This is a genomic window from Acuticoccus kalidii, assembly GCF_021556395.1.
Classification (GTDB): domain Bacteria; phylum Pseudomonadota; class Alphaproteobacteria; order Rhizobiales; family Amorphaceae; genus Acuticoccus; species Acuticoccus kalidii.
This window is the reverse complement of sequence record NZ_JAKGCS010000017.1, coordinates 1-56,234: the sequence shown is the minus strand read 5'-3', so window position 1 is coordinate 56,234 and position 56,234 is coordinate 1. Positions and strand designations below refer to the sequence as shown.

The following is a 56,234-nucleotide window of genomic DNA, read 5'->3' as shown; positions in this document are numbered from 1 at the left end:
GGGCCGACGCCGCTCCTCACCTGGCCCGTGAAGGCGGTGATGACGTTCGCCCTCACGATCTACCTCATCCAGATCGCCCTTCACACCGTGGTTGCCTTTCGTGCGTTTCTCGCGCGGCCGGAGCCGGCAGTCGACGCGGAGCGCTAGACGATGGACTTCACGCTGGTCGGCATCATCGGGATCGCCGTCTTTCTCGGGTTGCTCTTCATGGGCGTCCATCTCGCGGTCGGCTTCTTCGCCGTCGCGACCGTGGGTGTCGCCGTGCTGCTCAATCCCAACGCCGCCTTCTCGCTGCTCGGCGAGACCGTCTATTCCGCGATCGCGACGCCCACCTACACGGTGCTGCCGCTCTTCGTGCTGATGGGCTCGTTCGCCGCGGCGAGCGGCTTTGCCGAGCAGGCCTATAATTCGATCCACAAAGTGGCCGCCAAGGTGCCGGGCTCGCTCGCGATCGCGACGTCTTTCGGCTCGGCCGCCTTCGCCACGATCTGCGGCTCGTCGCTCGCCACCGCTTCGGTCTTCGGGCGCATCGCCTATCCGCAGATGCGCCGCTATGGTTACGACCGCGGCTTCGCGCTCGGCTCGATCGCCTGTTCCGGTACGTTCGCCTCGATGATCCCGCCGTCCGGCATGTTCATTCTGTTCGCGATCTTCACCGAGACGTCGGTCGGCAAGCTGTTCATGGCGGGCGTCATTCCGGGCCTGTTGACGGCGACCGTGTACGCCCTCTCGATGTATCTGCGGGCGAAATACAACCCGAAGCTCGCGCCCCAATCGCCGGAGGAGCTCGCCGTCACGCCGCGCGAGCGGATCGTCGCGCTCAAGGGGCTGTGGCAGATCGCGATCCTCGGCGGCGCCGTGATCGGCGGGCTCTATGCGGGGTTCTTCACCGCGACCGAGGCGGGCGCGATCGGCGCGTTCGGCACCCTGCTGTTCGGCCTCGCGAACGGGCCGTTGCGCAAATTCCCGGTCTTCCGCCAGGCGCTGCGGGAATCGGCGAACATCACCGCCACGCTGTTCATCATCATCATCGCGGCGCTGTTCTTCTCGCGTTTCCTCGGCCTCACGCGCATCCCGTTCAACCTGTCGAACTTCCTCCAGACCTGGGACGTCAATCCGGGGATCATCCTGGCGCTGATCCTCGCGACCTGGTTCGTCCTCGGGATGTTGATCGTTCAGGCGGCGGTGTTCGCGCTCACGCTGCCGATCCTGTTCCCGATCGTCGTCAATCTCGGCTATGACCCGATCTGGTTCTGCGTGGTGGCGATGAAGATGAACGAGATCGCCGGCGTCACGCCGCCGGTCGGCCTCAACGCCTTCTCGCTCGCCGGCTCGGCGGGGGACGATGTGCGGGTGGATCACGTCTATCGCGGCGTGTTCCCTTTCATCGCGTGCGATCTCGTGGTGCTCTTGCTCCTCATCCTCTTCCCGTCGATCGCGACCTTCCTTCCCAACACGATGTTCGGCTGATTCCATGACCTACGATTTCATCTTGCGCGGCGGCCACGTGGTCGACCCCGTCAACCAGACCGACGGTGTCGCCGACGTGGCGTTCGAGGGCGGGCGGATCGTCGAGGTCGGGCCGGAGCTTTCGGCCACCGCACAGCGGGAGGAGGACGTCACGGGCCTCCACGTCCTGCCGGGGATCATCGACAGCCACGTGCACGTCTCGCCCTGGCTCGGCGGGGCGGTCGGCCATCACATGCTCGCCGCCGCCGGCGTCACGACGGCGCTCGAGATGGCGGGGCCGATCGACGGGGTGATGCGGTTCGCCGCGAGCCACGGCACCGGCCTCACCATGGCCTGTATCGACTATGTCCGCCCCGGCCACACCGTCGCCTCGGCCCATCCCTCGCGCGAAGAGCTCGTCGACGCGCTCGCCAAGGCCCGCAAGGCGGGCGCCGTGGGGCTCAAGATTCTCGGCGGCCACTTCCCGTTGACGGTCGAGGCGTCGGCAGCGGTGATCGCGCTCTGCGCGCAGGAGGGGGCGCACGTCGCCTTCCATGCCGGGACGCTCGACACGCCGCAGAATTATGACGGGATGGTCGAAGCGTGCGAGGCGGCGGCCGGCAACCCGCTGCAATTGCCGCACGTCAACTCCTATGTGCGCGGTCAGACGCGGCCGGCGATCGAGGAGGCCAAGGCGGCGGCCGATCTCCTCTGGCAGCATCCGAACATCTGGTCGGAGAGCTATCTCGCCCCCTTCAACGGCAATTCGGCGAAGTGCGCCAACGGTATTCCCGAGAGCGTGGCGACCCAGCGCAACCTCGCCCGCGGCGGCTTCGAGCCGACGATCGACGGCATGCGCGAGGCGATCTCTGCGGGTTGGTGTTTCATCCACATCCAGCGCGGCGCGGCGCACGAGCTCGTCACCGGACCGGAGGCGCTCGCCGCCTGGGAGGCCGCCGGCAGCGACATCGGCGCGAGCTTCGCGGCCAATCCGGCCGAGAGCCGGATCAATCTCGCGATCCTGAAGCGGGAAGACGGGGCCTTCGCGATCGACGGGCTCGCCACCGACGGCGGCGGCATCCCGCGCAACGATCTCTGCTCGCGCGGGCTCGCGCTCGTCCATCTCGACGCCTTGAGCCTCGCCGAGTTCGTGCAGAAGACGGCGATCGCACCGGCCGAGATGTTGGGCCTTTCGGGCCGCAAGGGCCACTTCACGGCGGGGGCGGACGCCGACATCACGGTGGTCGATCTCGATGCCCGCGCGCCGGTGATGAGCTTCGGCGGCGGCCGGCCGATCATGATGCGCGGCGAGGTCGTCGGCTCCGGCACGACGATGATCGTGAACCCCGAGGGCGTGGAGGCGGCGCATGCGCTCGGCCTGTCGACCCTCGTCGCCGAACACGGCAGCATCCGCCCGGTTCAGAAGCGCTGAACCGGCGGCCCGCGGCGATCACACGGCCGCCGCCGGCGTGAGTGGGGCACCGGGACGGGCATGCTATCGCGGCTGAATCGCGTCGCTCGCGATGGACGCATCGTCGCGTTCGTACCTTTGGCCGAGTGCCTCATTTTATCGGCGCGTGCGTCCCGAACGCCGGATAAGCCTTTGTGATCCTTTAGAAAAATTCCTCTGTTGCCCGTGCCACATGGTCAAAAAGTGCGCACGTCTTCGCCCTTGAAGTGCCCCAGCCTTGATCTAGGACTAAGGCAAACGACCGGGGGGAAGAGTACGGCCGCTCAGGCGGCCGATCCGTTGGGAGAGGGCTGCGCCGTCGGGTTCGGCTCACCGATCCAACGTCCAGCCTCGACACGGCGCAGCGAAAATCCGCGCGTCGTGCCGGGCGCCGCATCACCGGGCCGCCCGGGCTCGGCGGATGCGGAAGCTGTCGGACATCCGGGGACGAGTGAGGAACCGCATGAGAATACGGCGTTTGTCGTGGCTCTCGCCGCTGGGGTTTCTGTCTGCGCGCGCATGGCAGGTCGGGCCAGGGCGGATCGAAGGCGCGGTGTCGTGCCGCCTCCCGATCGCGCTGACGCTCGTTGCCGGGCTCGTCCTCGGTGGCTGCGCGGCGCGTGATGCCCAGCAGGCGAGTGCCGGGAAATCCGCGATCGTCGGATTGACCAAGACGCAGGTGCGCATGTGCGCCGGCCTGCCCAACAGGCGGGTGGAGGGCGACGACGAAAGCGACGAGATCTGGAGCTATGAGCGCGATATCGCCGGCGGCGCGTCGGTGACGCTGCCGACCTTGCAGACGCTGATGGTGCCGATACCGGGGCCGAGCTTCAACCAGTCGAACACGGCCTATTGCCACGCCCAGGTCCGCTTCAAGCAGAATAAGGCCGTGGAGGTGGCCTATGCCGGCGCGACGACGGTGATGGGGGCGACGGACGCGGCGTGCGCGCAGATCGTCCAGGGCTGCGTGAGCTACGAGCCGCCGAAGGACGACGCGGCGAGCCCGGCAAAGCCCAAGGTCACGAAATAGCCGCCACGGCCGGGCGGCGGGTCCTGGGCCCCGGAGGGCCCAGGACGATCGTCTCGATCAGGCCGGCGCGCGCGGGTCGAGCTTGGCGAGCCGCGCGAGAAGGCCGTCGACCTCGGCTTTCGTGACGGCCGACATTTTCGGGCCGGGCACGCGCAGGTCGGCATGCTTGATCGCGCCGCGCAGGGTCAGCACGTACTTGCGCACGGCGAGACCGATGCCGGGCTGCTGCTCGTAGCGCAGGAGCGGCAGATGCGCGTCGAAGAGGGCGTGCATACCCGCATTGTCGCCCGCGAAATGGCGTTTCACGAGGTCGACCAGCATGTCGGGGAAGGCGTAGCCGGTCATCGCGCCGTCGGCGCCGCGCTCCATCTCGAAGTCGAGGAAGAGGCCGCCATTGCCGCACAGGATGGAGATCTGGCGCATCTCGCCGGCCTTCTCCCAGCCCCGCAGGGTGGAGACCTTTTCAAGACCCGGCCAATCCTCGTGCTTCAGCATCTTGCAGGACGGGTTGTCCTCGACGATGCGGCGGATCACGCCCGGCGACATCAGCACATTGGTGACGAGCGGGTGATCCTGCAGGACGAACGGCACGTCCTCGCCGATCTGCTTCACGGCCTGCGCGAAATAGCCGACGATCTGGTCGTCCGTGCGCATCGCCGACGGCGGGGTGATCATCACGCCCGCCGCGCCGGCGGCCATCGATTCGCCCGAGAGCGCCTTCATCGCGGCAAAGCCCGGCGCGGAGACGCCGACGATCACCGGCTTGTTGAAGCGGGCGAGGACGCGCTTCACGATCGCGACGGATTCGGACGGCTCGAGCTTCGGGGCCTCGCCGAGAATGCCGAGGATCGTGAGACCGTCGACGCCGGATTCGAGGTAGAAGTCGCACATCCGGTCGACGGATTCGAAGTCCACCGCGCCGTCCGGAAGGAACGGCGTCGGAGCGATGGCGTAGACGCCTTTCGTGTCGATTCCGAACATCTTAGTTCCCCTTGGCCTTGAACGCGGCATAGCGCGCCTTGGTCTCTTCGTTCATCGGATAGAGGCCGGGCAGCACGACGCCGCGCTCCACCTCGGTCACGATCCAGGCTTCCATCTTCTCCTGCTCGACGGATTCCTCGACCACCTCGGCGAGGAGGGCCTGCGGGATGAGGACCGCGCCGTCGGAATCGGCGACGACCACGTCGTCCGGCACGATGCACACGCCGCCGCAGCCGATCGTCTCCTGCCAGCCCACGAAGGTGAGGCCCGCGACCGACGGGGGCGCCGCGGCGCCGGAGCACCAGACCGGGAGGCCGCTGTCGAGCACGCCATGAAGGTCACGCACCACGCCGTCGGTGACGAGGGCGGCGACGCCGCGCTTCTGCATGCGGGCGCACAGAATGTCGCCGAAAATGCCGGCGTCCTTGACGCCCATGGAGTCGACGACGGCGATGCAGCCTTCCGGCATCTCTTCGATCGCGGCGCGGGTCGAGATCGGCGAGCCCCAGGAGGCGGGGGTCGCGAGGTCTTCGCGCGCGGGCACGAAGCGCAGCGTGAAGGCCGGGCCGACAAGGCGCGTCTGGCCGGGCTTCAGCGGCATCGCGCCGCGAAGCCACACATTGCGCAGGCCCTTCTTGAGAAGGACCGTCGTGAGGGTGGCGGTGGTGATCGTCTTCAGCGTTTCGACGACCTTGGGGTCGAGCGTCATGGTTGCCTCACTGAGCCTCGAAATGGAGCCGGCCCGCCGGATGGCGGACCGGGAAGTCACGTCTGATCGAGACAGCATCGGGCGCGCGCCCCCGGTCGGGGCGCGAGCCGGTCAGATGCTGGGGATGTAGCCGCCGTCGATACGGATGATGCTGCCCGTGATGTAGGACGCACGCTCGGAGGCGAGGAAGGCGACGGTGTCGCCATATTCCTTGGGGTCGCCATAGCGGCCGAGCGGGATCGAGCCGGTGCTCTCGGCGACGACCTCTGCGACCGGACGGCCTTCGCGCTCGGCCTTCTTCTCGTCGAGGAAGCTGATGCGCGTCGTCGCGACGCGGCCGGGAAGGACGATGTTCGCGGTCACGCCGTCACGGCCGACTTCGGCGGCGAGCGTCTTCGACCAGCCGACGAGCGTCGAGCGGAGCGCGTTCGAGAGGCCGAGATTGGGGATCGGCGCCACGATGCCCGAGGACGTCGAGGTGATGATCCGGCCCCAGCCGCGTTCGCGCATACCGGGGAGCACGCGGTCGGTGATGGCGAACACCGAGACGACCATCGAATCGAAGAACTTGCGCCACGTGTCCGTCGACTGGCCGACGACGCCGCCCGGGGGCGGGCCGCCCGTGATGGCGACGAACACGTCGACCGGGCCGAGCTCGGCCTCGACCGCCGAGACCTTGGCGTCGACGCTGGCAACGTCGGCGAGATCCCAGGCGATGGCCATCGCCGAGCCGCCGGCGGCGCGGACGGCGTCGGCGGTTTCCTTCGCCGCGTCCTCGTTGATGTCGGCGACGGCGACCTTCGCGCCTTCCGCACCGAGCGATTTGGCGATCGCGCTGCCGAGTCCGCCGCCGGCGCCGAGCACCAGCGCGACTTTGTTCTTCAAGCCGAGATCCATGTGATCCTCCAACAATTCGGTTTGGGCCTAGCGCCAAATGAACAGCATAAAAAGTGAGTTTATGTTGGTTCACACTGAGCCAAAAGTTTATTGTGTCAGCCCATGGATACGCGATTTCTGGAGACGTTCCTCACCGTCGCCCGCCGCGGCTCGCTCGCCGACGCCGCCGTGGAGCTCGACGTGACCGCGACCGCCGTCGCCCAGCGGATCCGCACGCTGGAGGCCGAGCTCGGCGTCAAGCTGATCGTCCGCTCCGGCCGCTCGGTCCGCCCGACCGAGGCGGGCTATGCGATCCTCGAACGGGCGGCCACCGTGCTGCGGGATCTGCGCGATCTCGGCACGGCGGCGCGGGGCGGGGACATCACCGGCAAGCTGCGCGTCGGCGCGATCTCGACGGCGCAGACCGGGCTGTTCCCGCGCGTGCTCGGTCGCCTCGCGAAACGCCATCCGGGGCTCGAAGTCGGGCTCGAGCCCGGCACGTCGGCCGAGCTTTATGCCCGCACCGTCGCCGGTGAGCTCGACGTGTCGGCGATCGTGCGGCCGGGCTTCACCTTGCCGAAGACGGTGCAATTCCACCGCTGGCGGTCGGAGCCGCTCATCCTCCTCGCCCCCGGAGACGAGCCGTCACGGGACGCCGTGGCGCTCCTCACCGAGCGGCCCTTCATCCGCTATGACCGCCGCCAATGGGGCGGGCGGCTCGCGGCCGACTATCTCGAAGGGCGGGGAATCGTGCCGGCGCAGCGCTTCGAGCTCGACGCGCTCGAGGCGATCGCGGTCATGGTCCACAACGGGCTCGGCGTGTCGATCGTGCCGGAATGGGCCGGGCCATGGCCGGAGGGGCTGAGGCTGTTGCGGCTGCCGCTGCCGCCACCGGCGCCGAAGCGCGAGCTCGGCCTCGTTGCGCTGCGCAGCACGGCGGAGATGCACCTCATCCGCAAGCTCGTCGAAATCGCGCTGGAGTCGGAGGAGGCTCAGCCGTAACGGGCGCGCAGCGTGTTGATATAGTGGTCCTTCGACGGCGCGAGGTGGGCCCGGCAAAGGGCGACCAGGCGGGGCTGATCCTCCTTGCGGATCGCGTCGATCATCTCCCAATGAGCGCCGACGGCCCAATCCTGATAGGCCCGGTCGCTGACCGCGATCGAGCGATAGGCGTGGGATTTCTGCGCGAAGATGTTGATCGCCTCGGTCAGAGCGCCGTTGCCGCAATGGGCGAACAGCGCCTGGTGAAAGGCAATGTTGGTGCGGAACACGCCGCGCCTGTCGCCGGCATCGACGGCGGCGGTGTGCTGGCGCTCGATCTCTTCCAGCTCCTCGACCGCGGCCGGTGGGAGGGGAAGGTCGATATAGGAGGCGGCTTCGCTTTCGAGGAGCTCGCGGACCGCGTTGATGTCCTCGACCTCCTTCTCGGTGTAGACGCGCACGACGGCACCGCGATTGCGCGCCCGATCGACGAGGCCGAGCCGTTCGAGCTCGACGATCGCCAGCCGGACTACATGGCGCTTGGCGCCGAAGCGGGCGGCGATCGTCTCCTCGATCAACCGCTCGCGGGGGTGGAGGCGACCGAAGACGATGTCCTCTTCGAGCATCCGGGCGATATCGAGGGCGAGGTCCTCGCCATGTCGGCGAGGGGATTCCTCCGTTTCGCTCGTCGTCCGAGAGGCCATCGTCTCCGCCATCTCACATCCTTTTGAGATCCGTCATTCCGTCCCGCCGGTGGTCGGGCGGCCACCGCCGATCGACCGCTTCACCAGCCGGCCGATGCCGCCGAAGAGCGGCGTCGCCTGCAAGGCCGACAACAGCGCGATGGCGAGCAGTGTCGCAGAGATCGGGTTCTCGATGAAGATCATCCAGTTCCCTTTGCCGATCAGCAGCGACTGCTGGAGCGTCATGTCGAGGATCGGACCGAGAATGAGGCCGATCACGAGCGGGGGCGTCGGGATGCGGAACGTGTCGAACACGAGGCCGAGGACGCCGAATGCGATCATCAGACCGACATCGAACATCGAGTTGTTGATCGCGTAGGCGCCGATCACCGAGAGGACGACGATCACCGGGCCGACGACGCGGTTCGGGATCTTCGTCACCGCAACGCAGGCTCGGGTGAAGAAGATGCCGACGACGAACAGCGCCACGTTGGCGAACAGCACCGCCCACAAGAGCGTGTAGGTGACGTCGCCATAGTCGGTCATCAGCGTCGGGCCGGGCAGGATGCCGTGCACCATCAGCCCGCCGAGAAGGACGGCGGTCGAGGAGGAGCCCGGAATGCCGAGCGCGATCGTCGGGATCAGCGCGCCGCCGACGACGGCGTTGTTCGCCGCCTCGGGCGCGACGACGCCGGCCGGCGTGCCGGTACCGAAATCGGCCTTGTTCTTGGCGAAGCGCTTCGCCTCGTTATAGGCGAACCAGGACGCCGTATCGCCGCCGGTGCCGGGAATGAGGCCGGTCACGATGCCGATGACGCCGGAGCGGATGCTGTTCGGCAGCATCTGGACGAACTCGCGCCCGGTGGGCAGCATCCGGTCGCGGATCTTGGAGACCCGGTCCTCACCCTTCGCGTTGCCCTCCACGATGAGGCGGACGGCCTGCGGGATCGAGAAGAGGCCGATCAGCGCGACGGTGAAGTTGATGCCGGAAAAGAGGTCGAGCACGCCGAAGGTGAAGCGCGGCGTTCCGGTGGTCGGATCCATGCCCACGGTGGCGAGCAGAAGGCCGAGCGCGCCGGAGAACAGGCCGAGAATGGTCGATCCCTGGGACAGCGTGCCGATGATCGTGATGCCGAGAACGGCCACCGCGAAGATCTCGACCGGTCCGAAATTGAGGACGACCTTGCCGAGAAGCGGCGCCACGGTCAGGAGCGCGATCGAGGAGAGGATGCCGCCGATCAGCGAGGCCGTCAGCGAGAGGCCGAGCGCCTTGCCCGCCTGACCCTTGCGGGCCATCGGATGCCCGTCGATCACCGTCGCCGCGGCGGCCGGTGTCCCCGGCGTGCGCAACAGGATCGCGGCGATCGAGCCGCCATACATCGCGGCGAGATAGAGCGAGGCGAGCATCGCGAGCCCCGTCTCCGGCCGGAAGGAATATGTGAGCGGCAGAAGAAGTGCGATCGCCATCGTGGCCGAAAGGCCGGGCATCGCGCCGACGAACATGCCGATCAGCGCGCCGGCGAAGATCGCCGCGATGTTGATCGGGTCGACGACGTTGGCAAGACCCACCCAGAAGAAGGATTCCATGCAGCAGACCTCAGAACGCCGGATACAAGGGGATGTTGAGACTCAGGAACCAGACGAACACGCCATAGACGGCCGCCGTCACCGCGGCGATCGACAAGACGGCGGGAACGAGTCCGATCGGCCGCAGCACGAGGAGCGGAACGGCGAGGAACACCGGCGTCGCGATCAGATAGCCGACCACGCTGATCGACCAGGCATAGACCATCACGAGGGCGAGAAAACCGCCGCCGAGGCCGATCGCGCGCCAGTCCGGGCCGTCGAACGTCAAGGTGCCGTCGGCGCTGGCGCGGCGCCATTGGAGCGCCTGCTGCACGATCGCGAGGACGGCCAGAATGAGAACGACCCAACCGAGAAGATTGGGAAGCTGGCGGGCGGTTGGCGGATAGCCGGCGGCCTCGTTCCACATGAAGAGGACCAGGCCGATACCGGCCAAGGCGACGATGATGCGTCCCATCGCTTCAATCTCCGAACAAAAAAATGGACGGAGGTCGCCCTCCGTCCAACACGATTAAAGGAGATTACTGCTTCTGGACTTCGTCTTTGATCTCAGCCCAGATCTCCTGATACTGGCCTTCCTGCTTCTTCAGCATGGCCGCATAGTCCTCGCCCGAGATGAAATCGATGTTCATCGCGCGCTCGGCGGCGATCTTCTGGAACTCCGGATTCTCGACCACGCGCTGCATCGCGGCGATCAACTCCTGGCGCGCCTCGTCCGGGAAGCCGGCCGGGCCGCTATAACCGCGCGAGGAACCCGCGACGAGATCGTAACCGAGCTCTTTCGCCGTCGGCACGTCCGGCAGGTCCGGAAGACGCTCTTCGGAGAAGACGGCGAGCGCCTTGAGGTTGCCCTCTTTGATCTGCGGGAAGGAGACGCCGACATTGGTGAAGCTCGCGTCGATCTTGCCGCCCATGGCCGCCGTCCACGACGGGCCGTCGCCCTGGAACGGCACCTTCTGGAGCTGCACGCCGGATTCACGTTCGAATTGGAGCGACGTGAAATAGTCGTCGCCGCCGACGCCGGAATTGCCGACGGTCACGGTGCCGGGGTTTTCCTTCGCGGCGTTCACGAAGTCCTCGAACGTGTTGAACGGGCTGTCGGCCGCGACGACCGCGATGCCCGGATCGGTCACGATGTTGGCGATCGGGGTGATCTCGTCGATCGTGTAGGTGATCGAAGGATTCATGATGTAGTTGGTCGTCAGCATCGGGGTGTTGGTGATGCTGATCGTGCCGCCGTCGGGCTTGGTCTGCTTGGCAAGCCGCGTCCAGGCGATCGCGCCGGTGGCGCCCGGAATGTATTCATTGACGAAGTTCACGCCGAGCTCTTCGGCGAGGAAGGGCTGCACGAGCTGGGCAAGGGCGTCCGAGCCGCCGCCGGCCTTGAAGCCCTGCATCACCTTGACTTCGTTGGTCGGGTAGTCCTGCGCCATCGCGGGCGTCAGGGCCGTCGTGCCGAGGGCCGCCGTTAGGGCGAGCGCGATAATCGTTGATTTCATTCGATCCTCCCACTGATCCATCCGCAGCGCCGAAGCGACCACGTTTGAAGGGGGGACGAAACACTGCAGATTGGAATCTGTCAAACATATTGTTGACAATCGCGCGCGCCTCGCGGTTCATGCCGGAGCTAGCCAAGGCGGGGATTTCATGGCCAAAGACAAAGACCGTGGGTTGAATAAGGGGCTGACGAGTTACGGCGATTCCGCCTTCTCACTGTTCCTTCGAAAAGCCTTTATCAAAGGGATGGGTTACTCGGACGACGCGCTCGATCGCCCGATCGTCGGCATCGTCGACACCTTCTCGGCCTACAACGCGTGCCATGCGAACGTTCCGGATCTCGTCGAAGCGGTGAAGCGTGGCGTGATGCTCGCCGGCGCGCTGCCGGTTCCGTTTCCGACGATCTCGATTCACGAAAGCTTCGCGTATCCGACGTCGATGTTCACCCGGAACCTCATGTCCATGGACACCGAGGAAATGATCCGGGCGCAACCCATGGATGCAGTCGTGCTCATCGGTGGGTGCGACAAGACCGTCCCGGCGCAATTGATGGGCGCGGCCAGCGCCAATGTCCCGGCGATCCAGCTCGTGACCGGGCCGATGATGACCGGCAGCCATCGCGGCGAGCGGGTCGGCGCCTGCACCGACTGCCGTCGTTTCTGGGGCCGTTACCGGGCCGGCGAGATCGACGATCAAGAGATCGCCGACGTCAACAATCAGCTCGTCCCCGGCGCCGGCACCTGCGGCGTCATGGGCACGGCGTCGACGATGGCGCTCGTGACCGAAGCGCTCGGCATGATGGCGCCGGGCGGGGCGACGCCCCCCGCGGTCTCTGCCGATCGCCGCCGCATCGCCGAGACGACGGGCGCGCTCGCGGTGAACATGGCCGCGCAGGACCTCACCCCCGACAAGATCATGACGCAGAAGGCGTTCGAGAACGCGCTCACGGTCCTGCTCGCGACGGGTGGCTCGACCAACGGCATCGTCCACCTCGCCGCGATTGCGGGTCGCGCAGGCTTCGAGCTTGACCTCGATGCGTTCGACAAGCTCGGCCGTGACGTGCCGGTTCTCGTCGACCTCAAGCCGTCCGGCCAGAATTATATGGAAGACCTCCACCGTGCCGGCGGGCTTCCGACCATCCTGCGCGAGCTGAAGGACCATCTGCATCTCGACTGCCTGACCGTCACCGGCCGCACGCTCGGCGAGAATATCGAGGCGGCGCCCGGAGGGTGGGAGCAATCGATCGTCTCCCCGATCGGCAAGCCGCTCTTCCCGGAAGGCGGCATGGCGGTGCTGCGCGGCAATCTCGCCCCCGGCGGCGCGATCGTGAAGCAATCGGCCGCGAGCCCGCACCTCATGACGCATCGGGGGCGCGCCATCGTGTTCTCCTCGATCGCCGACATGGGCGCGCGGGTCGACGATCCGGATCTCGACGTGACGGAAGACGATATCCTCGTCCTCCAGAATGCCGGTCCGAAGGGGGCGCCGGGGATGCCGGAAGCCGGCTATATGCCGATCCCGAAGAAGATCGCCGCCAAGGGCATCAAGGACATGGTCCGCATCTCCGACGCGCGCATGAGCGGCACGGCATCGGGCACGATCGTCCTGCACGTGACGCCGGAATCGGCGGAGGGCGGGCCACTCGCGCTGGTGCGCACCGGCGACATGATCAGCCTCGACGTGCCGAACCGCTCTCTGACCCTCGAGGTGTCCGACGCGGAGCTCGCCGAGCGCAAGAAGGCGTTCACCCCGCCCGTCCACGAGGGATCGGACCGCGGCTACAAGAAGCTCTACATGGATACCGTGACGCAGGCCGACACCGGCTGCGATTTCGACTTCTTGATTCCCGAGAAGCCGGCGCGCGTTCCCGGCGCGTAAGACCGATCGACGAGGCGGCCTACTCGGCCGTCTCGTCCGGCATCTCGTCGGGGATGAGGCCCACGGGCGGTGGGCGCAATGAGCCGTCCTTCAACGTTCCGGCACGACGAAAGCGCACGATCGCGGCGGTGAGGTGGCATTTGATCGCCGCCGTCGCCCACTCGCCGTTGCGCGCGCGGAGCGCCGAGATGATCTCGCCGTGCTGGCGGATGCTCTCTTCCATGTCCTCGTCGGTGTAGATGTAGAAGCCGCCGATCACGAGCGGATAGTCGAGCAGGCTCGACCCGAAGGTGCGCAGATGCGCGCTGCCGCAGGTCTGAAACATCGTCAGATGAAATTCGTAATTCGCCTTGTGGATGATCGCGAGGCGGCTCTCGTCCTGCAGCCGGACGGCGTCGGCCATGCGCTGATTGAGCATCTCCATGTGGTCGAACGTCTCGTCCGAGGCGTTGCGGGCCGCGAGGGCGGCGCCGTAGCCCTCGAGGAGGATCCGCAGATTGAAGATGTCCTCGGCGTCATCGATGCGCCAGGGCGTCACGATCGCGCCGCGCTTGGCTGCGGGTTCGAGTAGACCTTCGCTGATCAGCCGCTGGATGGCGGAGCGCACCGGCGTCCGGCTGACGCCGAGATCGGCGGCGACCGCCTCTTCCTTCAGTTGGGCGCCGGGATTGTAGAAGCCCGACATGAGACGCCGCCGCAGGACGATATGAACCTTTTCACTGACGTTCATGATGCCTCGTCTCTCAGTCCCTAGGGTGTTGTCGGCGTGAGCCTCGTCGGCTCGCGGTCCGTGCCATCTGGCGTGGCCTTGGTGAGCACGCGGCGGCGCTCAAAAAAGGGCACGAACGGTGTCCCGCTCGTGCCCCGATGATGAGCCGACGTGCCCGTCGCGCAACCGCTTCGGGCGCGTTGCCCTCAGGCTTCGGCTGCGGCGTCTTCGCCCGTCGGTTTGCGGCGAGCACGGATGCTGCGCCAGACCGGGGTGAGGAGCGTCACCACGATCAACGTGATCAGCACCCAGGAGATCGGGCTCGCGACGAGATAGGTCGGATCGCCGCGCGAGATGAGGAAGGCGCGGCGAAGCGACTCCTCCGCCATCGGTCCGAGGATCACCGCGAGCACGGCCGGCGCGGTCGGCACCGAAAGGCGCTCCATGACGAAGCCCAGAAGGCCGAAGCCCAGCATCATCCACACCTCGAACATCGAGTTGTGGACCGCGTAGACGCCGACGGTCGTGAGCGCGAGGATCATCGGGCCGAGCAGGCGCGGCGGCAGGCGCAGCACGTTGATGAAGGCGCGCGCGCCGATCTTGCCGACAACGTACATCAGGCCCGCGGTGACGAGCATCGTCAGCATGAAGCCGTAGACGGTCTGCGCGTTGTCGCGGAAGAGCTCCGGTCCGGGGCGCAGCCCGTGCACCAGGAGCGCGCCGAGAATGACTGCGGCCACTGCGTTGCCCGGCACACCGAGCGTGAGGGCGGGGATCAGCGTCGCGCCCGTATCGGCGTTGTTGGCGCATTCCGGCGCGGCGAGTCCCTCCGGCATCCCCTTGCCGTAATTCGGCTTGTCCTTCTCGGGGGTCGCGCGGCGCTGCTCGTTCCAGGCGAGGATCGCGGCGATGTTGCCGCCCAGTGCCGGAATGAGGCCGACGACGAGGCCGATAAAGGACGAGCGGATCCAGACCGGGATCAGCGAACGCCAGCGGAAGGATTCCCGCTTGCCGCCGATCGACAGCTCGTCCTTCGCGACCGCGTTGCCGCCGAGCATCAGGTCGAGCGCCGGCGGGATCGCGTAAAGTCCGGTGAGGAGGACGATGATGTCGACACCTGAAAGGAGGTCGAGCGTGCCGAAGGTGAAGCGCTCCGTCCCCGTCAGCGTGTCGATCCCGGCCATACCGATGGCGAGGCCGAGACAGGCGGAGAGGAAGCCTTTCGCTGGATTGTCGGCGAGGAGGACGGAGATCGTCGTCAGGCCGAAAAGGGCGAGCCAGAAATAGTCAGCCGGGCTGAACTTCAGCGCGATCGCCGCGAGCGGCGGGGCGAGGAAGAGGAGTGCGATGGCGCTGACCGCCGAGCCGAGCGAGGACGACACCAGCGAGATGTCGAGGGCGAGCCGGGCGCGGCCTTGCTTGGCCATCTCGTGGCCGTCGAAGACGGTGGCGATACCGGCCGGCGTGCCTGGAATGCGCAGCAGGATCGCGGGGATCGAGCCGCCATACATCGCGCCATTATAGATGCCGGCGATCATGCCGAGCGCGACCAGCGGCGACATCGAGAAGGTCAGCGGGATGAGGACGGCGATGCCCATCGTGGCGGAGAGGCCGGGCAGGGCGCCGACCGCGATGCCGACGGCGGTGCCGACGATCATCGCAATGATGACGCTCGGGTCGAGAAGCTGCGGGGCAGCGGAGAGAATCGGGCCGAAAAGGTCCATCATCAGGCTCCCAACAGGTTGAGGATCGCCTCAGGCGGCAACGGAACGGACAGGAGGAGCCGGAAGACGGCGTAAAGAACGGCGCAGAAGCCGATCGTCGCGAGGACGGTGACGACGAAATTGCGATAGCCGATCGCGGTCGACAGCACCGGAACCATGATGATGGTCGAGGTGAAGTAGCCGATATGGGCGATGCCATAGACGTAGGCGACGGCCGCGGCGACGATGATGATGAAGCGACCGACGAGCGCGGCCGGAAACTGCATCGTGCCGCCGGCGCCGCGCGCGAGGGCGAATGCGGATTGACCGGCCCAGACGAGGCCGAGGACGGCGGCGATCCCCGTCACCGCGAGCGGCATATAAGACGACGCTCCGCGATATCCCGAGGCCTCGACGATGCCGGCGACGGCGACCGCCGTGGCGACGAGCGCCGCAACGAGTTCGATGACGCTTCTCGGCATCGAAATCTCCCTAAGCAATGAACTTTTTCGCGTTGAGACGAAAAGGGGCCGGATCCGATCCGGCCCCCTTCGCGGGTCTTATTCCTGGACCCAGGGCTCTTCGTCCCAGAGCGTGTGGAGCGTCGCGTCGAGCTGCTCGAGGTGAGCGCGGAACGCCTCGCTGTCGAGATAGGACAGAGCGAGGTCCTGCTTCTTGGCGGCTTCCTGGAACTCAGGGTTCTGCACGGCGCGGCCGATCGCTTCGGACAGCGTCGTGAGGATTTCTTCCGGCGTGCCGGCCGGCGCGGCGATGCCACGGTCGGAACCCATGATCACGTCGAAACCCTGCTCCTGGAAGGTCGGCACGTCCGGCGCGCCGTCCCAACGCTTTTCGGCCATCTGGCCGAGCAGCACGAGCGTGCCCTCTTCGGCGTCGGGAACCGTCTCGGAGACGTTCATCGAGGCCATCATGATGTGACCGCCGAGGACCGCCGCGCGCACGTCGACGTTACCGGAGAAGGGGATGTGCTCGAACTTCACGCCGGTGAGACGCTCGAAGCGGAGCGCGGCGAGATGGTCATCCGAGCCGATGCCGGTGGTCCCGTACGTCACCGCGCCGGGGTTCTCCTTCGCGAAGGCGACGAGCTCCTCGAGGTTGGTGATGCCGGAATCGGGGCGAACGCTGAACGCGCCCGGATCGTAGATGATGTCGGCGACCGGGGCGAAGCTGTCGAGCGAATAGCGCGCGTTGCGGGCGATCGGGATCGACAGAAGGTTCGGGGTGTTGATGAAGCCGATCGTGTAGCCGTCCGGCTTGGCTTGGCTGAGCGCGGTGAAGCCGATTTCACCACCGGCGCCGGGCCGGTTGAGGACGGTGATGGTCGCGCCGCCGAGCTCTTCCTCGATGTAGGGGACGAGGGTGCGGGCCGCGATGTCCGTGCCGCCACCTGCGGTGTAGGCGACGATCATCGTGATCGGGCGCTCGGGATAGTCCGCGAATGCGGGCGTCGTTCCGATCGATGTCGCCAAGAGGGCGCCGGCGATCGCCAGAGTCTTCTTCATAGATCCTCCCATTCGAAAGCGTATCCGCACCGGCACACCCGCCGATTTTGGACACGGTTGATCTATAGGAACCGAGCCGTTCGGGTAAAGGGGGTAATGCCCGCTTCCTGATGGGTCGGTCTAAAAGTATGAATTAATTGGCGAATTTGGATATATGCCGCTCATCCGGCACGACCCTGTGAGGTGAGGGCAATTGCAGCTCTCGCCTTTTTTGTATTTTTTATGTACTGCCCAGGCGACGCTCGAGGTGCGGCGGATCCGGTCGGCGACGGTCGGCAAACGCTCCCTCGGCATCGCCGTCGCAATCTCGGCATCCCCGTCTTCGGGAGTGTCGCAACCGCCTAGGCCGGACGAATTCGATGACCCAAACCCGCCGCCCCGTCGTGTGTGTGCTCGACGAGATCCACCCCGCCGTCTACGACTACCTCGCCGAACGGGCCGACCTTCGGCGCCCCAAGGACGCGGCGAACTGGCGGGAAGAGGCCGACGGTCTCATCGTGCGCGGCACCCGCATCAGCGCTGACGATCTGAAGGCGGCCAAGCGGCTCAAGGTGGTCGGCAAACACGGCGCCGGCGTCGACAATATCGACGCGGACGCCGCCGCTGCGCTCGGGATCGAGGTGCGCCACACGCCGGGCGTCAACGCACCGTCCGTCGCCGATCTCGCGATCGGCATGGCGCTCGCCCTGCTGCGCGGGCTCGAGCGGCAGACGACCGCGCTGCGGAACGGGATCCTCCTGCCGCCGGCCGAGCGGACCGGATTCGAGCTCGCCGAGCTCACCGCCGGAATCGTCGGCCTCGGCAATGTCGGCCGCGCGACGGCGCAGCGGCTCGTCGGCGGTTTCGGCTCCACCGTCGTCGGCTATGACCCCTATCTCGCGCCCGACGCCTGGCCGCAGCGTGTCCGCCCGGTGGCGACGATCGACGAGCTGATCGCCGAATCGGGCATCATTTTCCTGCACATGCCGCTCACCGACGAGACGCGCAACATGTTCGATCGCGAGGCGATCGCGCGGATGAACGAGGGCTCGTTCCTCGTCAATCTCGCCCGTGGCGGCACGGTCGACGAGGCGGCGCTCGCCGAGGCGCTCGTCTCCGGCCATCTGCGCGGCGCGGCGTCGGACGTGTTCGTCAGCGAGCCGAAATATGAAAGCCCGCTCTTGTCGATCGACGGCTTCATCGCCACGCCGCATATGGGCGCGCAGACCGAGGCGAGCCTGCGCCGCGTCGGCACCGCGATCGCCGACAAGGTGCTTGCGTGTCTCGCCGAGCCGGCGCCCGCCGGCGTCGTCGCCTAAATCTTCGATTTCCCGAGGGAGGACTGAATGACAATCGGATTCCGCGTCTTGAAGCGCAAGCGCGCTGTTTCGGAAGCGATCGCGAAGCGTTTCGCCGCTCTGCCGGTCGCGAATGTGAGCGATTCCATGTCGCGCATGACCGCTGGCGGTGCGCGCCTCACGCCCTATCACCGCGCGGGCGTGCGCCTCGTCGGCCCGGCGCTCACCGTGAAGACGCGCCCCGGCGACAATCTCATGGTGCACAAGGCGATCGACATCGCCGCGCCCGGTGACGTGATCGTGGTGGACGCCGGCGGCGACCTCACCAACTCGATCCTCGGCGACATCATGACGACGATGAGCCTCAAGAAGGGGATCGCCGGCTTCGTCATCAACGGCGCGATCCGCGACGCGGACGAGATCCGCGAGAGCGGTCTCGCGATGTTCGCCGCCGGCGTCAGCCACCGTGGCCCCTACAAAGACGGCCCCGGCGAAATCAACGTGCCGGTCGCGATCGACGGCATGGTGATCGAGCCTGGCGATCTCATCATCGGCGACGGCGACGGTGTCCTGTGCGTCCCGTTCGACGAGGCGGAGACGATCCTTGCCGCGGCCGAGGCCAAACAGGAGGCCGAGAAGCGCGAGTTCGGTCATATCGAGGCCGGCACCATGGACCGGGCCTGGGTCGACGCGACGCTCAAGGCGAAGAACTGCGAGATCGAGGAATGAGTCAGGCGGCCTCAGATCGCGTCGATCCTGGGGTCGAGACACGGCCGACCGCAAAGGTTCCGCGACGTTTGCGGAACGTCTTCAATCTCGAGGAGATGGAGGGGGCGGCTCGCCGCCACCTCCCCCGCGGGGTGTTCGGCTACGTCGCCGGCGCGTCCGACGGGTGGACGGCCTTCGGGCTCAACAGGACGGATTTCGGCGAGATCCGTATGATTCCCCGCGCCCTCGCGGGCCACGCGATACGCGATCAGCGCAGGACGCTGTTCGGCACGCGCTACAACCATCCGTTCGGCATCTCGCCGATGGGCCTCAGCGCGCTCGCCGCCTATGACGGTGACGTCGCCCTCGCGCGGGGCGCCGCCGCGTGCGGCATTCCGGCCGTGATGAGCGCGACGTCGCTCACCAGCCTCGAGCGTGTTGCGCGCGAGGGGCCGAGCCGCTGGTATCAGGCCTACCTGCCCGGCGACGACGAGCGCATCATCGCGATGGTCGAGCGGATCACCGCGGCCGGATACGAGACGCTGGTGATGACGGCCGACGTGCCGGTCGCGGGCAACCGCGAGGACAGCAAGCGCGACAAGTTCGGCGCGCCCCTGAAGCCGAGCCTCGATGTGGCGCTCCAGGGCATCACCCGGCCGGCCTGGCTGTGGGAGACGATGCTCCGCACGCTCCGCACCCACGGGATGCCGCATTTCGAGAATTCGGACGTGAAGCGAGGCCCGCCGATCATCGCGCGCGACGTCGTCCGCTCCTTCGCCGGACGCGCGACGCTCTCCTGGCGCCATGCCGAGCTGGTGCGGCAGCGCTTCGGCGGCAAGCTCGTGATCAAGGGCCTGATCGCACCCGAGGACGCCGCGCGGGCCCGCGATCTCGGCGCCGATGGCGTGGTCGTCTCCAATCATGGCGGGCGGCAGCTCGATTCGTCGATCTCCTCGATCCGTGCGCTTCCGGCAGTGAAGGCCGTCGCCGGAGACATGGCCGTGATGATCGACAGCGGCGTGCGCCGCGGTTCCGACGTCCTGAAGGCGTTGGCGCTGGGGGCCGACTTCGTGTTCGTCGGCCGGCCGTTCCTGTTCGCGGCGGCCGTCGCTGGCGTGCCGGGCGTCGAATATGCCGCGAAGCTCCTCGCCGAGGAGATCGACCGGGACATGGCGATGCTGGGTCTCGGCTCACTCGACGAGCTGACCGAGGCGGTGCTCGCCGAAGAATGGCGCCCGAGCCGCCGCTCGATCGCGACCGTCTGAAGTCGAGTGTCCCGGCGGTCGCGCCGGGACATGCCGCTGCAATCTAAGAATGTTGTCGCGGTTGCGCCGTCTCCCGCGGCCGGCTTCAGGAACGTAAAGACGTCATAGTACGCACACGATGTCTCATGAATCCGAAAGCTGTTTCGATTCGGATCCATCATCATGAAAATATATTTAAGGTTGTAATTCTCGCGTGAATTGGCAATTCTCGCCTCCGTGGAAGGGGAGCGGTCGATGACGCCTGAAACGAGGTTGCAAGAGGCGATCGGGACGGGTGAGTTGATCTCGATCCGTTATCATGGCGGCGGCCAGCCCGGCGCGGCACGCGAAATCCTGCCGATCCGTATCGGCGGCCGCCAGCTCCGGTGCCGTTGCTACACCTCCGGCAAGGATCGAACACTCGCCCTCGATCGGATCGAGCTTCTGTCCATCCCGATCGAGCCCGGCAGTCCGGGACTTTGGCGGCCCGATGCGGATGCCCCGCCGGCCGAGTTCGCGACGCTCGACGATGTGGAGGCGATCTTCCGTGCCCCGCTCGAGGACGCGGGCTGGCTCGTGGGCCGCTCCATCGGCGAGACGGGAGAGTGCCTTCTCCTCTACCACCGTGCCCGCGGCGCTGCTGAAATCCGTAGGCCCGTAGTCAGCCTCAACTACATCCACCCCGCCGACGATGCGCCAACCGTCCTGGGCGCGGATCCGCCACCGGCGCGACGCCGGATCCATCCGTGGAGCGTCCGGGCCGCCCCGCGCCTCGAGCGGCGGGGATCCTGGGCGACCTTGGAGCCCGCGCTTCCGGTGTTCCTCGAATGCGCCGGCCTCGCATGAGCCCGTGGGTCGCGAGGGCGCCTCCGATGTTTGGCCGGCCCTGTATCGCAGGCCTCATCTCTGCCTAGAATGGAGCGTCCGGTGAGGCCGGACCGGATCTATTTTGGGAGAACCGAACCGATGGAGCACGCCCAATCACCATTGGTCGGCACATGCCGTTGCGGCCGGACCGCCATCGAGGTGCGCTTGCCGCCGATCATGGTATCGGCATGCCATTGCCGCGGGTGCCAGCGCATGAGCGCCAGCGCCTATTCGTTGACGGCGATGATCCCGTCCGAAGGCTTCGCCGTGATGACCGGCGAGCCGGTGCGCGGCGGGGCCCGAAGCCCGGAAATCAGCCACTATTTCTGCGACGATTGCAAAAGTTGGATGTACACCGAGCTCGGGATGATGCCGGGCATCGTCAATGTCCGGCCGACGATGTTCGACAACGACGCCTGGACGCGCCCTTTCATCGAGACGATGACCGCCGAAAAGCTCGCCTGGGCGACGACCCCGGCGCGCTACAGCTATCCCGGTTTCCCGCCGCTCGAAGATTATGAGCGCCTTCTCGGCGAATTCGCGGACGCGTGGCGCGGCTAGGCCTCTCGTCCGGCGGGGAAGGACGGTCGCTCCGATGGCGATCGTGGGGCGTGAGGGCGGTGGCGCGGTCACCGTGGGAGGCCGGTGCCCCTCGCGCCGCTCGCAGCGTTCCATTGCGGGAACGCTCGGTTTCCGATGCGCATCTTGTCCGGCCCTCGGATCGGCGCAGATTCTCTCAGCATAAGGGAACGGTTTCCGCTCCGCTCTCGTCCCGAGCCGGCGCTGTCGACCGTCTCCGACACCATCGCAGAGAAGATCGCCATGCACGCCAGATCCATCGACCGCGTCACGATCACGCCGCCGCTCGGGCCGGGTTTCGGCGGCGAGCACAAAAGGCCGCGCTCGTCGTTGCGCCGGGTGATTTCGCAGCCACCGATCCGTTCTTCCTGATGGCGGACGATCAGATCACGGCCCCGGGCGCCTTCGGCGAGGCGCATCCCCATGCGGGGCTCGAGACCGTCACGTTCATGCTGAGTGGCACGATGGCGGACAAAGGCGGGCGTCTCGCGGAAGGCGACGTCGAATGGATGACGGCCGGCAGCGGCATCGTTCATTCCGAGGATGCGACGGTATCGGCCGGGCTGCGCCTTCTCCAGCTTTGGCTCGTCCTCCCGGAGCGGCAGCGCACCATGGAGCCCCGGGTGCAGATCCTGCGGCGCGAGGCGATGCCGGTCCTGCGGCGGGAGGGCGTGACGGCAACCGTCTATAGCGGACGCCTCGAGGATGCGGCCGCACCCACCTTGAACGCCGTCCCGGTGACGCTCGCCGACATACGGCTCGCCCCCGGCGCGCGGTACGAGCTGGCGCTTCCGGCATCCCATAATGGCGTCCTCGTGGTGGTCGACGGGACGCTGGCGGCCGGCGAAGCCGCCACGTCGCTCACCGTCGGCGCCGTCGGATGGACGAGCCCGCACCCCGGCGACGGTGCGAGCGCGCTCATGCTCGCGGCGGGGCGCGAGGGCGCGCGCGTGCTCCTCTATTCCGGCGAGCCGCAACGGATCGAGGTCGCCGCGCGGGGCCCGTTCATCGCCGGCTCGAAGGAGGAGCTCGACCGCCTCTTCGCCGCATACCGACGCGGTGGGTTCCCGAAGGCCGGCAATCTGCGCCCGGCCGCGCCGGCCTGACACAGGGGCCGGCTTATCCTCCCGACGACGCGTTTTCCAGCATACGCACGGCCGCGGTGCCGATGCGCACCGGCGGGCCCAAGCTCTTCGAGGCATGACGGACGCCATGGTGAAGCGCTCCTATCCGCTCGCCGTGGTGATTTCGACCGCCGGCGACGGGGCCCGGCGGCCTCGCCCGCGATGGGTGGTAAACCCGGAAGGGTGACGTCCGTCGCGACCGAGGGCCCGAGCCTCACCGCTCATCCCCGCCGCCGACCCCGACGCAGATTGGCGCGACGAGGTGCCTGACACTTCGCCCACCCGGCGATTGCTGCCGGTTTCCTGACGATCGCGGAGGCGCGCGTCAATGCGCCGGATCGAGCATTTCCTGGCCAAGGCTGCCGGATTTCCGGTGCGGCGCGGTCAAAGACGGCACTGCCGCGGCCGCCTCGTCGACGCTTGAAGGACGGGGCCGCTTCCCAATGGACTCGCGTCGAGTGGATCCCGACCGCCGGACGCATCCGGTTCGTGAGAGCGGCAGTCAGCCTAGCCTCGCCCGGCGTCTGCCTTCCGGGATGTTTCACCGCGGAGGAAAGGGCGGCTCTGGGCCATTGCGTGCCAGATCCGCGGCAAACGGTTTGAATTGGGCGATTCACGCCCAGAAGCCGCAACCGGCGGGGGCAATCAGGCCTCCGAGAGACGTCCCGAGCCGGAATGAAGTGGAACGGAGACGTTTGTATGCCGGCGTGTCCGCGGGCCATGCTGGGTCGTTGGGAAAAAGCGGCGGAGTGGCGCGAAAGCGCCCGCGAAGCAGGGTTTCGCGAGGTTCATGCACCAGCCGCGTCTGGACATGAAAAAACCCACCAAAGGTGGGTCAAATCATTCGTTCACGGACAAATTTTTGGTTGCGGGGGCAGGATTTGAACCTGCGACCTTCAGGTTATGAGCCTGACGAGCTACCGGGCTGCTCCACCCCGCGCCAATCGCCGTGCGATGGCGGTCATTTAGCAATCAGACCGGCCGAGATAAAGGGGGGAGCCGACATTTCCCTGTCACATTTGTCCCCAGCCTGTTGATTGTTTTGGCCTCGCGACTCACCTCTGGCGTGGATCGCGCGGAAATGCTGGCGTTTTGTGACGGGGATCACAATGTGTCGCATTCCGCGCCGCCCGGATGCGGGTCCGCATTGAGCGAGATGCATAACTCGCCATATCCCGCCACACGGCATGGGCGCCGGTGTGGATGGAGAGCGAGCAATGACAAAGCCCCTACAACAAGGCGTGCGCTACCTGACCGATAGCGGGCTCGAGACCACTCTCGTCTTTCACGACGGCCGGGATCTGCCGGCCTTCGCCGCCTTTCCGCTCATCCTGTCACCCGGCGGACGGGCGCGGCTGAGGGCCTATTATCGCGAACACGCCGATCTCGCGATGGCGCACGGCACCGGCTTCGTGTTCGAGACGCCGACCTGGCGGGCCAACACCGAATGGGGCGCCACGATCGGCTACAGTCAGGCCGCGCTCGACCGGGTGAACCGGGAGTCGGTGATCTTCCTCAAGGAAATCCGGGACGATTATCGGGCGATGCCGACCGCGATCTCCGGCCAGATCGGGCCGCGCGGCGACGGTTATGTCCCCGGCAGGCGCATGTCCGCGGACGAGGCGGCCGCCTATCATGCGCCGCAGATCGCCGCCTTCAGGGAGGCGGACATGGTGACGGCGCTCACCATCAACACGGTGGACGAAGCCGTCGGCATCGTGGAGGCGGCGACGATGGAGGGGCTCGCGGTGGTGATCTCCTTCACCACCGAGACCGACGGGCGGCTTCCCGGCGGCGAGAGTCTCGCCGAGGCGATCGAGGAGACCGACCGCCGGACGGACGCCGCCGCCGCCTATTTCATGGTGAATTGCGCCCATCCCCGGCACTTCGTGAATGCGCTCGGCGGCGCCTCCGTCGCCCGCATCGGCGGGGTGCGGGCGAACGCCTCGATGCTCTCGCATGCCGAGCTCGACCGTGCCGAGAGGCTCGATACCGGCGATCCGCACGCCCTCGCCGAGGACTATGAGGCGCTGGCGCGGATGCTTCCATCGCTGCAGGTCTTCGGCGGCTGCTGCGGGACCGACGCGCGCCATGTCCGCTGCATCGCGGAGCGGGTGGCGCCGGTCGCGGCATGAGGGGTTTGCGAGGCCCGCGACGCGGCAGCGTCCGGTCCCGGCACCGGGCCTCAGGGGTGCGGCAGGCCCACGGCGTCGAGCGCCGCTGCCTGCCGCGTGCCGACCTCGGCGGGCGGATAGGCGGCGAGCTCGGCCTGGAAGATCTCGAAGAAGTTCAGCTCCGCCTGCAAATGGAGAAGCACCGCCCCGAGCCCGACAGCGGCGCGGTCCATGAAGACGAACTCGCGCGGTACGCGCACCGGCCCCTTCTCCCGCAGGGCCTGGTGCACCTTGAAGGCCTCCTTGCGCCCATATTCGCCGGGCTTGGTGCCGTCGGCGAGGGTGCGGACGCGGTCATCGAGGATCGGGCCGTAGATGAAGCGCGCCCAGATGTTCAGGATCTCGATCAGATCGCGTGAGAGACCGCGGAAGCCCCAGGTCTCGTAGGCGCTGACGACGCGCGCCTCGTCGCCGCGCAGAAGCCCCTCATAGAGATCGACCACGCCGGTCACGAACGAGGCGGGAAAGATCCGGATGCAACCATAATCGAGGAGGTTGATGCCGGCCGGCGCGCCGTCGCTCTCGAAGACGGTATAATTGCCGAGATGCGGGTCGCCGTGGATCACGCCGATATCGGCGAAGGGATGCCAATAGGCGCGGAAGAGGGCCTTGGCGATGCGGTTGCGGGTCTCGAGCGGGGCGTCCTTGTATTCGAGGAGCCGCGTGCCGTCGAGCCAGCCGAGGGTGAGGAGGCGGCGGGTCGACAGCGTCGCGTCGACCGACGGAATGCGGATCGCCGGATCGCCCTCGAAGGTGATGGCGTAGAGCCGCGCCGCGCGCGCCTCGCGTTCATAATCGAGTTCTTCGCGCAGGCGATCGGCGATCTCGGTCCGGATATCGGTGGTGTCGATGCCGGGCCGCATCCGCTTGTGCAGATTGAAGACGATGCCGAGCTGCGACAGATCCGCCTCGATCGCCGAATCCATGTTCGGATATTGCAGCTTGCAGGCGACGTCCTCGCCCGACAGCGTCACCGCGCGGTGCACCTGCCCGAGCGATGCGGCGGCCGCGGGCGTCTTGTCGAAGGAGCGGAACCGCTTCAGCCAGTCCGGCCCGAGTTCGGCAGCCATCCGACGCTTCACGAAGGGGTAGCCCATCGGTGGCGCGTTCGATTGCAGTGTGGCGAGTTCGGCGGCGTATTCGGGCGGCAGCGCGTCGGGAATGGTCGACAGTAGCTGCGCGACCTTCATCAACGGGCCTTTGAGATTGCCGAGGGCGCGGGCGAGCTCCAAGGCGTTCTTGTCGTGATCGAGCTCGGTGCCGAACAGGCGCGAGCCGATCATTTTCGCCGCGATGCCGGACATGTTGCCGCCGACGCGCGCATATCGGCTCGCTCGCCCCGAAAAAGAGTTTCGTTCGTGGTCCATCCCGTTTTGCCTCACATCGGCCGCCGGGTCCGATATAGGGCATTCTGTCGGTGCTCGCTTCCCCCGTGCGGCAACGCGCCGAATTGGGTACGGAATGCGGGGACGACGCGCCACGGCGGCGTGCGCCATCGGCCGGCGGCTGATAGGGCTTGTGAAGGAGAACGATGATGGCGGATGGCATCCTGCCGCGGCAGGCGATCGAGGCGCTGATCCAAAAGGGCGCGATCCGGGCGGACACCGCCTTCGTGCCCGATCAGCTTCAGCCGGCGAGCCTCGATCTGCGCCTCGGCACGAAGGCCCATCGCATCCGGGCGAGCTTCCTGCCCGCCGAGGGCGAAACGCTCGCCAGCAAGGTCGCCCACGTCACGCTCCACACGATCGACCTCACCGACGGGGCGGTTCTCGAGACGGGCTGCGTCTACCTCGTCCCGCTGATGGAGAGCCTCGACCTGCCGCCGGCGATCGCCGCGTCGACCAATCCGAAAAGCTCCACGGGCCGGCTCGACGTCTTCACCCGCGTCATTGCCGACGGGGTGGGGGGCTTCGATTCGGTGCCGGCCGGCTATCGCGGGGCGCTCGCGGTGGAAATCAGCCCGCGCACCTTCCCGATCCTCGCTCGCGCCGGCTCGCGCCTCAGCCAGATCCGCTTCCGCGAGGGCGATGCGCGGCTCGACGATGCGGCCCTCGTCGCGCTCCATCGCGAGACGCCGGTCGCCGTGCCCAATGCCCGCATCCAGGACGGGCTCAACCTCACGATCGATCTCCAGCCCGCCGAGGGGCCCGTCGGCTATCGCGCCAAGCGGCACACCGCGCTCATCGATATCGACAAGCGCGACGCGCTCAAGATGGCGGATTTCTGGGATCCGATCACCTCGACCGACGGTCGCCTCATTCTCGATCCCGACGAGTTCTATATCTTGATGAGCCGCGAGGCGGTGACGATCCCGCCGGCCTACGCGGCCGAAATGGTGCCGTTCGACCCGCTGGTCGGCGAGTTCCGTGTCCATTATGCGGGCTTCTTCGATCCGGGCTTTGGGCATGGGCCGGGGGCCGCCTCGCGCGCCGTCCTCGAGGTGCGCTCGCGGGAGGTGCCGTTTATCCTAGAGCACGCACAGGTTGTCGCTCGCCTTGCTTATGAACGTATGGCTGAGCTGCCGGATATGCTTTATGGTATGGATCTGAAGTCGAATTATCAGGCGCAGACCTTGAAATTGTCCAAGCATTTCGAGCCCTTATCGTGACAGATCTGTTGGGCTGGCCGTCCGCGCCGCCTGGCGGCGACACGCGCGGAACCGACGAGATCCTCTCCGACGTCTTCGGCTTCTCCTCCTTCCGGCCGGGCCAGGAGGAGATCGTCGGCGCGATCAATGCCGGCGACGAGGTGCTCGCCGTCATGCCGACGGGCGGCGGCAAGTCGCTCTGCTACCAGCTCCCTGCTTTGATGCGGCCGGGGGTGACGATCGTGGTCTCCCCGCTCATCGCGCTGATGCGCGATCAGGTCTCGGCGCTGAAGGCGATCGGCGTCGCCGCCGAGGCGCTGAACTCCGGCAACGACTATGAGGACAACCGCCGCACCCTCCAGCGCGCCGTCTCGGGAGAGCTGAAGCTCCTTTATGTCTCGCCCGAGCGGCTCAGCTCGGTGGAGACGATCGAGCGCCTGCGCGAGGCCCCGCTCGCGATGATCGCGGTCGACGAGGCGCACTGCGTTTCCCAATGGGGCCACGATTTCCGCCCGGAATATCGCCTGATCGGCGATGTTCGGCGCGATCTCGGCATCAAGCAGACCGTCGCCTTCACCGCCACGGCCGACAAGATCACGCGAGACGACATCGCCGAGCGGCTCTTTGCCGAGACGCCCAAGGTGTTCGTGCGCTCCTTCGACCGGCCGAACATTTCCCTCGCGATGACCTCACGGCAGGACGGGCGGACGCAACTCATGTCGTTTCTGAAGGCGCATGAGGGGGAATCGGGCGTCGTCTATTGCCAATCCCGCCGCCGGGTCGACGAGACGGCGGCGTTCCTCGCCTCCCGCGGCCTCAACGCCGTCCCCTATCATGCCGGGCTCGACCGGCAGGAGCGCGACCACAATCAGGATGTGTTCCTGCGCCAGGACGGCGTGATCGTGGTCGCGACGGTCGCCTTCGGCATGGGTGTCGACAAGCCGGACGTGCGCTTCGTCTTCCACATGGATCTGCCGAAGAATATCGAAGGCTATTATCAGGAGATCGGCCGCGCCGGTCGCGACGGGCTGCCGGCGACCGCCCACACCCTCTACGGTTTCGGCGAGATCCGCCAATTCCGCCAATGGATCGAGGAGGCGGACACCTCGGAGGAGCAGAAGGAGATCGAGCGGCAGAAGGTGAATGCGCTGGTCGCCTTGTGCGAGGCGCCCCGCTGCCGCCGCGTCGTCCTTCTCGACTATTTCGGTGAGACGTCCGAGCCGTGCGGCAATTGCGACCTGTGCAACGGTTCGGTCGAGACGTTCGACGCGACGGTGCTCGCCCAGAAGGCGCTCTCCGCCGTCGCCCGCACCCGTGAGCGGTTCGGGATGGAGCATCTCATCTCGATCCTGCGCGGCGAGCGGTCCGACAAGGTGGAGACGCACGGCCATGAGCAACTGCCGACATTCGGCGTCGGCAAGGATCAGTCGCGCAATGCGTGGCGCTCGATCTTCCGCCAGCTCGGCGTGATGGGCTACGCCCAACCCGATTCCGACCGCTTCAACGCCTGGCGATTGTCGGAGACCGGCTGGAACGTCCTCAAAGGGCGCGAGACGGTGATGCTGCGCAAGGACGCCTTGTCCCTCAAGGACAAGACGAAGAAAGCCGCCGCCGCCGATCTGCCGACCGACTATGACCCCAAGCTCCTTGAATCGCTGAAGGCGCTCCGCCGTCAGCTTGCCGACGAGCGGGACGTGCCGGCCTATGTCATCTTCTCCGATCGCACATTGATCGAGATGGCCGCGGCCAAGCCGCAATCGGAGGCGGCGATGCGCGCCATCCATGGCGTCGGCGAGCGCAAGTTGAAGGATTTCGGCCCGGCATTCCTGGACGCGATCCGGGAAGAATAACCCCGCGCGGCTGGTTCATGGGGCGGTTCGGCGCCGCGCCATGGTGCGACCCGCCGCGGACCGACCGAGGCGTCGCGCCGGAGAGCATCCGGGGTGCACCGTGGAATGGGTGATGGAGCCCCGGTCAGGTCGGGCGGGGCGGTGTCCCACCCTCGGCCCTCTGGCCTTCTGCGTCACGCCGGGTGGGACGGCGCCGATCGGCGCCCGTTTGCCGGGGAGAGGCCGGCCGCACGGACGTGCGCGGCCGGTACGTCCCGCCTTACGCGGTCTTGCGCGAGGGCGCGGCCACTCCGGCGACCGAGTCGAGCGCCTGGGTGAGGTCGGCGACGAGATCGCCGGCGTCCTCGAGACCGATCGACAGACGCAGCAGCCCGTCACCGATGCCGACTGCGACGCGGGCCGCCGGCTCCAGATTCTTGTGCGTGGTCGTGGCCGGATGGGTGATCAGGCTCTTCGCGTCGCCGAGATTGTTCGAGATCTTCACGAGCCGCAGCGCGTTGCAGACCCGGAACGCCCCCTCGCGCCCGCCCGCGACGTCGAACGCGACGAGCGTGCTGCCCTTCGCCATCTGCCGCTTGGCGATCTCCGCCTGGGGATGGTCGTCCCGTCCGGGATAATAGACCCGCTCGACCGCGTTGTGCGTCGCGAGGGCGTCGGCGACGATCGCCGCGCTCTCGGTTTGCGTGCGCACGCGGAGCGGCATCGTCTCCAGCGACTTCAGCATGACCCATGCGTTGAAGGGCGAGAGAGCCGGCCCGGTCTGGCGCAGGATGACGTCGAGATTGTCCTTGATCCAGGCTTCTTTGCCGAGGATCACGCCGCCGAGACAGCGGCCCTGCCCGTCGACATGCTTCGTCGCCGAGTAGATCACGAGGTCGGCGCCGAGCTTGAGGGGGTGTTGCCACAGAGCGGTGGCGAACACGTTGTCGACCATCACCAGCGCATCCGGCGCCTTCGCGTCGCGGATCTTGGCGACGCCCTCGATGTCGACGAGGGCGAGCGTCGGGTTGGTCGGCGTCTCCATGAAAAAGGCGCGCGTGTTGGGCTTTACCGCGGCCTCCCAGGCCGCGAGGTCGGTGCCGTCGACGAGCGTCGCCTCGACGCCGAAGCGGGGCAGATACGTCTCCACCACATAGCGGCAGCCGCCGAACAAAGCGCCCGAAGCGACGACATGATCGCCCGCCTTCAGCGCGGCGACGAGCGCCGCCGTCACCGCCGCCATACCGCTCGCGGTCGCCCGCGCGGCCTCGGCGCCTTCGAGCTCGGCCATGCGCGCCTCGAACATCGCGACCGTCGGGTTGCCGTAGCGCGAGTACACGAAGCCTTCCTGCTCGCCCGCGAACCGGGCGGCCGCCTCCTCCGCGGAGGCGTAGACGAACCCTTGCGTGAGGAACATCGCCTCAGAGGTCTCGCCGAAGGAAGAGCGCATGGTTCCGCCGTGCACGAGGCGCGTCGCGAGGCCCCAATCGGGCTTGTCCATCAATCCCTCCAAAACACCGGCGTGAACAGGATCAACACCGTCATGATCTCGAGCCGCCCCAGTAGCATGATGAAAGACAGGAGCCAGAGCTCGAATTCGCCCAAGGGGGCGAAATTCCCGGCTGGCCCGATCGTCTCACCGAGGCCAGGCCCGACGTTTGTGAACGCAGTCTGCGCCCCGGTCAACGCGGTGATGAAGTCCTGGCCCGCAAGGGAGAGCATCAGAATGGTGAGGCCATACACCAGAAAGAAGGCGATGAAATAGATGATGACGGAATCGTAGACGTCCTGCTCGATGATTCGATCGCCGAAGCGGAGCGGCTGCACCGCGTTCGGATAGACGAGCCGGGTGAAGGCGCGCCGCAACGCCTGGAACACGATGATGAAGCGGTAGACCTTGATGCCGCCGGTGGTGGAGCCGGAGCAGCCCCCGATAAAGGTCAGGATGAAGAAGGCGCCGAAGGCGAACGGCCCCCACACGGCATAGTCGTCCGAGGCGAAGCCCGTCGTCGTGACCACCGAGACGACGTTGAAGGCCGACTGGGTGAGCGCCTCCTGGAACGGAATGTTGCGCGTGTGTTGAAGCCAGATCGCGAGCGTCACCGACACGAGGATGATGCCGAGGAGGAAGGTGCGCGCCTGCCAGTCCTTCCAGATCGTGAAGCGGCCGCGCACCGAAAGGTCGACATAGGCGACGAACGGCAGCGCGCCGAGGACCATGAAGACGACCGCCGCCCACAGGATCCGGGCGTCCTCGAAGAAACCGAAGGAGCGATCGTGCGTGGAGAAGCCGCCGGTCGAGACCGTCGCCATGGCATGGCAGATCGCGTCGAAGATGCTCATCCCGAGCGCGGCGAAGACCATCACGCAGCTCACCGAGATGAAAAGATAGATGAAGCAGAGCGCCCGCGTCACCGAGACGAGGCGCGGCAGGGCCTTGTCCGACCGGTCCGAGTTTTCGTTGCGGAAGACCTGCATCCCACCGATCCGCAGGAACGGGAACAGGAAAAGGCCGATCGCGATGATGCCGATGCCGCCGAGCCATTGCAGCATCGCCCGCCACAGGAGGAAGGAGCGGGGCATCGCGTCGAGTTCCGACAGCACGGTGGCGCCGGTGGTGGTGATGCCGCTCATCGATTCGAAATAGGCGGCGGCCGGCGACATATCGAGCGGCGAGAGCCAGAACGGAATCGCGCAGACGACCGAGGCGAAGAGCCACAATGTGGTCGTCAGCAGGAAGCCGAAGCGCGGGGTGAAGCCCGGCACGGGTTCGCGCAGCGACACCACGCCCAACAACGAGACACAGAACACGGACGCCGACGAGACGGCAAAAACCGACCAGGTGGGCTCGCCATCCGCAGCATCGAGAAGCGCCGGCACCACCATAGCGATCGACAGAATCAATCCGAAATAGCTGGCGATGTAGAAGGCCGGGCGCAATTGGGAAACGGCGCGCGGGGCCTGGCGCCGACGCTCGGACGATCGGGTTAGATCAACCACATCTCCGCCTTTGACGCGTTGCGACAGTGGACGCGGGATTAGACGAAGTCTGACCGAGGTGAAAGCGTTGTACGCTCCGCTGGCCTCGATCGAACCGCGCCGTGGCGATGAAGCCACAGGCGTCAGGCGGCGTGGAAAGCGTCGACATTCGCCGATCCGCGACCGCTCTCCGAGATTTTACCGCTTCTCAAAGCGCGTTAGAACGTATGCAGATATCAGAAATCGAGGTGTTGATGGAGCACGAGGTCACCCATTCGCTGCCCTATCTCAAGGAAGCGCTGATCTTTCTCGTCTCCGCGGGTGTCGTCGTTCCGATCCTCCAGCGCTTCGGGCTGAATTCGATCCTCGGCTATCTCGTTGCGGGCGTCGTCGTCGGCCCGTACGGGATCGGTTCGCTCGGCGAGGCGATCGGCGGCGTACCGTTCGACATGTTCACGATCTCCGATCCCGAAGGGGTGACGAAGATCGCCGAGCTCGGCGTCGTCTTCCTGCTGTTCGTCATCGGGATCGAGCTGTCGGGGCCGCGCCTTTGGGCGATGCGCCGGCTCGTCTTCGGGCTGGGGCTCGCCCAGGTTCTCCTCACGGCGGCGCTCCTCGCGGGGGCGGGCGTGCTCGCCGGCCTGTCGACGGAGGCCGCGATCGCGATCGGCGCCTCGCTCGCGCTGTCCTCGACCGCGATCGTCGTGCAGCTCCTCGTCGGCGCCGGCCGCCTCGCCTCGCCGTCCGGCCAGGTGATGTTCTCGATCCTCCTCATGCAGGACATCGCGGTGGTCCCGGTGATCCTCGTGATCGAATCGATGGAGCCGCATGCGACCGAGGGGCTATGGCAGAGCCTCGTGATGAGCACGGTCCTCGCGGCCGGCATCATCGCGACGATCCTCTTCGCCGGCGGCCGGGTGATCGGCCCGCTCTTCCGCTTCGTCGGCGCGCGGCAGGATCGGGATATGTTCACCGCCGCCGCGCTCCTCGTCATCATCGGAACGGCGGCGATCACGTCGATGGTCGGGCTGTCGATGGCGCTCGGCGCGTTCCTCGCCGGGCTGGTGTTCGCCGACACCGAGTTCAGCCATCAGCTCGAGGCGGAGATCGCGCCGTTCAAGGGCCTGCTGCTCGGCCTGTTCTTCCTCGGCGTCGGGATGACGATCGACCCGCGCGTCGTCGTCCAGGATCCGCTGACGCTCTTTGCGGTGATCGCCGGGGTGATCGCGATCAAGGCGTTCTCGATCATCCTGCTCTGCCTCCTCACGCGGCAGCCGCTTTCGGTCGCGCTCGAAAGCGGCTTGATGCTGTCGCAGATCGGCGAGTTTTCCCTCGTGGGCCTCGCACTGGCCTCGTCGACGGGCGTGGTGCCGGCGGACGTGGCGCGCATTCTCGTCGTCGCGGCGGGCGTGACGATGGCGCTCACCGGGATCATCGCCGGCCCGGTCCAGCGCCTGTCGCGCTGGCTGGCGCTGCGCTCGACCCAGCCGACGGTGGTGACGTCGCTGTCGGCGAACGAGCTCGAAGGGCACGTGATCATCGCCGGTTTCGGCCGGATCGGCCGCGCCATCGGCGAGTTGCTCGACCAGCGGCACATCCGCTATATCGCGCTCGACCTCAACGCCCACGCCGTGGCGCGCGCCCGGTCGGCCGGCCAGCCGGTGTTCTTCGGCGACACGCGGCGGCTCGACGTTCTGCACAATGCCGGCGCGCACCGCGCCCGTGCCATCATCCTCACGATGGACAATCCGGCGGCGAACGCGGCCGTCGTCCGCTCCCTCCGCCATCACGAGATCGCGACGCCTGTGGTCGCCCGCGCGCGGGATCGGGCGAACGCCTCGGAGCTTTATGCGTTAGGTGCCAACGAGGTCGTTTTGGAAGCGTTCGAAGCGTCTCTGCAAATTGGTGAGGAAACGCTGGTCACATTGGGGTATCCGCGCGATGCGGCCCATGCGGTGATCGGTGAGCAACGCGAAATCGGGCGCCGGGAACTCACCGACGCCGTTAGAAGCATTGGACGAACTTCATGACGATTTTGGTCATCGGCCGGAGTGGCCAAGTGGGCACTGCGCTTCTGGAGCGTGCGGCCGAGACGGGGGTCGACCTCGTCGCGGTCGGCCGGCCCGAAGCCGATATCACCGCGCCTGCCGCGCTCGCCGATGCCATCGCTCGCACCCGGCCCTCGGTCATCGTGAACGCTGCCGCCTATACGGCCGTCGACGCCGCGGAGACCGACGAAGCGGCCGCCCGCGCGATGAACGCCGACGGGCCGGGCACGCTCGCCGCGCTCGCCGCGCGCGAGGGGATCCCGTTCATCCACATCTCGACCGATTATGTGTTCGACGGCACGCTCGACCGGCCCTATCGCGAAACCGATCCGATCGCGCCGCAGAGCGTCTATGGGCGGACGAAGGCGGACGGCGAGGCGGCGGTCGCGGTGGCGGGCGGCAAAGCGCTGGTCCTGCGCACGTCCTGGGTCTATGCCCCGTTCGGCAAGAATTTCGTGCGCACCATGTTGCGGGTCGGGGCCGAGCGCGATCATCTGCGCGTCGTCGCCGATCAGCACGGCTGCCCGACCTCGGCGCTCGACATCGCCGATGCGATCCTGGCGCTCGCCGCGCACCCGGAGCGCTGGCCGGAGGGAACCGATATCGTCCATCTCGCCGGAAGCGGCGAGACGACGTGGCACGGTTTCGCCGAAGCGATCTTCGCCGATGCGCCGTTTCATCCCACCGTCGAGGCGATCACCACCGCGGATTATCCGACGCCGGCGGCGCGGCCGGCGAACTCACGGCTCGATTGCACAAAGTTGCGCACCGCCTACGGGATCACGCTTCCCGAGTGGCGCGACAGCACGCGCGCCACGGTGCGCCGCCTCGTCGAAGAGGGGCTTTGAGGCGGCCGATCAGCGCGACATCAGCTTGATGACGCGCATGATCAGCCAGATCGGCAGCACCACCACGGCGCCCAGGATGAGGATCCGGGCGAAGTTCTCGAGCGTGTCGAAGCCGAGTGTCGAGAAGTAGCGGAAGCGCTCTTCGATCCAGAGGACGATGTCCTGCGGATTGACGTCGAGGGCGGTCAAGATCACGCCGACCACGAACGATGTCACGACAAGGCGCACGAACACGCCGAGTGGCGATCCTCCGAGGACGCGTTCCATCACGGTGCTGCGACGTTCCAATTGGCTCATTCATTCCTCCGTTGGACCCGATATAGGAACGATCGCGAGACGATCCATGCCCATTGAGCGGGCGGCCCCGGCATGGGATGACGGTGCGGGAGGAGATCCACGATGGCGAACGACCTTCTTTGGAAGCCGAGCGACGTGAGCGGGACGGCGATCACCGCCCTCGCGGCCGAGGCCTCGAAACGCACCGGACGACCGATCGAGGGCTTCGACGCCCTCCACGAATGGTCGATCACCGATCCCGGCGCCTTCTGGGACACCGTGTGGGACGAAGCGGCGCTGATCGGCGACAAAGGCGGCGAGCGCCTTGCCGATGGCGACAAGATGCCCGGCGCGCGCTTCTTCCCCGACGGGACGATCAATTACGCCGAAAATTGCCTGCGCGGCGACGATGCGGCGGAGGCGATCGTCTTTCGTGGGGAGGACAAGGTCGAGCTCCATATGACGCGGGGCGAGCTGCGCGCCGCGGTGGCCAAGGTCCAGGCCTTCCTCACCGAAAGCGGCGTCGGCAAGGGCGACCGCGTGGCCGCGATGCTGCCGAATATGCCGCAGACGATCGTGGTGTGCATGGCGACGGCCTCGCTCGGGGCGATCTTCTCCTCCTGCTCGCCCGATTTCGGCGAGCGCGGCGTTCTCGACCGGTTCGGGCAGATCAAGCCGACCGTCTTCGTCGCGTGTGACGGCTACTGGTATGGCGGCAAGCCGATCGACGTGTCCGAGAAGGTGGAGCACGTCGCCGCGGCACTCGCCCCGGTGAAGACGCTCCTCGTCTCCTATCTCGACGATTTGCGGGCCCGTGACCTCGCCGACGAGATTCCGAACGCCGCCCTCTACGACAAGGTGATGCAGCGCGAGGAGACCGAGCCGACCTTCGTGCCCGTCCCGTTCAACGAGCCGGCCTTCATCCTCTTCTCGTCGGGGACGACGGGTGTGCCGAAATGCATCGTCCATTCGGCCGGCGGCGTCCTCCTCCAGCACGTCAAGGAACACGTCTACCATTCGGGTATCCGGCCGGGCGACCGGGTGTTCTACTTCACCACCTGCGGGTGGATGATGTGGAACTGGCTCGTCACGGCGCTCGCCAGCGGGGCGACGCTGCTCCTTTATGACGGCTCGCCCTTCGCCCCGAGCCACCGCGTCCTGTGGGACTATGCCGAGCAGGAGAAGGCCACCTTCTTCGGCACCAGCGCGAAATATATCGACGCGTTGCGCAAAGAGGGCGCGGTGCCGCGTGAGACGCACGACCTCTCGGCCTTGCGGACCATCGCCTCGACCGGCTCGCCGCTCGCCGCCGAGAGCTTCCGCTGGGTGTACGAGGCCATCAAGGGCGATGTGCACCTCGCCTCGATCTCCGGCGGGACCGATATCGTGAGCTGTTTCGTTCTCGGGATTCCGACCAAGCCCGTCTATGCGGGCGAGATCCAAGGGCCGGGCCTCGGCATGGCGGTCGACGTCGCGGACGATAGCGGCGCGCACCTCGCCTCCGGCAAGGGCGAGCTCGTCTGCCGGCGGCCGTTCCCGTCGATGCCGGTGATGTTCTGGAACGACCCTGAGGCGGCGAAATATCACGCCGCCTATTTCGAGCGCTTCGACAATGTCTGGTGCCATGGCGATTTCGCCGAGTGGACCGAGCATGGCGGCATCATCATCCACGGTCGCTCGGATGCGACGCTCAATCCCGGCGGTGTCCGCATTGGAACGGCCGAGATCTACGCGCAGGTCGAGCAGATCAAAGAGGTCGTGGAGGCTCTCGCGATCGGGCAGACCTTCGAGGACGATGTGCGCGTCGTCCTCTTCGTGCGGCTCGCCGAGGGTGCGAGCCTCGACGAGGATCTGATCAAGCGGATCAAGATGCAGGTGCGCACCGGCGCCTCGCCGCGCCATGTGCCGGCGAAGATCATCGCCGTCGCCGACATTCCGCGCACCAAATCCGGCAAGATCACCGAGCTTGCCGTGCGCGACGTAGTGCACGGGCGGGAGGTGAAGAACCAGGAGGCGCTCGCCAATCCCGAGGCGCTCGCCCTCTATCGCGACCTTCCCGAGCTCGCGACCTGAGGCAACGCCCCGGCCGGGAGCCGGGGCGGCGCCGTCTTACGTGGCGTCGGGGCCGCGGGTGATCCCGGCGATCCCGGTGCGCGAGACCTCGACGAGACCGACGGTCGCCATCAGTGCGATGAAGCGCTCGATATCGGGCTTGCTGCCGGTGATCTCGAAAATGAACGAGGTCAGCGTCGCGTCGATCGTGCGGGCGTCGAACGCCTGGGCGAGGCGCAGCGCCTCGACCCGCTGCTCGCCGCGGCCGGAGACCTTCACGAGGGCGAGCTCGCGCTCCAGCGCGTCGCGCTTGTCGGCGGTGAGGTCGGACACCCGGTGCACCGGCACGAGGCGGGCGAGCTGGTGCTTGATCTGGTCGATGACCATCGGCGTCCCGGTCGTCACGATGGTGATGCGCGAGAGGCTGCGCTCGTGCTCCGTCTCCGAGACGGTCAGCGAGTCGATATTGTAGCCGCGCCCGGAAAACAGGCCGATCACCCGAGCGAGGACGCCCGGCTCGTTGTCGACGAGGACCGTCAGGGTATGCGCCTCTTGCGCGGCTTCCTGAGGAAGCGCGGGCGCGATGCCGATGGGTTGGTTCATGGGTGTTCCACCAGATCTTTCGCGCGAGCGACGATCGCTGCCGGATCGCCCTCCACGCGCACTATTTTGAGACGCGAGGTGGCGCCGGAAGTCACCGCCACGTCGCTCTTTCTGACGCCGAGCGCCTTCGCGATCAGCATCTCGACTGCCTTGTTGGCCGCCCCTTTGTCGGGCACGGCCCGGACCTTCACGGCGAGACGCGCCGCCCCGTCGTCACTCAGATAGACGCCGTCGATCCGGTCGACGCTCGCTTTCGGGGTGACGCGGAGCGAGAGGAAGACCTCCGCCTCGCCCGCATTGAGCCAGGCCGGCACCCTCAGACGAGGGCGCTGCCCGTGCCTTCGAGCGCTTCCTCGACGACCTCGGCGTGGATGTCGTCTTCGGTCGAGAGGATGATCTCGTTGTGGGCGCGACCCGACGGGATCATCGGGAAGCAGTTCGCGAGGTCCGCGACGCGGCAATCGACGATCACCGGGCCCGGCGTGTCGAGCATTCTGATGATGGCGTCATCGAGCTCGGACGGCTTGTTCACCGCGATGCCCGTCGCGCCGAAGGCGTCGGCGAGCTTCACGAAGTCCGGCAACGCTTCCGAATAAGAGTGCGAGATCCGGTTGCCGTGATTGAGCTGCTGCCACTGGCGCACCATGCCCATGTGCTGATTGTTCAGAATGAACACCTTGACCGGCAGCTCGAACTGCACCGCCGTGCCGAGCTCCTGGATGTTCATCTGGATCGAGGCGTCGCCCGCGATGCAGACGACGAGCGCGTCGGGGTGGGCGACCTGCGCGCCGATCGCGGCCGGGAGGCCATACCCCATGGTTCCGAGCCCGCCGGAGGTCATCCAGCGGTTCGGCTTATCGAAGCCGTAGAATTGCGCCGCCCACATCTGATGCTGGCCGACATCGGTGGTGACGTAGGTGTCGCGATGCTTGGTCAGCTCGAACAGGCGCTCGATCGATTCCTGCGGCATGATCGTGTCCGGCCGCGTCTTGTAGGCGAGCGACTTGCGAGCCCGCCAGCCGGCGATATCCTGCCACCAATTCTTGAGGCGCGACTTGTCGTGCGGGCCGTTTTCGGACCACACGCGCACCATGTCCTCGAGCGCGTGCGCGGCGTCGCCGATGATCGGCAGGTCCACCTTCACGTTCTTGTTGATCGAGGACGGGTCGATGTCGACGTGGATCTTGCGCGAGCCGGGCGAGAAGGCGTCGAGCCGGCCGGTGATCCGGTCGTCGAACCGGGCGCCGATGCAGACCATCAGGTCGCAATCGTGCATCGCGAGGTTCGCCTCGTAGGTCCCGTGCATCCCGAGCATGCCGAGCCAGGACGGATGGGAGGCCGGCATCGCGCCGAGGCCCATCAGCGTCGAGGTGACGGGGAAGCCGGTGAGATCGGCGAGCTCGCGCAGATACTGGCTCGCGGCGGGGCCGGAGTTGATGAGGCCGCCGCCGGTATAGATCACCGGGCGCGAGGCCGCCTTCATCAGCGCGACGGCCTGACGGATGCCTTCCATCTCGGGCCGGGTCTGCGGCTGATAGGTCTTGTGGCGGGCGTCGCGCGTCGGATTGTAGACGCCGGTCGCGATCTGCACGTCCTTCGGGATGTCGATGACGACCGGGCCCGGCCGGCCGCTGGTCGCGACATAGAACGCCTCGAACAGGATGCGGGGCAGATCGTCGACATTGCGGACGAGATAATTGTGCTTCGTGCAGGGGCGGGTGATCCCGACCGTGTCGCACTCCTGGAAGGCGTCGGAGCCGATCAGATGCGTCGGCACCTGGCCCGAAATGCAGACGAGCGGGATCGAATCCATCATCGCATCGGTAAGCGCCGTGACGGCATTGGTCGCGCCGGGCCCCGAGGTGACGAGCATGACGCCCGGACGGCCGGTGGAGCGGGCATAGCCTTCGGCCATGTGGCCGGCGCCCTGCTCGTGCCGCACCAGAATGTGGGTGACGTCGGTCTGCTGGAAAAGCTCGTCGTAGATGGGAAGTACGGCGCCGCCGGGATAGCCGAAGATGGTGTCGACGCCGTGGTCCTTCAGCGCTTCGATGACCATTTGCGCACCGCTCATGCGGCCGTTGTTGCGCTTGTCCATTTTTGTCTCCCGATCCGCTTTGAAAGCGGCTTTTCCCATCGGACCCGCTCGGGTCTGACGAGCGGGCAACAAAAAAGGCCCCTAAAGGGCCTTCGTACCGCGCACCACCGTTCCTGGGCCTGCTAATGGACCCGGGTGGCGCGCTCCGCTACTACGATAATGAGGTTGGCAGTCATGTCGGCCCCAATTGCTCGTGAAGAGCAGCTAACACTTCCACCCTCTCTGTGCAATGCACTTTTGCGCCCGATGGCGACAAATTCGCGCGCCCGGCTCTTGGCCCATCAGGCCCGAACAAGCGCGGCGATCGCCTCGTCGGCGGTCGGAAAGCGCCGCCAGTCTGGGAAACGGTGGCGAAACCACGTCTCCTGACGCTTGGCATATTGGCGGCTCTCGGTGATCGCCCGCGCGACCGCCTCCGCCTCCGCGATCTCGCCGCGCTCGAGCGCCATCAGCGGCGGCACGCCGATCGCCTTCATCACGGGAAGCGCCGGATCGAGGCCGCGGCGGGCGAGGGCGGCGACCTCCTCGCGCGCGCCCTCCGTCATCATCGCGTCGAAGCGCTCGGCGATCTGCGCGCGCAGTGCCGCCCGTTCCGGGGCGATTACGATCGCCGTCGTCCCGGCGGCAGGCAGGATCGGGGTGGAGCGCTCGGCCTGCCAGTCGGCGAGGGAGCGGCCCGTCGCGTCGATCACCTCGAGGGCGCGGACGATCCGTTGCGGATCGGAGGGCCGCAGGCGCGCCGCCATCGCCGCATCGCGGCGCGCGAGCTCGGCGTGGAGCGCTGCGGGATCCTCGGCGCCCTGGCGGGCGCGCCAGTGATCGCGCACGGCGTCGGGCACCGGGGGGATCGGCGACAGGCCCTCGGTGAGGGCGGCGAGATAGAGTCCCGTCCCGCCGACCACGACGGGCGGCCGCCCGGCGGCGCGGGCCGCGGCGATCGCCGCCTCGGCGCCCGATAGCCAAGCGGCGACGGAGTGCGCTTCGGCGCCGTCGACATGGCCGAACAGGGTATGCGGCACGGCCGCCTCGTCGGCGGGGCTCGGGCGCGCGGTGACGACGGCGAGGTCGCGGTAGACCTGCATCGCGTCGGCGTTGATCACGGTGCCGCCGCACGCTTCGGCGAGCGCGACCGCCAATCGTGACTTGCCCGAAGCCGTCGGACCGGCGATGACGACGGCCATGGAACTCGTCATCACACTCGTCGCCCCCGTTTCGCTCGATCCAACGCGTGTCGCCTCCTTCGTCAAGGTCTTCGGTGCCGATCATGCCGAACGGCTCGGCGATCGCGCCACGGACATCTTCGTCGAGGCAGACCTCGCCGCGACCCGCGAGAAGGTCAAGACGCTCGTCGCGGACGAGGCGTTCGACGCGGTGGTTCAACCGGTGGCAAGCCGGGCGAAGAAGCTCCTGATCAGCGACATGGATTCCACCATGATCGGGCAGGAATGCATCGACGAGCTCGCCGCGGTGCACGGCCTGAAGCCGAAGGTTGCCGCCATCACCGAGCGGGCGATGCAGGGCGAACTCGATTTCGCCGACGCGCTGCGTGAGCGGGTCGCGCTGCTCGAAGGCATTCCGGTGGCTTCGATCGAGGGCCTGCTGGCGCGCGTGATCACCGCCTCGCCGGGCGCGGGCACGCTGATCGCGACGTGCCGGGCGCACGGTGTGCGCACAGTCCTCGTCTCCGGCGGATTCATGCAGTTCGCGGTGCCGGTCGCCCAGCGTCTCGGGATCGACGCGGCGTTCGCGAACGAGCTGATCGCGGCGGACGGGGTTCTGACCGGCCGTGTGGCCGAGCCGATTCTCGGTGGCGACGCCAAGCGGGAGCGTCTCTTCGCGGAGTGCGAAGCGATGGGGATCACGCCGGACGATGCCATCGCCCTCGGCGACGGCGCCAATGATTTGCCGATGCTGGAAACGGCCGGCCTAGGGCTCGCTTACCGCGCGAAGCCGAAAGTCGCCGCTGTGGCCGATGGTCTGATCCGCCACTCGGACCTCACCACCGCCCTTTTCGTCATGGGGATCAAGGCCGACAATTTCGCGGCCGATCCCTCAGATCATCCCTAGGCAAATGGCGAGCACGAAAGCCATCGCCGCCGTGATGGTCACAATACTGGCTCCACGCGCTTGAAGCACACGTAACCTGTTCATGGCGTCCCCCTCACTCAGACTTTTTTCCGTCATTCGCTTAGACGCAAAGGCGAGATTACAGTCCGATGAACCCCGCATCAAGCTTTTCGATGGTGTGCGGCGAACTGTGCACAACCAGGGGATGTTTTGGTGGATATGTCCCCGCGAAATTGCGGGCGATAGAGTGGAGCGGCGCCCCGACCTTTCGAGGCCGTCGGAGCGTGGCGAAGCGGCGCAATGCCGTTGATGGCGAGCACGGTTTTCCCGCACGATCGATTTCCATCGCGCGGGGCGTGTTTTAGGAAGCGCGGATCACAAGGCGGGCTGCAATGACCAACGCTTACATCGTCGACTATATCCGCACGCCGATCGGCCGATTCGCCGGGGCGCTCGCCTCCGTCCGGACCGACGATCTCGCCGCGGCGCCGTTGAAGGCGCTGAAGGAGCGCCATCCCGGCATCGACTTCTCCCGCGTCGACGACGTGATTTTCGGCTGCGCCAATCAGGCCGGCGAGGACAACCGCAATATCGCTCGCATGGCGACGCTTTTGGCGGGGCTCCCGGTCGAGGTGTCGGGCACCACCATCAACCGCCTCTGCGGTTCGGGGATGGATGCGGTGGCGATGGGGGCGCGGATGATCAAGACCGGCGAAGCCGATCTCGTCATCGCCGGCGGCGTCGAATCGATGTCGCGCGCGCCGTTCGTGATGCCGAAGGCCGACACCGCCTTTTCCCGCAATGCCGAGATCTACGACACGACGATCGGCTGGCGCTTCGTCCACCCGCGGATGAAAGCGCTCTATGGCATCGATTCGATGCCGGAAACCGGCGAGAATGTCGCCGAGGAATTCCAGGTGTCCCGCGCCGATCAGGACGCGTTCGCCGCCCGCTCGCAGGCCCGCGCCGTCGCCGCGGCGCCAACGCTCGCCGAGGAGATCGTTCCGGTCTCGATCCCCCGCCGCAAGGGCGATCCCATCCTCGTCGAGGCCGACGAGCATCCGCGCGCCGATACGACCGTCGAAAAGCTTGCCAAGCTCCCGACGCCCTTTCGCGAGAACGGTACGGTCACGGCGGGCAACGCATCCGGCGTCAATGACGGGGCGGCCGCGCTCCTCGTCGCCTCCGAGGCGATGGTCGAGGCGCTCGGCCTCACGCCGCTCGCCAAGGTCGTCTCGTGCGCCACCGCCGGCGTGCCGCCGCGCATCATGGGCATCGGGCCGGCACCGGCCTCGCAAAAGCTGATGGCGCGCACGGGCCGGTCGATCGGCGATTTCGATGTCGTCGAGCTCAACGAAGCGTTCGCGAGCCAGGCGCTCGCCGTCATGCGGATGCTCGGCCTTCCCGACGATGCGGCGCCCGTCAATCCGAAAGGCGGGGCGATCGCGCTCGGCCACCCGCTCGGCATGTCGGGCGCCCGTCTCGTCGGCACCGCGGCGATGGACATTGCGGCCGGCCGGGCGGCGCGGGCACTCGCCACCATGTGCATCGGTGTCGGGCAAGGCATCGCGATGAGCCTCGAGGCCGCGTGAACACGCACCAGCGCATCAAACACACACCGACCGTGAAACCGGCCAAACCCATCGCGAGCGGCGCGGCGCCCGTCGTGCGCGCCGAAGCCGTGCCGCTGATGCGGCGTCTTTGGGATGATTATCTCGTTCAGCATCGCTCGACGCTGGCGCTGGCGATCGTCGCCATCGTGTTCGTCGCCGCCTCGACAAGCCTTTATCCGCTGATCATCAACTGGGCGTTCGATTCGTTCGCGGCCAAGAGCCCGTGGGCGATCAACACGCTGCCGTGGCTCGTCCTTCTCGCGGCGGGCGGCAAGTCGATCTCGCTCTATGCCCAGGTCTCGCTCACCCAGCGCGTCGTGACCCAGGCCGAGACCGACATGCAGCGTGCGCTCTATAAGCACCTCGTCGCCGCCGACCTCGCCCAGATCAGCCAGGAAACGCCCGCCGCCTGGACGCAGCGCTTCACCACCGACCTCCTTTATATCCGCCTCGCTTTGGTGCGGATCGTCACCGTCCTGCTGCGCGATGGGCTCACCATCGTCGCCCTCTTCGGGACGATGATCTATCTCGACTGGCAACTCTGTCTCATCGCCGCGGTGATCCTGCCGCTCGCGCTGATCCCGGTGACGCGGATCGGCCGGCGGTTGCGCCGGGTGTCGTCCTCCACGCAGGAGCACACCGGCGGGATGGCGAGCCTCACTTCCGAGACGTTCGGCGCGGCGCGCGTCGTGAAGACCTACCGGCTCGAGCCCTATCTCGAATCGCGGGCCGACGCGGCGTTCGAGAAGCTGCGCCGGCTCCGCCTCAAGGCGGCGCTGCAAAAGGGGCGGATGGAGCCGGTCCTGGAGGCGCTCGGCGGCCTCGCCGTCACCGTGATCCTCCTCGTGATCGGCTGGCGCATCATGGGCGGCACGCGCACGATCGGCGAGTTCTCCGGCTTTCTCGGCGCGCTCCTGCTCGCCTCGCAGCCGATCCGCGCGCTCGGCAACCTCAACGCCCTCGTCCAGGAGGGCCTCGCCGCGCTCAACCGCTATTATGCCGTGCTCGATACGCCGCCGATGGTGGAGGACAGGCCGGGTGCGGTTCCCGCGACGTTCGGTGCCGACGCGATCGCCTTCGACGGCGTCACCTTCGGCTATCGCGCCAGCGCGCCCGCGCTCCACGAGGTGCGCTTCGAGGCGAAGGCCGGCGAGACGACCGCCTTTGTCGGCCGGTCGGGCGCTGGCAAGTCCACCATCTTCAACCTCATTCCCCGGCTCTACGATCCGACCGGCGGGCGCATCCTGATCGGCGGCCACGACATCCAGTCGATGACGATCGAGAGTCTGCGCGAGCGGATCGCCGTCGTCTCGCAGGATATCGTCCTCTTCAACGATACGGTGGCCCAGAATATCCGCCTCGGCCGGTCGAACGCGACGGACGAGGAGATCGTCGCCGCCGCCCGTCATGCCGGCGCGCACGATTTCATCATGCGCCATCAGGACGGTTATGAGGCGATGGTCGGCGAGCGGGGCGGCAATTTTTCTGGCGGCGAGCGTCAGCGCATCGCCCTCGCCCGCGCCTTTTTGAAGGACGCGCCGGTCCTCCTGCTCGACGAGGCGACGAGCGCGCTCGATGCCGAATCCGAGGCGCTGGTGCGCGACGCGCTCGCCCGGTTGTCGAAGGGGCGCACGACGCTCGTCATCGCGCACCGGCTGTCGACGGTGCGGGCGGCGGAGAAGATCATCGTCCTCGACGCGGGGCGCGTCGCCGAGACGGGGACGCATCGCGAGCTCGTCGAGGCGGGCGGGCTCTATGCCCGCTTCCACCACCTCCAGCTCGCCGAGGACTGAGGCCTATTCGCGGTCCATCGCGTCGATCAACACGTCGGCCGCGCGGTTCGACTTGAACGAGGCGGTGAGGGCGTCCGGGTCGTAGACGGTCTCCACCCATTCGGCGAAGGGGATCCCGGCGCGTTCGCCGGTGATCTCGTAGGCCTCGAGAAAGGCGTCGAGAACACCGGTCTTCGCCTGGGCGATATGGCCATAGCGCAGCGAGAGCTGGCGCTTGGCCTCCGCCGCCGGCCGTCCCTCGACGATGATGAGATAGAGCGCCGCGCCGAGCCCGGCCCGATCCGCGCCGGATTTGCAATGCATCAGAAGCGGCGTCTTCAGCGTCGGGAGGAGCCGGATGGCCTCGCGCAAGGTCGCCTTCGGCGGGGCGCTGCGCGACAGGAGGACGAGGCGCACGAAGTCGAGCCCCTCGCGCCGCGCCGCTTCCTGCTCGAGGAGATCGCCGCCGAAACCGTCACCCCGCAGCGACAGGATGGTGCGCACCCCCGCCCGCTTCGCCCAGGCGATGTCGCCGGGGGCGGGCTGCGCCGAGCGCCAGATGGCCGCGTTCACCCGGTGCCGGTTGCGATAAGCGAGGCGGAGGAAGCCGTGATCGGCAAACATCAGACTCGCCCACGCCTCGCGCCGGTCGCGCGCCGTCTCGATCGGCCGGCGCCAACGCTCCTGCCGCGCCTTGCGCCGCGCGCGGGCGGCGGGCGTGCGCCCGCGCATGATCTGCGAAAGGCTCGGCATCAGCCGGTCCTGCCGGCGCGTTTCGGCCGGTCCTTCGATTGCCGCACGCTGCGGTCTCCTCAATCACCCACCGCGAGGCCGCCGGGGCGCCGCGGATCACTCGCGCCGTAGAGTATGCCGTCGGATCCGACCTGGATCGACTGCGCCGCCCCCATGGCGCTCTCCACACGGACATCGTGGCCCATCTCCTCGAGGAGGCGGATCGTGTCGTGCGAGATGCCTTCTTCGATGCGGATGTAGTCGGGGAGCCACTGATGGTGAACCCTCGGTGCGGCCGTCGCGGTCGCGATGTTTCGTTCATGCACCGTCGCGTTCAAGATCACCTGGAGGACGGTGGTGATGATCCGGCTGCCGCCCGGCGAGCCGGTGACGAGCGAAACGGCGCCATCCTTCAGGAGAATCGTCGGCGTCATCGACGAGAGCGGCCGCTTGCGCGGCTCCACCGCGTTCGCCTCGCCGCCGATCAGCCCGTAGGCGTTCGGCACGCCGGGCTTGGCCGAAAAGTCGTCGAGCTCGTTGTTGAGGAGAAAGCCCGCGCCCTTCGCGCCGAAGCCGACGCCGAAGGAAAAGTTCAGCGTGTAGGTGTTCGAGACGGCATTGCCGTCACCGTCGACGATCGAAAAATGGGTGGTCTCGTTGCTCTCGACCGGCAATGTCGCCGGATCGGCGGCGATCTCTGAGGACGGCGTCGCCGCGTCGGGGTCGATCTTGTCGGCGATCGAAAGCGCATAATCCTTCGACACCAGCGCTTCGATAGGGACGAGCACGAAGTCCGGATCGCCGAGATAGACGGCGCGATCGGCATAGGCGTACTTCGACGCCTCCACCATTGCGTGGATCATGTCGGCGCTGTTGAGACCGAATGTGCCGAAATGGGTCGGCTCCAGGATGTTGAGGAGCTGGACGAGATGCACCCCGCCCGAGCTCGGCGGCGGCATCGACAGGACCTCGTACCCCTTGAAGGTGCCGCGCACCGGCTCGCGCACGAGTGGCTCGTAGCCGGCGAGATCGTCGAGCGTCATGCGTCCGCCGCGCTCCGTCACGGTGGCGACGATCGCCTCGGCGACGGGGCCTTCGTAGAACGCGGCGGGGCCGTTTTCGGCGATCGCCTCGAGCGTCGCCGCGAGGGCGGGCAGGGCGAGCGTGTCGCCGGCCGCGGGTGGCTCGCCGTTGGCGTAGAAGAGGCTCGCCCCTTCCGCGTCCGCCGCAAGCCGCTCGCGCACGCCGTCCGAGCGGAGCGCCCCCGCGAGCTCCGGCGAGACGATGAACCCGTCCCGCGCGAGGCCGACCGCCGGGGCGACGAGATCGGCCCATTCGAGCGCACCGGAGCCGTAATTCTCATAGGCGAGGAAAAGACCGGCGACCGTTCCCGGCACACCCACCGCGAGCCCGCTCCAGCGCGACTTCTCGGCCGACGCCTCGCCGGTCTCGTCGAGGAATATGTCGCGCTCGGCCGCGGCGGGGGCCATCTCGCGATAGTCGATCGCGACCGTTTCGCCGGGCGCGGCGCGATGCACCATCATGAAGCCGCCACCGCCGATATTGCCGGCGCGCGGCAGCGTCACGGCGAGCGCGAACCCGACGGCCACCGCGGCGTCGACGGCGTTCCCGCCTTGGCGGAGAATGTCCCGGCCGACCGCACTCGCCTGCGCCTCCTGGGTGACCACCATATGGCGCTCGGCGACGACCGGGGCGAAACGCTCGCCCTGCGTAATGATCTGCGCCGAGGCGGGCGTGACGGCGAGGCCGATGCTCAAAAGTGCAACGACGGCACGTTTCTTGGCGCGATCGGCCCGTTGACACGAATTTGAACCAAGTTTGCCCTTGTGCGTTTTCGCACTCAGTGTCGCCATCATGGTCTAGTCCTGTGGGTTCGAAATGATGGAGTTGTCGTCTGTGATCGGTGCCTGAACTTTAGCGTTCATTACGCTTCGAGAATGCGTTGACTCTAACTTCCGAGCCACCTAAACCCTTCATTTGGGCTAGGATTATTTTCTGATGATGTCTTGCTCCGAAGATCGTCTCGGCCAGAATGGGCTCCTCGCAGTCATGGTGCGGGGATGAGGGAGAGCGACGTGAACAACGGGACCATGCACGAATTGGCACTGGAGCGCGTGCCGTTTTCCCTGGTCATCTCGAATCCCAATATCGAAGATAACCCGATCGTCTTCGTAAATCAGGCGTTTACGCGACTGACGGGCTATTCGGCCGAAGTGACGGTAGGGCGCAACTGCCGGTTTCTGCAAGGCAAAGACACCGATCCGAAGGCGATTCAGGCCATGCGGGACGGCATCAAGTCCCGCGGCGAATTCTCCGTCGAGATCCTGAATTACCGGGCCGACGGGACACCCTTCCTCAACAGGGTCCATGTTTCGCCGCTCAATGACGAAGATGGAAATCTGCAATATTTCGTCGGCCTTCAGCGCGCGTCAGGCGCGAAGGTGGGCTCCGGCTTCGTCTCCGACGGGGTCGACGAGGCGCTGCGGGAAATTCACCACCGGGTGAAGAACCACCTGTCGATGGTCGTCGGCATGATCCGCATGCAGGCGCGCGTCGAGAACGCCGATTCGGTCCAAAATTACGCGACGCTCGCGCGCCGGATCGAGACGCTGCAATTCCTCTATCACGAGATGACGACGGGCACGGCGAACGCGTCGGCCCCGCAACACGTCTCGCTTGGCGCCTATGTGTCCCGCATCGCCTCCGCGATCGCCTATCTCGACGGGCGCGAGAGGGTGCGGCTCAATCTCGACGTCGCCAACATCAAGACGCCGATCGACACGGCGGCCCAGCTCGGCCTCATCGTGTCCGAGTTGTTGACCAACGCCTACCAACACGCCTTCCAGACGCGCGCCGAGGGCCTCATCGAGGTCCGCCTCATGGAGCTGACCGACGGCACGCTGCGCCTCCAGGTCTCCGACGACGGCGTCGGCATCCCGAAGGACACGAGCTGGCCCGATGGCGGCAATCTCGGCGGGCGGATCGTGCGCTCGCTCCTCACCGGCCTCAACGCCGATCTCGACATTTCGCGCGGTGGGCACGGCTCCTTGATCACCGTCGACGTGCCGGCGCCCAATAGCGAGGACGTGTCGGACGACGGGAAATCGTTCGACGGAAAGGTGAACGGGAAGGGCGACACGGTGGCCGCCTCCGAATAGCGACTATGCCGGCGCGCGGCCGGTCAACGCCTTCGTGAGGATCCCCATCACGAGCTCCGACGCTTCCATGTGCACCATGTGTCCGCAATCGGGGACGAGATGGCGCGCGATCGCCGCCGGCGCCTCGATCGCCTGACGGACCGGCAGGACGGCATCCTCGAGCCCCCACACCAGCGAGGTCGGGAAGGGCGCGGCGGCGAGGTCGTCGAGCGGTAGGGTACCCTGGCCCGCTCCGTCGGAGATCACCGATACGATCGCCTTGAACGAGGCCTGGATCGCCGGATCGGCGCGTTGCTCCACGACGAGTTGGGTGAGAACCGGCGGGATCGTCGACGTGGGCGCGAAGAATTGCTCCATGACGACGGCGATTTCGTCGGCCTCCGTCATCGCAGCATAGCGGGTGAGGAGGCGCACGTTCATCTCCGGCCCGAAACCGCCCGGTGCGAGGAGAACGAGCCGCTCCACGAGATCGGGCCGCTTGAGGCCGACGAGGCTCGCGACCGCGCCGCCCATCGAATGGCCGACGATTGTCGCCCGCTCCACCGCCATCCGGTCGAGGCTCTCGATCACCGCATTGGCCGAGACCGAGACGCTCGCGACCTCCGGCCAGTTCACCGCGGCGCCATGACCGGGTAGGTCGAACGCGATGGTGCGGCGCAGCTTGGAGAGCGGCCCGGCGAGGCCCATCCAGGCGAGCTGGTCGCCGCCGAAGCCGTGGAGGAGGACGATCGGCGGCGAGGCGTGCCCACGCGACGTGTGCGGCAGGGGGACGAGCGGGGCGGCCATATCGATCTCCTGGTTAACGAACCGATAACCGATTCCGGTTACGATTCGTCAACTATTGGAGGCATCGATGCGCGCCAAGTCCATCCTTTCCCCGGTCCTCGGCTTCATCGCCATGGTGGCGCTCGCTGCGCCGACGATGGCGGCCGGCTTGCAATTGACCGACCCGCGCACGGGCGAGGCGTTCACCTACCGCCCCTCCTTCGCGCCGCGCGAGCGGCAGGGGCCGGAGCGCCCGCAATATCGCTTCTTCGACACCTCGAAAAAGGAGTGGGTGACGTACCAGGCTTCGCGCGAGGAGATGCGCGAGCGGCACCGGATGAAGTTCGCGCGGGCCTATGTCGGCTTCAACACGAGCGAACCGGCCGGCACCATCATCGTCGATACCGCGGGCCGCTATCTCTACCACGTGAACCGCGACGGGACGGCGGTGCGCTATGGCATCGGCGTCGGCCGCGAGGGGTTCACTTGGTCCGGCGTGGAGCGCATCACCCGCAAGGCCGAATGGCCCGACTGGCGCCCGCCCGCCGAGATGCGCGCCCGCCAGCCCGGCCTTCCCGAGTGGATGCCCGGCGGACCCGAAAACCCGCTCGGCGCCCGCGCGCTCTATCTCGGCTCGACCCTCTACCGCATCCACGGCACGCACGAGGATGAGACGATCGGCTATGCGGTGTCGTCCGGCTGTATCAGGATGCTGAACGAGGATGTCGTCGACCTTTATTCGCGCGTGAAGGTCGGCACCGAGGTGGTGGTGCTGGGGCCGGGCAGCGACCGCAGCGGACTGATGGCGGCGCTCAATCCCCTGTGACGCCACCTGGCGCGCGACCCTTGTGACGCCATTCGCGCTCGCACGATGGTAACGCCCGCCGGCGGGCGTGCCGCGACGGCCGGCGGCGGCGATCTCATGCCCAGATCGCGACCCGCAGGCCCCGCGCGTCACGCCCCGGTGGATCGGGGAAAGGCCGCGCCTCACCCGCAGCGCAGCGGCGCGCGATCAGCGCGATCGCCGCGGCGTCGACGAGATCGATGAGCGGAACGCCGCGGGGACGGCACTCGAAAAAGGCAGCGTCGTAACCGTGGCGGACGAGGAGCGCGATGCGCTCGGCGAGCCCTTCGGCCGCCGGGACGCCCTTCACGCGCTTCGCCGTCGGCATCGGCGCCTCGCCATTGAGACGCCAGAAGGCGACCTCGGCATGGCATTCGAAGACGGTGTGCTGGTTGTCCGGCGTCAGCAGCGCGTCGAGCGCGCGGATCATCGGGAAAAGGTGGAAGGCTTGGCGGCTCGTCTTGCGCGGCGGGTCGGACGTCGCGAGCGCGACGCGGCACGCGCCCTCCCACGTGTCTTCCATGATGGCCGCGCGCGACGGCATCGAGAACACCGAGGACTGGCGCGGGCCGAGCATCCGCTTCACCGCCTGCTCAGCGACGCGGCCGGGGCCTTCGATCCGCTCCGGGAGGCCGAGCGGCATGTCGATCGCGATCGTCGCGCCGGAGGCGATCGCGGCGCGCATGTCGGGCTCGAAGCGCGCGACGGGGCAGAGTGGCCCCGCCGCCTCGACCTCGACCACCGCCCAGCCGCCGCGGCAGCCGTCGACGCCGAGGACGCGCGTCATCCGCTGACGACGACGCGCGACACCGGCGGCGCGGCGATCGCGTCCTGTGCGTCGGCGAGGGCCATCGTCTCCCCGTCCGAGGCCTCGATCACCGCGAGCGTCGCGGCGGCGGCTTCGGCGAGCGCGTCCCGACCGCTGGCGCCGCCGAGGACGGCGGAGGTGAGGATCGCCGAGAAGAAATCGCCCGTCCCACGGGGGGCGGGCGTTATCGCGGCGTGCTCCACCGTCGCGGTTTCTTCGCCGAGGAGCATCGAGCCGATCCGCCCATCCCGCGCGATCGCGGAGGTGACGACGATACGGCGGGTGCCGATCGAGCGGGCGCGCGCCTCGGGCGTGTCGCCGGTGCCGAGATCGGCGAGCTCGTTGACGTTGGGCGTCGCGATATCGGCGCGGGGCAGGAGCTGTGTGACGATCGCCTCGGCGACGGCGTCGGGCACGTAACGGCCGTTCTCGTCGCCCGTCACCGGATCGACCACGACGAGCGCATCGCCGCGTGCGGCGCGCACCGCGTCGATGAAGCGGGCGGCCGCCTCGACCTCTTCGGCGTTGGCGAAATAGCCGGTGAGCACGGCGTCGACCTCGCCGGCGAAACGGGAGAGCTCGTTGAGCTGCGTCGCAAACTCGGCCGGGACCGAGCGCGTCGATCGGCCGAGCCCCGGATGCCACGGCATCGTCACCGTCGGCAGGGGCCAGACGCGGTGGCCGCGTCGCTCCAACGCGAACACGATGGCGCGCAAGCCCACCGCGCCCCGCATCACGAGCGAGGAAATCGCCACCACAGTCTTCACCGTCATTCTCCCTCTCCCGGTTGACTTCCACGCGCGGACGATAGCAGGACGCCTTGTCCTTCACTGTTGCTTCGGAGCGCCATGACCCTTCTGAGACGCACGGTCCTCTATGTCCCCGCGGACAATGAGAGGGCGCTCGCCAAGGCCCGCGACCTTCCCGCCGACGTCGTCGTCGTCGATCTCGAAGACGCCGTGTCTCCTGAACGCAAGGACGCGGCGCGCAAAGCGGCCGCCACTGTCCTCGATCTCGGCAAGGAGGTTGCCCTCAGGGTCAACGCCGAAGGGACGCCTTGGCATCTCGACGATATCGCTTTCGCGCGCGAGGCGAAGGTCGCCAATCTGGTGCTGCCCAAGGTGCGCGTCGCCGAGGACGTCGCCCGGCTCGCCGAGGCGTCCGGGGCGACGGTCTGGCCGATGATGGAGGCGGCGGAGGGGATCCTCAATGCCGGCTCGATCGCCGTCGCCGCGGCGAAGACGGGGGCGGCGGCGCTGATCGTCGGGACAAACGATCTCGCGGCCGAACTCGGCGCGATCGTCGGTCCGGCGCGCGCCCAGCTCTCGCTCGCGCTGCAACAGACGGTGCTCGCCGGCAAGGCTGCGCGGCTCGACGTGATCGATGGCGTGATGAACGACGTCAAGGATATCGACGCGCTGATCGTGGAGGCCGAGGCCGGCCGCGCGCTCGGGATGACGGGCAAGAGCGTCATCCATCCGGCGCAGATCGAGCCGGTCAATCGCGTCTTCTCCCCGAAGGAGGCGATGCTCGCCGAGGCGCGCGCCATCGTCGCCGCGCTGGAGGCGGCCGAGGCCGAGGGCCGCTCGGTCGCGACGCTCGACGGCCGTCTCATCGAACGGCTGCACGTCGATGCCGCGAAGCGCGTGATCGCGTTCGCCGAAGCGATCGAAGCGCGTAGCCGATGAGCGAGCTCGACATCATCGTCGACGAGCCGACGCCGCCCCTGGAGAAGGACGAGCTCGTCGTCGTCACCTGGAATATCAACTCGATCCGCGCGCGGGTGGACCTTTTCGCCAAGATGGTGCGGAAGGTGAAGCCCGATATCGTCCTCCTTCAGGAGACGCGATGCGCGGACGGGAATTTTCCGTCGAAGACGATGGTGAGCCGGGGCTTCAAGCATATCGCGCTCAACGGGCGGAACGGACATCACGGCGTCGCGGTCCTCTCTAAGGTGCCGATCCGCGATATCCGGGCCGACATGATCGGCGGCGTCGACCAGCCCCGCCACGTGTCGGCGGTGGTGGACTTCGGCGAGCCGATCCGGCTGCATTCGCTCTATATCCCCGCGGGCGGGGATGAGCCGGACCCGGAGATCAATCCGAAATTCAAGGACAAGCTCGCCTTCGTCGATGGGATGGTCTCCTGGGGGGCCGAGGCGGTGGGCGAAACGTCCTTGCTGACCGGGGACTTCAACATCGCGCCCTATGAGCACGATGTCTGGTCGCACCGGCAACTCCTCGGGGTCGTGAGCCACACGCCGGCCGAGACCGAGCGGCTCGAAGCGGTGCGCACCAGCCAGGGCTGGGTCGACATCGTGCGCCGCGACCGGCCGATGGACGAAAAAGTCTACACCTGGTGGAGCTATCGCAACAAAACCTGGCCGGGGAACAATCGCGGCCGGCGGCTCGACCATATCTGGGGCTCGCCGACGATCGCCGATCGGGTGACGACCGAGATCCTCACCGAGGCGCGGGGCTGGGAGAAAGCCTCCGACCACGTGCCGCTGATCGCCCGCATCAAGCGCGCCGGCTGACGGGGCGTAGCCGGCGCCGCTCGCTCCTCAGCGGCGATAGCCGAGCGACTGGAGGACCGCGGGGAGGGCCTTCTGGGCCTGGCTGCTCGACATGCCGGGCCGGATCATCGGGTGATAGAGGACGTTCATCAACGCTTCGTCGAACGGGGTGAAGCTCGCATGATGCGAGCTGTCGTTGAAGACGCTCTCGGTGAGGCTGTCATCGTCGTTCATCGGGCCGAGCCCCTGGAGAACCTCTTCGACCAGGCAGCGGGGGAAGAGAAAGTCGTCATCGGCGATGATCACCGCGGTCGAGCGCTCGATGCGCCCGTTGCGGGTGGTGACGCCGACGAGACAGCGCGCGTTCATCGCGATCGTGTCGGCCTTCAGCTCGCGCGAGACGACGGCGGCGAAATCCTGATCCCGCACGATGATGACGCGGAAATTCGCCCGCTCGCGCTCGCGAACCACGGTCGCGCGAAGGTGCTGGATGCGTTGGGGGAGCGCGGTCAGGAACGATTCGGCGAGCGCGGCGCGCTGCAGGCCGGACAGGTCCTCCACATGAAAGCGCACCTGACCCACATAGCGCTTGACCCGATAGGCGTCGGCATGACCGCCGTCATATTCGAGCCCGAAAACCGTCTTGAAGAAGGCGCGCGAGAGCTGCTCGCCGTCGACAGGGGTGTTCGCGATCGCCGGCACGGCGACGAACGCGGCTCCGATCGCCGTTATCGCAGCGCAAAGGGTGGCGACCACCTTGTGCATCGGGCTCTCCCCCACCTTCCAATCCGTACCGTCGAGGGGGACTTTGTGGCAGCGGACCGTTCCGTGGCAAGGACCTGGCGGACAAGAAAGTAACACTTGGTTAACCACACGGATCGCGCGAAGGATGGTGGATGCAATGACAGGCGAGATCGAAAACGGGCTTCGCGCCGGCCCCGACGGCGCGCCGCGCTGCTTCTGGCATGGCGGCCTTCCAGACTATGTCGCCTATCATGACGAGGAATGGGGCCGGCCGATCGCCGACGACACCCGCCTCTTCGAGAAGCTGTGCCTTGAGGGCTTCCAGTCGGGCCTCTCGTGGCTGACCATCCTGCGCAAGCGGGAGAATTTCCGCGCCGCCTTCGCGGGCTTCGATATCGCGACCGTCGCCCGGTTCGACGAGGCCGATATCGCGCGCCTCCTCGGCGATGCCGGCATCGTGCGGCACCGGGGAAAGATCGAGGCGGCGATCAACAATGCCGGCCGCGCCGAGGCACTGATCGCGCGCGAGGGGTCGCTCGCTGCCTATCTCTGGCGCCACGAGCCGGCCGAACCGGCCGAGCCGCTCGACCATGAAACGCTGAGGGCGCGCACGATCCTGCCCGAGGCGGCAGCGGTCTCGAAGGCGCTGCGCAAGGATGGCTGGCGCTTTGTCGGGCCGACCACGGTCACGTCGCTGTTCCAGGCCGCCGGGCTGGTGAACGATCATTTCGTCGGCTGCATCTGCCGCGAGCGGATCGATGCGGAGCGGGCGGCGTTCGTCCGCCCGACCTGAGGCGGAGCGCGGCGCCGCCGGGTCCATCATGCGGCGAGGGTGGGCCGTGAGGCGTG

Annotated in this window: 52 protein-coding genes and 1 tRNA gene (1 of these 53 running past the window's edge); 27 read left to right on the top strand and 26 right to left on the bottom strand. The window is 67.3% G+C overall.

The features are described from left to right. The 4 genes from L1787_RS10510 to L1787_RS10495 form a co-directional block, all read left to right on the top strand. Positions 1-147: the final stretch of a TRAP transporter small permease subunit gene (locus tag L1787_RS10510; RefSeq protein ID WP_235708775.1), read on the top strand. 363 nt of this gene lie to the left of the window's left edge; 147 of the gene's 510 nt are visible here — the last part of the coding sequence; its start codon lies off the left edge, out of view; its stop codon occupies positions 145-147. Between the two features lie 3 nt (positions 148-150). Continuing rightward, complete coding sequence (locus L1787_RS10505) at positions 151-1,470, top strand: TRAP transporter large permease (RefSeq protein ID WP_235708774.1); 1,320 nt, start codon at positions 151-153, stop codon at positions 1,468-1,470. A 4-nt stretch (positions 1,471-1,474) separates the two neighbouring features. Beyond that, entirely contained in the window at positions 1,475-2,881 is a 1,407-nt protein-coding gene (locus L1787_RS10500) for an amidohydrolase family protein (protein ID WP_235708773.1), read from the top strand. A 481-nt stretch (positions 2,882-3,362) separates the two neighbouring features. Further along, on the top strand, positions 3,363-3,929 hold the full coding sequence (locus tag L1787_RS10495) for a hypothetical protein (RefSeq protein WP_235708772.1): 567 nt from the start codon (positions 3,363-3,365) through the stop codon (positions 3,927-3,929). 57 nt (positions 3,930-3,986) lie between these two features. Here L1787_RS10495 and L1787_RS10490 read toward each other — a convergent pair whose 3' ends face one another. The 3 genes from L1787_RS10490 to L1787_RS10480 form a co-directional block, all read right to left on the bottom strand. Further along, positions 3,987-4,910 carry a dihydrodipicolinate synthase family protein gene (locus tag L1787_RS10490; RefSeq protein ID WP_235708771.1) on the bottom strand — a complete coding sequence of 308 codons (924 nt, stop codon included), beginning with the start codon at positions 4,908-4,910 and terminating at the stop codon, positions 3,987-3,989. Position 4,911: 1 nt separating this feature from the next. Continuing rightward, on the bottom strand, positions 4,912-5,619 hold the full coding sequence (locus tag L1787_RS10485) for a ribonuclease activity regulator RraA (RefSeq protein ID WP_235708770.1): 708 nt from the start codon (positions 5,617-5,619) through the stop codon (positions 4,912-4,914). Between the two features lie 111 nt (positions 5,620-5,730). Continuing rightward, the gene (locus L1787_RS10480; RefSeq protein WP_235708769.1) at positions 5,731-6,516 is read right to left on the bottom strand and encodes an SDR family oxidoreductase; all 786 of its coding nucleotides are present in this window, start codon (positions 6,514-6,516) and stop codon (positions 5,731-5,733) included. Between the two features lie 102 nt (positions 6,517-6,618). Between L1787_RS10480 and L1787_RS10475 the strand changes: the two genes are divergently transcribed. Next, a complete protein-coding gene (locus tag L1787_RS10475; RefSeq protein WP_235708768.1) occupies positions 6,619-7,497 on the top strand; it encodes a LysR substrate-binding domain-containing protein in 879 nt (292 codons plus the stop codon). Here the strand turns inward: L1787_RS10475 and L1787_RS10470 are convergent. From L1787_RS10470 to L1787_RS10455, 4 genes are all read right to left on the bottom strand, one after another. Beyond that, positions 7,488-8,192, bottom strand: coding sequence for a GntR family transcriptional regulator (locus L1787_RS10470; protein WP_235708767.1), 705 nt, complete (start codon positions 8,190-8,192; stop codon positions 7,488-7,490). The genes L1787_RS10475 and L1787_RS10470 overlap by 10 nt on opposite strands. A gap of 21 nt (positions 8,193-8,213) precedes the next feature. Continuing rightward, entirely contained in the window at positions 8,214-9,746 is a 1,533-nt protein-coding gene (locus tag L1787_RS10465; RefSeq protein ID WP_235708766.1) for a tripartite tricarboxylate transporter permease, read from the bottom strand. A 10-nt stretch (positions 9,747-9,756) separates the two neighbouring features. Beyond that, the gene (locus tag L1787_RS10460; RefSeq protein WP_235708765.1) at positions 9,757-10,200 is read right to left on the bottom strand and encodes a tripartite tricarboxylate transporter TctB family protein; all 444 of its coding nucleotides are present in this window, start codon (positions 10,198-10,200) and stop codon (positions 9,757-9,759) included. A 64-nt stretch (positions 10,201-10,264) separates the two neighbouring features. Further along, complete coding sequence (locus tag L1787_RS10455; protein WP_235708764.1) at positions 10,265-11,242, bottom strand: Bug family tripartite tricarboxylate transporter substrate binding protein; 978 nt, start codon at positions 11,240-11,242, stop codon at positions 10,265-10,267. 148 nt (positions 11,243-11,390) lie between these two features. Here L1787_RS10455 and L1787_RS10450 point away from each other — a divergent pair, with 148 nt between their 5' ends. After that, positions 11,391-13,118 (top strand): IlvD/Edd family dehydratase, encoded by a 1,728-nt coding sequence (locus tag L1787_RS10450; protein WP_235708763.1) that lies wholly within the window; start codon positions 11,391-11,393, stop codon positions 13,116-13,118. Positions 13,119-13,137: 19 nt separating this feature from the next. On the opposite strand, the gene L1787_RS10445 is transcribed toward L1787_RS10450, so the two are convergent. The 4 genes from L1787_RS10445 to L1787_RS10430 form a co-directional block, all read right to left on the bottom strand. Further along, a complete protein-coding gene (locus L1787_RS10445) occupies positions 13,138-13,848 on the bottom strand; it encodes a GntR family transcriptional regulator (protein ID WP_235708762.1) in 711 nt (236 codons plus the stop codon). A 185-nt stretch (positions 13,849-14,033) separates the two neighbouring features. Beyond that, on the bottom strand, positions 14,034-15,554 hold the full coding sequence (locus L1787_RS10440; RefSeq protein ID WP_235708761.1) for a tripartite tricarboxylate transporter permease: 1,521 nt from the start codon (positions 15,552-15,554) through the stop codon (positions 14,034-14,036). Then, a complete protein-coding gene (locus L1787_RS10435) occupies positions 15,554-16,012 on the bottom strand; it encodes a tripartite tricarboxylate transporter TctB family protein (protein WP_235708760.1) in 459 nt (152 codons plus the stop codon). The genes L1787_RS10440 and L1787_RS10435 overlap by 1 nt, the downstream gene beginning before the upstream one ends. 78 nt (positions 16,013-16,090) lie before the next feature. Continuing rightward, positions 16,091-17,053: a tripartite tricarboxylate transporter substrate binding protein gene (locus tag L1787_RS10430; protein ID WP_235708759.1), complete on the bottom strand. Its 963-nt coding sequence runs from the start codon at positions 17,051-17,053 to the stop codon at positions 16,091-16,093. Between the two features lie 359 nt (positions 17,054-17,412). On the opposite strand from L1787_RS10430, the gene L1787_RS10425 reads away from it, so the two are divergent. From L1787_RS10425 to L1787_RS10395, 7 genes are all read left to right on the top strand, one after another. Beyond that, positions 17,413-18,351 (top strand): NAD(P)-dependent oxidoreductase, encoded by a 939-nt coding sequence (locus tag L1787_RS10425; protein ID WP_235708758.1) that lies wholly within the window; start codon positions 17,413-17,415, stop codon positions 18,349-18,351. A 27-nt stretch (positions 18,352-18,378) separates the two neighbouring features. Next, entirely contained in the window at positions 18,379-19,059 is a 681-nt protein-coding gene (locus L1787_RS10420) for an RraA family protein (protein ID WP_235708757.1), read from the top strand. A gap of 68 nt (positions 19,060-19,127) precedes the next feature. Continuing rightward, positions 19,128-20,303, top strand: a complete 1,176-nt coding sequence (locus L1787_RS10415) for an alpha-hydroxy acid oxidase (RefSeq protein ID WP_235708756.1) — start codon at positions 19,128-19,130, stop codon at positions 20,301-20,303. Between the two features lie 234 nt (positions 20,304-20,537). Then, on the top strand, positions 20,538-21,128 hold the full coding sequence (locus tag L1787_RS10410; RefSeq protein WP_235708755.1) for a WYL domain-containing protein: 591 nt from the start codon (positions 20,538-20,540) through the stop codon (positions 21,126-21,128). A 69-nt stretch (positions 21,129-21,197) separates the two neighbouring features. Beyond that, a complete protein-coding gene (locus L1787_RS10405; RefSeq protein WP_369415085.1) occupies positions 21,198-21,710 on the top strand; it encodes a GFA family protein in 513 nt (170 codons plus the stop codon). A 135-nt stretch (positions 21,711-21,845) separates the two neighbouring features. After that, a complete protein-coding gene (locus L1787_RS10400; protein ID WP_235708753.1) occupies positions 21,846-22,100 on the top strand; it encodes a hypothetical protein in 255 nt (84 codons plus the stop codon). Then, positions 22,100-22,834: a pirin family protein gene (locus L1787_RS10395; RefSeq protein WP_235708752.1), complete on the top strand. Its 735-nt coding sequence runs from the start codon at positions 22,100-22,102 to the stop codon at positions 22,832-22,834. The genes L1787_RS10400 and L1787_RS10395 overlap by 1 nt, the downstream gene beginning before the upstream one ends. 881 nt (positions 22,835-23,715) lie before the next feature. Here the strand turns inward: L1787_RS10395 and L1787_RS10390 are convergent. Beyond that, positions 23,716-23,792 (bottom strand) — tRNA-Met (locus L1787_RS10390). Positions 23,793-24,069: 277 nt separating this feature from the next. On the opposite strand from L1787_RS10390, the gene L1787_RS10385 reads away from it, so the two are divergent. Further along, positions 24,070-24,987: a homocysteine S-methyltransferase family protein gene (locus tag L1787_RS10385; protein ID WP_235708751.1), complete on the top strand. Its 918-nt coding sequence runs from the start codon at positions 24,070-24,072 to the stop codon at positions 24,985-24,987. 50 nt (positions 24,988-25,037) lie between these two features. Here the strand turns inward: L1787_RS10385 and L1787_RS10380 are convergent, their stop codons facing one another. After that, positions 25,038-26,393 (bottom strand): ABC1 kinase family protein, encoded by a 1,356-nt coding sequence (locus tag L1787_RS10380; protein WP_235708750.1) that lies wholly within the window; start codon positions 26,391-26,393, stop codon positions 25,038-25,040. Positions 26,394-26,560: 167 nt separating this feature from the next. Between L1787_RS10380 and L1787_RS10375 the strand changes: the two genes are divergently transcribed. Both L1787_RS10375 and recQ read left to right on the top strand, forming a co-directional pair. Further along, complete coding sequence (locus tag L1787_RS10375) at positions 26,561-27,634, top strand: 2'-deoxycytidine 5'-triphosphate deaminase (protein WP_235708749.1); 1,074 nt, start codon at positions 26,561-26,563, stop codon at positions 27,632-27,634. After that, entirely contained in the window at positions 27,631-29,463 is a 1,833-nt protein-coding gene (gene recQ / locus L1787_RS10370; RefSeq protein WP_369415084.1) for a DNA helicase RecQ, read from the top strand. The genes L1787_RS10375 and recQ overlap by 4 nt, the downstream gene beginning before the upstream one ends. A gap of 259 nt (positions 29,464-29,722) precedes the next feature. On the opposite strand, the gene metZ is transcribed toward recQ, so the two are convergent. Together metZ and L1787_RS10360 are read right to left on the bottom strand one after the other, a co-directional pair. After that, on the bottom strand, positions 29,723-30,943 hold the full coding sequence (gene metZ, locus L1787_RS10365) for an O-succinylhomoserine sulfhydrylase (protein ID WP_235708748.1): 1,221 nt from the start codon (positions 30,941-30,943) through the stop codon (positions 29,723-29,725). After that, complete coding sequence (locus tag L1787_RS10360) at positions 30,943-32,442, bottom strand: TrkH family potassium uptake protein (RefSeq protein ID WP_235708747.1); 1,500 nt, start codon at positions 32,440-32,442, stop codon at positions 30,943-30,945. Before L1787_RS10360 ends, metZ begins: the two co-directional genes overlap by 1 nt. Before the next feature lie 206 nt (positions 32,443-32,648). On the opposite strand from L1787_RS10360, the gene L1787_RS10355 reads away from it, so the two are divergent. Both L1787_RS10355 and rfbD read left to right on the top strand, forming a co-directional pair. After that, complete coding sequence (locus L1787_RS10355) at positions 32,649-34,451, top strand: cation:proton antiporter domain-containing protein (protein ID WP_235708746.1); 1,803 nt, start codon at positions 32,649-32,651, stop codon at positions 34,449-34,451. Beyond that, a complete protein-coding gene (gene rfbD / locus L1787_RS10350) occupies positions 34,448-35,317 on the top strand; it encodes a dTDP-4-dehydrorhamnose reductase (RefSeq protein WP_235708745.1) in 870 nt (289 codons plus the stop codon). The genes L1787_RS10355 and rfbD overlap by 4 nt, the downstream gene beginning before the upstream one ends. A 9-nt stretch (positions 35,318-35,326) precedes the next feature. Here rfbD and L1787_RS10345 read toward each other — a convergent pair whose 3' ends face one another. Then, positions 35,327-35,614: a DUF6460 domain-containing protein gene (locus L1787_RS10345; protein ID WP_235708744.1), complete on the bottom strand. Its 288-nt coding sequence runs from the start codon at positions 35,612-35,614 to the stop codon at positions 35,327-35,329. A 102-nt stretch (positions 35,615-35,716) separates the two neighbouring features. On the opposite strand from L1787_RS10345, the gene L1787_RS10340 reads away from it, so the two are divergent. Continuing rightward, positions 35,717-37,666, top strand: coding sequence for an acetoacetate--CoA ligase (locus L1787_RS10340; protein ID WP_235708743.1), 1,950 nt, complete (start codon positions 35,717-35,719; stop codon positions 37,664-37,666). Between the two features lie 36 nt (positions 37,667-37,702). On the opposite strand, the gene ilvN is transcribed toward L1787_RS10340, so the two are convergent. From ilvN to miaA, 4 genes are all read right to left on the bottom strand, one after another. Next, positions 37,703-38,248 carry an acetolactate synthase small subunit gene (ilvN, locus tag L1787_RS10335; protein ID WP_235708742.1) on the bottom strand — a complete coding sequence of 182 codons (546 nt, stop codon included), beginning with the start codon at positions 38,246-38,248 and terminating at the stop codon, positions 37,703-37,705. After that, on the bottom strand, positions 38,245-38,562 hold the full coding sequence (locus tag L1787_RS10330; protein ID WP_235708741.1) for a DUF167 family protein: 318 nt from the start codon (positions 38,560-38,562) through the stop codon (positions 38,245-38,247). The genes ilvN and L1787_RS10330 overlap by 4 nt, the downstream gene beginning before the upstream one ends. A gap of 2 nt (positions 38,563-38,564) precedes the next feature. Continuing rightward, on the bottom strand, positions 38,565-40,346 hold the full coding sequence (locus L1787_RS10325) for an acetolactate synthase 3 large subunit (RefSeq protein ID WP_235708740.1): 1,782 nt from the start codon (positions 40,344-40,346) through the stop codon (positions 38,565-38,567). A 281-nt stretch (positions 40,347-40,627) separates the two neighbouring features. After that, positions 40,628-41,539, bottom strand: a complete 912-nt coding sequence (gene miaA / locus L1787_RS10320) for a tRNA (adenosine(37)-N6)-dimethylallyltransferase MiaA (protein WP_235708739.1) — start codon at positions 41,537-41,539, stop codon at positions 40,628-40,630. Here miaA and serB point away from each other — a divergent pair. From serB to L1787_RS10305, 3 genes are all read left to right on the top strand, one after another. After that, positions 41,514-42,413: a phosphoserine phosphatase SerB gene (serB, locus tag L1787_RS10315; protein WP_235708738.1), complete on the top strand. Its 900-nt coding sequence runs from the start codon at positions 41,514-41,516 to the stop codon at positions 42,411-42,413. The genes miaA and serB overlap by 26 nt on opposite strands. Positions 42,414-42,805: 392 nt before the next feature. Then, positions 42,806-44,005: a 3-oxoadipyl-CoA thiolase gene (gene pcaF, locus L1787_RS10310; RefSeq protein ID WP_235708737.1), complete on the top strand. Its 1,200-nt coding sequence runs from the start codon at positions 42,806-42,808 to the stop codon at positions 44,003-44,005. A gap of 98 nt (positions 44,006-44,103) precedes the next feature. Continuing rightward, positions 44,104-45,819 carry an ABC transporter ATP-binding protein gene (locus L1787_RS10305; RefSeq protein ID WP_235709095.1) on the top strand — a complete coding sequence of 572 codons (1,716 nt, stop codon included), beginning with the start codon at positions 44,104-44,106 and terminating at the stop codon, positions 45,817-45,819. A gap of 3 nt (positions 45,820-45,822) precedes the next feature. On the opposite strand, the gene L1787_RS10300 is transcribed toward L1787_RS10305, so the two are convergent. Together L1787_RS10300 and ggt are read right to left on the bottom strand one after the other, a co-directional pair. Then, on the bottom strand, positions 45,823-46,551 hold the full coding sequence (locus tag L1787_RS10300) for a fused DSP-PTPase phosphatase/NAD kinase-like protein (RefSeq protein ID WP_235708736.1): 729 nt from the start codon (positions 46,549-46,551) through the stop codon (positions 45,823-45,825). Between the two features lie 59 nt (positions 46,552-46,610). Beyond that, positions 46,611-48,308 carry a gamma-glutamyltransferase gene (gene ggt, locus L1787_RS10295; protein WP_255720427.1) on the bottom strand — a complete coding sequence of 566 codons (1,698 nt, stop codon included), beginning with the start codon at positions 48,306-48,308 and terminating at the stop codon, positions 46,611-46,613. A 318-nt stretch (positions 48,309-48,626) separates the two neighbouring features. Between ggt and L1787_RS10290 the strand changes: the two genes are divergently transcribed. Further along, the gene (locus L1787_RS10290; RefSeq protein ID WP_235708735.1) at positions 48,627-49,709 is read left to right on the top strand and encodes a PAS domain-containing protein; all 1,083 of its coding nucleotides are present in this window, start codon (positions 48,627-48,629) and stop codon (positions 49,707-49,709) included. 3 nt (positions 49,710-49,712) lie between these two features. Here the strand turns inward: L1787_RS10290 and L1787_RS10285 are convergent, their stop codons facing one another. Next, positions 49,713-50,495 (bottom strand): alpha/beta fold hydrolase, encoded by a 783-nt coding sequence (locus L1787_RS10285; RefSeq protein ID WP_235708734.1) that lies wholly within the window; start codon positions 50,493-50,495, stop codon positions 49,713-49,715. A gap of 67 nt (positions 50,496-50,562) precedes the next feature. Between L1787_RS10285 and L1787_RS10280 the strand changes: the two genes are divergently transcribed. Further along, positions 50,563-51,300 carry a L,D-transpeptidase gene (locus L1787_RS10280; RefSeq protein ID WP_235708733.1) on the top strand — a complete coding sequence of 246 codons (738 nt, stop codon included), beginning with the start codon at positions 50,563-50,565 and terminating at the stop codon, positions 51,298-51,300. A gap of 94 nt (positions 51,301-51,394) precedes the next feature. Here the strand turns inward: L1787_RS10280 and L1787_RS10275 are convergent, their stop codons facing one another. Next, entirely contained in the window at positions 51,395-52,105 is a 711-nt protein-coding gene (locus L1787_RS10275) for a DUF429 domain-containing protein (RefSeq protein WP_235708732.1), read from the bottom strand. Further along, complete coding sequence (locus L1787_RS10270) at positions 52,102-52,899, bottom strand: bifunctional hydroxymethylpyrimidine kinase/phosphomethylpyrimidine kinase (protein ID WP_235708731.1); 798 nt, start codon at positions 52,897-52,899, stop codon at positions 52,102-52,104. Before L1787_RS10270 ends, L1787_RS10275 begins: the two co-directional genes overlap by 4 nt. Positions 52,900-52,974: 75 nt before the next feature. Between L1787_RS10270 and L1787_RS10265 the strand changes: the two genes are divergently transcribed. Further along, positions 52,975-53,814, top strand: a complete 840-nt coding sequence (locus L1787_RS10265) for an HpcH/HpaI aldolase/citrate lyase family protein (protein ID WP_235708730.1) — start codon at positions 52,975-52,977, stop codon at positions 53,812-53,814. Further along, the gene (locus L1787_RS10260; protein WP_235708729.1) at positions 53,811-54,662 is read left to right on the top strand and encodes an exodeoxyribonuclease III; all 852 of its coding nucleotides are present in this window, start codon (positions 53,811-53,813) and stop codon (positions 54,660-54,662) included. Before L1787_RS10265 ends, L1787_RS10260 begins: the two co-directional genes overlap by 4 nt. Before the next feature lie 27 nt (positions 54,663-54,689). On the opposite strand, the gene L1787_RS10255 is transcribed toward L1787_RS10260, so the two are convergent. Continuing rightward, positions 54,690-55,406, bottom strand: a complete 717-nt coding sequence (locus L1787_RS10255; RefSeq protein ID WP_235708728.1) for a DUF2927 domain-containing protein — start codon at positions 55,404-55,406, stop codon at positions 54,690-54,692. A gap of 136 nt (positions 55,407-55,542) precedes the next feature. On the opposite strand from L1787_RS10255, the gene L1787_RS10250 reads away from it, so the two are divergent. Next, a complete protein-coding gene (locus L1787_RS10250; protein ID WP_235708727.1) occupies positions 55,543-56,178 on the top strand; it encodes a DNA-3-methyladenine glycosylase I in 636 nt (211 codons plus the stop codon). Positions 56,179-56,234 lie beyond the last annotated feature (56 nt).

Coding starts and splice junctions, on each gene's coding strand:
- L1787_RS10480 (WP_235708769.1), bottom strand. CDS start 6,516: ATGGATCTCGGCTTGAAGAACAAAGTCGCGCTGGTGCTCGGCGCCGGC.
- L1787_RS10255 (WP_235708728.1), bottom strand. CDS start 55,406: ATGCACAAGGTGGTCGCCACCCTTTGCGCTGCGATAACGGCGATCGGA.
- L1787_RS10375 (WP_235708749.1), top strand. CDS start 26,561: ATGGCGGATGGCATCCTGCCGCGGCAGGCGATCGAGGCGCTGATCCAA.
- L1787_RS10275 (WP_235708732.1), bottom strand. CDS start 52,105: ATGACGCGCGTCCTCGGCGTCGACGGCTGCCGCGGCGGCTGGGCGGTG.
- L1787_RS10400 (WP_235708753.1), top strand. CDS start 21,846: ATGCGCATCTTGTCCGGCCCTCGGATCGGCGCAGATTCTCTCAGCATA.
- L1787_RS10440 (WP_235708761.1), bottom strand. CDS start 15,554: ATGATGGACCTTTTCGGCCCGATTCTCTCCGCTGCCCCGCAGCTTCTC.
- L1787_RS10325 (WP_235708740.1), bottom strand. CDS start 40,346: ATGGACAAGCGCAACAACGGCCGCATGAGCGGTGCGCAAATGGTCATC.
- pcaF (WP_235708737.1), top strand. CDS start 42,806: ATGACCAACGCTTACATCGTCGACTATATCCGCACGCCGATCGGCCGA.
- L1787_RS10380 (WP_235708750.1), bottom strand. CDS start 26,393: ATGGACCACGAACGAAACTCTTTTTCGGGGCGAGCGAGCCGATATGCG.
- ilvN (WP_235708742.1), bottom strand. CDS start 38,248: ATGAACCAACCCATCGGCATCGCGCCCGCGCTTCCTCAGGAAGCCGCG.
- L1787_RS10405 (WP_369415085.1), top strand. CDS start 21,198: ATGGAGCGTCCGGTGAGGCCGGACCGGATCTATTTTGGGAGAACCGAA.
- L1787_RS10410 (WP_235708755.1), top strand. CDS start 20,538: ATGACGCCTGAAACGAGGTTGCAAGAGGCGATCGGGACGGGTGAGTTG.
- L1787_RS10495 (WP_235708772.1), top strand. CDS start 3,363: ATGAGAATACGGCGTTTGTCGTGGCTCTCGCCGCTGGGGTTTCTGTCT.
- L1787_RS10470 (WP_235708767.1), bottom strand. CDS start 8,192: ATGGCGGAGACGATGGCCTCTCGGACGACGAGCGAAACGGAGGAATCC.
- L1787_RS10345 (WP_235708744.1), bottom strand. CDS start 35,614: ATGAGCCAATTGGAACGTCGCAGCACCGTGATGGAACGCGTCCTCGGA.
- L1787_RS10355 (WP_235708746.1), top strand. CDS start 32,649: ATGCAGATATCAGAAATCGAGGTGTTGATGGAGCACGAGGTCACCCAT.
- miaA (WP_235708739.1), bottom strand. CDS start 41,539: ATGACGAGTTCCATGGCCGTCGTCATCGCCGGTCCGACGGCTTCGGGC.
- L1787_RS10505 (WP_235708774.1), top strand. CDS start 151: ATGGACTTCACGCTGGTCGGCATCATCGGGATCGCCGTCTTTCTCGGG.
- L1787_RS10270 (WP_235708731.1), bottom strand. CDS start 52,899: ATGACGGTGAAGACTGTGGTGGCGATTTCCTCGCTCGTGATGCGGGGC.
- L1787_RS10305 (WP_235709095.1), top strand. CDS start 44,104: ATGCGGCGTCTTTGGGATGATTATCTCGTTCAGCATCGCTCGACGCTG.
- L1787_RS10285 (WP_235708734.1), bottom strand. CDS start 50,495: ATGGCCGCCCCGCTCGTCCCCCTGCCGCACACGTCGCGTGGGCACGCC.
- L1787_RS10485 (WP_235708770.1), bottom strand. CDS start 5,619: ATGACGCTCGACCCCAAGGTCGTCGAAACGCTGAAGACGATCACCACC.
- L1787_RS10455 (WP_235708764.1), bottom strand. CDS start 11,242: ATGAAATCAACGATTATCGCGCTCGCCCTAACGGCGGCCCTCGGCACG.
- L1787_RS10500 (WP_235708773.1), top strand. CDS start 1,475: ATGACCTACGATTTCATCTTGCGCGGCGGCCACGTGGTCGACCCCGTC.
- L1787_RS10280 (WP_235708733.1), top strand. CDS start 50,563: ATGCGCGCCAAGTCCATCCTTTCCCCGGTCCTCGGCTTCATCGCCATG.
- L1787_RS10490 (WP_235708771.1), bottom strand. CDS start 4,910: ATGTTCGGAATCGACACGAAAGGCGTCTACGCCATCGCTCCGACGCCG.
- L1787_RS10420 (WP_235708757.1), top strand. CDS start 18,379: ATGACAATCGGATTCCGCGTCTTGAAGCGCAAGCGCGCTGTTTCGGAA.
- L1787_RS10475 (WP_235708768.1), top strand. CDS start 6,619: ATGGATACGCGATTTCTGGAGACGTTCCTCACCGTCGCCCGCCGCGGC.
- L1787_RS10250 (WP_235708727.1), top strand. CDS start 55,543: ATGACAGGCGAGATCGAAAACGGGCTTCGCGCCGGCCCCGACGGCGCG.
- L1787_RS10425 (WP_235708758.1), top strand. CDS start 17,413: ATGACCCAAACCCGCCGCCCCGTCGTGTGTGTGCTCGACGAGATCCAC.
- L1787_RS10260 (WP_235708729.1), top strand. CDS start 53,811: ATGAGCGAGCTCGACATCATCGTCGACGAGCCGACGCCGCCCCTGGAG.
- L1787_RS10450 (WP_235708763.1), top strand. CDS start 11,391: ATGGCCAAAGACAAAGACCGTGGGTTGAATAAGGGGCTGACGAGTTAC.
- L1787_RS10430 (WP_235708759.1), bottom strand. CDS start 17,053: ATGAAGAAGACTCTGGCGATCGCCGGCGCCCTCTTGGCGACATCGATC.
- L1787_RS10385 (WP_235708751.1), top strand. CDS start 24,070: ATGACAAAGCCCCTACAACAAGGCGTGCGCTACCTGACCGATAGCGGG.
- rfbD (WP_235708745.1), top strand. CDS start 34,448: ATGACGATTTTGGTCATCGGCCGGAGTGGCCAAGTGGGCACTGCGCTT.
- L1787_RS10460 (WP_235708765.1), bottom strand. CDS start 10,200: ATGGGACGCATCATCGTCGCCTTGGCCGGTATCGGCCTGGTCCTCTTC.
- metZ (WP_235708748.1), bottom strand. CDS start 30,943: ATGGACAAGCCCGATTGGGGCCTCGCGACGCGCCTCGTGCACGGCGGA.
- L1787_RS10395 (WP_235708752.1), top strand. CDS start 22,100: ATGGCGGACGATCAGATCACGGCCCCGGGCGCCTTCGGCGAGGCGCAT.
- serB (WP_235708738.1), top strand. CDS start 41,514: ATGACGACGGCCATGGAACTCGTCATCACACTCGTCGCCCCCGTTTCG.
- L1787_RS10445 (WP_235708762.1), bottom strand. CDS start 13,848: ATGAACGTCAGTGAAAAGGTTCATATCGTCCTGCGGCGGCGTCTCATG.
- L1787_RS10265 (WP_235708730.1), top strand. CDS start 52,975: ATGACCCTTCTGAGACGCACGGTCCTCTATGTCCCCGCGGACAATGAG.
- L1787_RS10300 (WP_235708736.1), bottom strand. CDS start 46,551: ATGCCGAGCCTTTCGCAGATCATGCGCGGGCGCACGCCCGCCGCCCGC.
- L1787_RS10340 (WP_235708743.1), top strand. CDS start 35,717: ATGGCGAACGACCTTCTTTGGAAGCCGAGCGACGTGAGCGGGACGGCG.
- L1787_RS10435 (WP_235708760.1), bottom strand. CDS start 16,012: ATGCCGAGAAGCGTCATCGAACTCGTTGCGGCGCTCGTCGCCACGGCG.
- L1787_RS10465 (WP_235708766.1), bottom strand. CDS start 9,746: ATGGAATCCTTCTTCTGGGTGGGTCTTGCCAACGTCGTCGACCCGATC.